Consider the following 57,671-nt stretch of genomic DNA (forward strand, 5'->3'; position numbering starts at 1 on the left):
GGCGCTCGTGGGGTATACCGTTTGTAGACCCGCCGTGAATACATTCCTGTAGGCTTCTCGTCGGCTCCCTGCCTCCGAGAGTCTACAAACGGTATACCCCACGAGCGCCCTCCGTGCCATCTATCTGGCATTTGTAGAAGATTGGTAGTGAAGTCCATTCGTTGGCATTGAGGGGCGGGACAGGGTGAGGCCTTTGGAGACTCTCGGAGAGGGTGGCTTTTCGAGTAGGTCGGATTAGCGCAGCGTAATCCGACAATTTACCCCCGGAGTCATTCTGTCGGATTACGCTGCGCTAATCCGACCTACGCCAATCACCCCGCTCCGACCCGGACTTCCTACAACCTAATAAGCCCAAGCATCAAGTCAGCTCAATCTTCTGCAAAGTACCATCGGCCATCATCTCGCTCATATGGCCTTTGGGTTCGGCCAGCATCTGGACGAGGAAGAAGGTCGCTACAGCCGAGGCGCCGATCACCAGAAAGAACGTGCTCGCATCCATAAAGCTATAGGCCGTCAGATAAGTGACCGCACCCACGTTTCCGTATGCGCCGGCCATGCCCGCGATCTGGCCGGTCATGCGACGCTTCACCAACGGCACCATGGCAAACACCGCGCCTTCGCCCGCCTGGACAAAGAAAGAACAGCACATCACCGCCATTACCGCCAGCCACACCGGCCAGCCGCCGCCGACCTGGGAGAGGACGAAGTAACCCACCGCCAGGCCGCCGATGAAGATGGACATGCTGCGTCGGCGCCCGAAGTTGTCGCTGATCCAGCCGCCGCCCGGGCGGGCCACCAGGTTCATAAAGGCGAAGGCGCCACCAAGCATGCCCGCTTCGGCCAGGCTCAGTTGGGTGAAGGTTTCCAGAAAGAAGGCCGGCAGCATGGAGACCACCGCCAGCTCGGAGCCGAAGGTGACGAAGTAGGCCCAGCTCAATACCGCGACCTGCTTGAACTCGTACTTGTCGTGCTCCGGTACGCCGTGTTTGAGCATGTCTTTGTTCACCCGATAGATCTGGCTGAACTGGAATATGAACAGGCACAGGAGGACCAGGTACATCAGGTAGACCGAGCTCTGGGTGAGCAGGCTGATGTTGGACGGGCCCAGGCGCCAGGCCAGTACGGCGAGGATGGCGTACATGGGGACGTTCATCGCGATGTAGAACCAGAAATCACGCTTGCTGGAGACTTCCAGGCCGCCGGATTTTTTTGGTTTGAAATAGGTGGAGCCTTTGGGGGTGTTGCGCGCGCGCCAGTAGAAAATGCCACCGTAGACAATGGCAATAAGGCCGGTGCAGGCAATGGCTGCGCGCCAGCCACCGAGGCTGCCGAATACCACTACGGCCAGGGTGGGCAGGGTAAAGGCCGCGGCGGCGGAGCCGAAGTTGCCCCAGCCGCCATAGATACCTTCCGCCAGGCCAACCTGCCGGGCGGGAAACCACTCGCCCACCATGCGGATACCGATTACGAAGCCGGCACCGACGAAGCCGAGCAGAAAACGGGTCAGCGCCAATTGCTCGAAGGTCTGTGAGGCGGCAAAGGCCAGGCACAACAACCCCGAGCAGGCGAGCAGCCCGGAGAACACGTTTCGTGGGCCGAACTTGTCCACCAGAATCCCGATCACGATGCGGGCCGGGATGGTCAGGGCGACGTTGAGAATCAGCAGCGCTTTCCACTGGGCACCGCTCATGTCGAGGGTTTCAGTGATCAGGGGCTTCAGAGGGGCGTGACTGAACCACACCACAAACGACAGAAAGAAGGCAAACCAGGTCAGGTGCAGGACCCGGATGGCGGGCTGGGAAAAATCCAGCGGGTTCAGTTTGTTCAGGCTCATAAGACATCAATCCAGAGTATGGGGCCGGGTTGTCAGGGGCATGCCCGAGGGGAGTGAACCGCTTTGGGGCACGCATTGCGCTGCAGGGGTGATCATCTGTTGTGCTTGAACACGCGAGGTCGATAACTAACACGCAGCGCGACCGGGGCTGAAGTTGCAATGCCTATGCCAAATAAAATAATTTTTTAACGCCTTGTTTTTAAAGATGTTTTCGAATCGGGCGGCGGAGGTGGCTGATCCGGAAGCTTGAGTTGCCGCGCTGTCGGAGTGCGGAGCCGGTTCAGATTGGTGCATGTTCAGGCGCTGTGATGGGTTCCGGACGTGGTTTTCTGTGGCGGGGAGTGGATCAATATTGGCGCATAAATCTTCTGCACTGTTCAGTGACTCAAAAAGGGGCGTCGAGCAAAACAACGGGGAGGGATTTTCATTTGTTTAGTTATGTTATACCATAACAAAACTAAGCGAGTTACCTATCCCGGAGGTTGTTGTGCAGAAGAACTGGTTGCAATGGAGTGGTATTGGGCTGTTGTGGGCTGGATTGGTCTCCCCAAGTGCGCTGGCGGAAACCCTGACCGGCGCGGTGCTGGATGCCGATGGCCAGCCGGTGGCCGGCGCGGTGGTTGAATGGGTGGGCAGTAACCGCCAGGCCCTGACTGATGCCGCCGGTCGTTTTTCACTGGAAGATCTGCGTGGTGACGAAGTGGAGCTGCATATTATGGCGCCCCGGTTTGTGCATCAGCAGCTGCATGTCGATCTCGATGAGGGGCCGGTGACCATCCGGCTGCGGCCCACCCGCATTGAAGTGATCGAAGTGGTGGCACTGCCCTGGCACGCCTCCACCCTGGAGTCCGCCCAGCCAGTCAATGTGATTGCCGGTGATACCCTCGCCCGTCAGCAGGCCTCCACGCTCGGGGAAACCCTGAAGAATGAGGTGGGGGTGCACACCAGTTACTTTGGGCCCGTCGCCAGCAGCCCGGTGATTCGGGGCCTGAGTGGACCCCGAGTGTTGATCACCCAGAATGGCCTGGATGCCGGCGATGTCTCCCGGGTCGGGCCGGATCATCTGGTGACCACGGAGACCTCGACCGCCGAGCAGGTGGAAGTGCTGCGCGGCCCGGCCACTCTGTTCTATGGCAGCGGAGCGATCGGCGGGGTGGTCAATATCGTCGACGGCCGGGTGCCGACGGATAATGAGCTGTCCGGCCAGTGGCATTTGAAACATGACAATGTGGCGGATGAAAAACTGGTCAGCGGCAGCGTTACCGGAGGGGCGGGCTCCTGGGCCACGCATGCAGATGGTTTCTGGCGAGAGTCCAACGATTACCGGATTCCGGTAGCCGCTGAGCGTGAAGAGCACGAGGCTGGTCATGAGCAAGATCATGCCGACGAAGCGTTTGACGGGCGCCTGGATAACTCCGCGTACCGGGCCAAGGGCGCCAATATTGGTGCCAGCTATTTACTGGATAACGGCTTTGTGGGTGTTTCTGTCGGACGGCTGGAGAGAACCTACGGAATTCCCGGCCACGGTCATGAAGGCGAGGGCGACGTTGATGTGTACGCCGACCTGGAGCAGGATCGGGTACAGCTGATCAGCGAGCTGAGTCTGGATCACGCCTGGTTCAGTGCCCTGAACACCCGCCTAGGCTATACCGATTATCGCCATTCGGAAATTGAAGAGGGTGTGCCTCTTACCACCTTCGCCAATACCAGCCGGGAAGTGCGCGCCGAGCTGTTTCATCATCCGGTGGCCGAATGGCGCGGTGCCTGGAGTCTTCAGTACAAGCATCAGGACTTTTCTGCGGAGGGCGCTGAGGCCTTCACCCCGCCCTCGGAAACGGAAAGCCTGGCGCTGGGCTGGATGGAGGAGCGGCACTTTGGCCCGGTACAGGTTCAGTTGGGGGCGCGGGTTGAGCGGGTCGAACTGTCCGCCGATCAGGTGACGGTTCCGATGGAAGATCAACCCGGATTGCTGGCCGCCTATCAAGTGAAACAGACCTTTGAACCGTTCAGCCTGTCTGCCGGTGCGGTGTGGGATTTCACCGAGGGTTACAACCTGGGGCTGTCACTGTCCCGGGCGCAACGCGCGCCTTCGGCGGCCGAGCTGTACTCCTTTGGCCCCCATATCGGTACCAGCAGTTATGAAATCGGTGCCCTGTATGACTTGCATGAAGAGGCGGATGGGCACTTTCACGCCGAGGTCAGTCCGGCGGCGGTGGAGCTGGAAACGTCCAACAACATCGATCTGACTCTGCGCAAGTTTGAAGGTGATGTGGGCTTCACGTTGAACGCCTTCTACAACCAGATGGATGATTTCTACTATCTGTCTGCCACGGGCCTGGAAGCCGAGGACGATCACGCCGATGAACACGATCACGGCGAGGCAGAGCATGAGGAGGAAGAGGCCTTACCGGTGTATCACTACACCGCCCGCGACGCGCGCCTGTACGGTGTGGAAGGCCAACTGGTATGGCAGGTGGCCAGCCCCTGGCGTCTGACCCTGATGAGCGACTACACCCGCGCCACCCTGAATGGCGGCGAAGCCATGCCGCGTATTCCGCCACTGCGTCTCGGAGCGCAACTGGAGTATCGCCTCAATGGTTGGCGGGCGGAGTTGGGCGCGCAACATTACTTCGATCAGGACCGCACCGCCAATCTGGAAACGGAGTCCGACGGTTACACCCTGGTGGATGCCCAGCTGAGTTACGACTGGGAGTGGGCCGCGCAGACCATGACCCTCTATGTCCAGGGCAACAACCTCACGGACACCGAAGCCCGTCCGCACACCTCATTTTTGAAAGACAAGGCGCCATTACCGGCGCGTTCGCTGGCGGTAGGACTGCGCTCCCGATTCTAGCCCCTACGGATAGCACGGCAGTTTGCGTAGGGCGGATCGGTCCGACGTATCGGAGGGCAAAGCCCGCATCCGCCGTCACCCGACGCAACCAACAATTTAATAATCGAACAACAGGAGTTTCAAACATGCATTGGCAACACGGACTTTCAACCGCTTTGTGCCTGAGCTCACTGTTGGTACTGAGCGGCTGCGGTGGCAGCAGCACCGAGATTGTGGAACGCGATCCGGTGGAAGATCATTCCGACGATCACGATGATGATCATGGTTCAGCCCATGGTGACGCGCCCGAAACCAAAGGCCGGTTACTGGTAGCCGCCTACGATGAGGCCGAAGTGGTTCTCTATGATCTGGATGACGGCGACGAGCTGGCCCATTACGAACTGAATAATCCGGCTTCGGCGGTATACGCCAGCGCGAACCATCGCTTTGGTGTGATGTTGCAGCGGGATGCGGGTGAAGTAAACGCGGTGGACTCGGGTCTGATTCACGAGTATCACGATGATCACTGGGATTACACCATCACCTCCCCGAGCTTTGCCGACTTCTCGGCGCCGGGTCCACGCCCGACCCACTTCACCACCGGTGGCGAGCGTTCGGTGATTTTCTATGACGGCAATGCCGATCAGGGCGAGGCGGCTGAGGTCGGGGTCTTTTCCGAAGCCGATATGGCCGACAATGGCAGTGGCCGATGGCTGACCCTGGACACTCACCAGCACGGCGCAGCGCAGCAGTTTGGAGAGTACCTGTTTGCCACTGTCCGGGATGCCAATGATGACAGCACCACCTTGCCCAACCAGGTAGCGCGTTACCACTGGCACGATGACGAGTACGAACTCGAACAGACCTTCGAAACGCTCTGTCCCGGACTGCACGGGAGTGCCCAGTGGCATCACGGTGTCGCCTTTGGCTGCACGGATGGTGTGTTGGTGATTCACGAGGAAAACGGCGAGTTCGTCGGCGAGAAAATCGCCAATCCGGAAGGCTTTGTGGGACGCATCGGTTCGCTCTATGGAATGTCCGAGGGAGAAATACTGGTGGGTGTTGCTTCGGAAGAGCTCTATCTTATTGATCCGGAAGCGGACAGCATAGAGCCGCTTGACTGGCGCGGTGAGTCAGAGCGTACCGCCATTGGCTACGGGTTCGATGCCGAGGGTGAACACTTTCTGGTGCTGGATAGCACCGGTGATCTGATTCGCCTTGAAATCGCCGATGGCTGGGCGGTGCTTGAGCCAATCGAAGCCGTCACCAGCGACCTGGGTGGTCTGGCGGAAGACTTGCGCCCGGTGATGAGCGTGTCCCATGCGAGTCATCTGGTCTACATTACGGATCCGGTGGCCAACACGGTGGTGGAAGTGGATCTGGAATCCGGTGCGGTCGAGACGGTTCTCAACCTGGACGTTACGCCGGCCAAAGTAGCGTGGCTCGGGTTTGAAGGGGCGTTCGAGCACGACCACGAGCATTGAGGCAGGTTACGGCGGGTGCGCGGTTCAATCGCTGCGCTCAGCCCCTACGCAAGGTTGGGTAGGGCGGATCGGTCCGACGTATCGGAGGCCGCAGGCCGCATCCGCCGTTCCCCCATGCTTTCCAACACCTAAAACGTATAGGTCAACGACACAAACCCTTTCATCAACCGCTCCTCATTCACAATCGGACTATCGGTCAGCTCGTCGTCGAGTTGCTCCACGCCAATATTCCCCACCATTTGCCACCCCTGGGTGATTTCGTAAAAGAACGTCACCCCGGCCTCCGGGTTGACGGCTGAAGACGGTTGATAGGCGGGCCGCTCGGCGGTGGCCGCCTCTGTCGGCACGCCAAACTCGTAGTCCGCCAAATCGGCGCTCAGCCAATTCAACCCCACAAACGGTGACAGTCGCCAATTCCCCCACTGAAAACCGCGACTGAGCGACAGTTCCGCCTGCTGGCCGCCGGAGCGGTCGAACAGGTCCTGACTGGCGCTGACGGTAAAATCGATACCGGCGGGGAGTTCACGGGTCCAGGCCAACCCCAGCATCAGGGTGGTGTCGCGATCACCCAGACCGGCGAGGAAGGGGCTGTCCTGCTCTTCGTAAGCGCCCAGGCGTAAATCCCCCTGAAGCGCCAGTCGCCAGTCCGTGCTGCCCGCCAGGGTGTAGCGGATACGCGGTCCCGTCCACTGCAGTTTCTCACCAATGTAGACGATAGCGGGGATCACCGTGCCGGGCTGTTTGGTGCTGCCCCGGTAGGGCGAGGTCTGCCCGACTGCGCCGATGCCGACGCCCCACTGGCCCGTATCGCCCAGTATCTGGCTCAGGGAGAGGGTCTGTTGCGTGGGCGCGTCGTCGCTCAGAGTCAGCCGGGCCCGATTGAAGTTGGGCGGCCCCTTGGGGCGATAGTTGTTGGACAGGGCAATGGGCTCCCGGGGAATGCCGATAAAATTGCGATCCAACTCGCCGTTGCCGTTTTCATCCACAAACAGCAGGACGGCGTAGTCGCCTTCCGGGACGGACAGCCGAATCGGTTGTCCGGCGACAAAGCGCTCCCGGTACTGAGCGGTGCGCAGGCTGCCGAAGGTGTCGGCATCCTCAAACAACAGGACGTAGAGGGGGCCGTCAGCCGGCGGGTTGGTCAGCTCGATATCCAGTTCGGCGGCCGTGCCGGGCAGGGTGATCAGGGCGCTCAACAGCACCAGCCCGCGAAGAGCGGCCGTGCGCAATACACTGCGAAGAGAGGCCATGAAAGTTTCCTTGTGTGGGTGGTTGTCCAGCCAGTACGAAGGGTCGGCAAACCTGGATGCGTATATGCTCCAGTGTTATAACCCTAGAGCCAATAACTATTTTCTCTTAGAACCCGCTTTGGTTATGCTCGCGGGCATTATCACCCTAATCTGGACGAGACTGTATGGAATGGCAAGGCTTGTTGTCCCTTTCGCTGACCCTGGGGGCACTGGGCACTCTTATCTTCACGCGCATTGGCCCGCATCTGGTCATGACTGGCGTGATGGTGATCCTGCTGGTCTCGGGTGTGCTGACACCGTCGGAAGCCTTTTCCGGTTTCAGTAATAGCGGCCTGATCACCGTGGCCGCCATGTTTGTGGTGGCCACCGGTATTCACGCTTCGGGAGGCATCGAGCTGATTGTGCATTATCTGCTCGGTGAGCCGAAGAGCGTCCGGCGCGCCCAGATGCGGGTCGCCTTCCCGGTCGCGCTGTTCAGCGGCTTTCTGAACAATACCCCGGTGGTCGCCACCATGATTCCGGCCCTGCGGGCCTGGGCCAAGCGCATTGACGTTCCCGTCTCGAAGCTGATGATTCCCCTGAGTTACTCCGCCATTCTGGGGGGCACTCTGACGCTGGTGGGCACCAGTACCAACCTGGTGGTCAACGGTCAGTACCAGTCCATGACCGGAGAGGCTGGGTTCTCGCTGTTCTCGATTACCGCCGTGGCGTTGCCGGTGGCGATCATCGGCCTGGTTTTCATTATCGTGTTCTTCCCCCGCTGGTTGCCGGATCGGCGGGAAAAGGAAATTTTCGGGAACCTGCGGGAGTTCACTCTGGAGGTGGCCGTGGCCGCCGATGGGCCCTTGGTGGGCAAGACCGTCGTCCAGGCGGGCCTGCGTAACCTGAAGCGGATTTACCTGGTGGAGATCGAGCGCGCCGGAGCCATCGTGCCAGCGGTAGGCTCGGAAGAGCCTCTGCAGGCGGGCGACCGGCTGATTTTCGCGGGTAATACCGAAGCGATTTCCGACCTGTTGCGGATCAAGGGGATTGTGGCCTCCACCAATGGTGAGCCGACCTTGGGAAGGGAGCACAGCGAACGGCGCCTGGTGGAAGCGGTGATTTCCCCCCACAGTAACTGCATCAATCAGACCATCCGGGACTCCCAGTTCCGGGAGCGATACGGGGCGGTAGTGCTCGCCGTGGCCCGCAACGGTGAACGAGTACCGGGCAACCTGGGCACCATCAAGCTCAAGCCCGGTGACACCCTGCTGCTGGAAGCGCGGCCGGCTTTTGTCAGTCGCCAGCAGTACAACAAGGACTTCCTGCTGATCAATGACCTGCAGACCGAGGCGCCGCGCCATCAACGGGCGTACCTGGCCTGGGGCATTCTGCTCGCCGTGGTCCTGGTGTCCGCCACCGGCCTGTTGCCGATTCTGCATGCGGGCCTGCTGGGCGCTGCCGCCATGCTGATTACCGGCTGCTGCTCCGCCCCTCAGGCCCAGAAAAGCCTGGACATCACGGTATTGCTGACCATTGCCGCGTCCTTTGCGCTGGGGGTGGCACTGGATAAAACCGGCGTGGCCCGGTTGCTCGGGGAGACACTGGTCAGTCTCAGCGGTGGTCATCCCTGGCTGATTCTGCTGATGGTCTATATATCGGTCTCCATTCTCACCGAGTGCATTACCAACAATGCGGCGGCCATCATCATGCTGCCGGTGGTGCTTGAGATCACCGAAAAAGCGAGCCTGAGCCCTGAGCCCTATATTTTCGCCCTGATGATTGCCGCCTCCGCCAGCTTTGCCACGCCGTTGGGCTACCAGACCAACCTGATGGTCTACGGCCCGGGGGGGTACCGCTTTACCGATTTCCTGAAGGTCGGGGCGCCGATGAATGTCGTGATTGGTATTTCGACCATCGTGGTGCTGATTCTGGGCTGGCCGCTGACCGCTTAGCCCGGGGCCTCTGTCGGGTTACGCTTCGCTAACCCGACCTACTCGGAGATTGCGCAGACCCCGTAGGTCGGGTTAGCGCGCAATCCGACGGGCAGAAGCCTATTAGGCTTTTGGCCTTACCAGTTGACCGTCGGACCAATATCGAATTATCCTGCCGAAACGCTCTACCTCTGGAGGCGCACTACTGGTGTGTCTTTTACCCTCAATGATTACCAAATTCGGTAGGTTAGGCTATGAAGAGAATCCAAGACGTCCTCATCGGTAACTGCTCACGCTCGGCTCGACTCGCTGTCGTCGCGCTGGCAGTCACGATCGCCGCTTGCGGTCAAAAATCGTCAGTTGAAGAACCTCAGAAAAGCCACAGTCAACCTGAGCTGGAAGCCCGAAACAGTGAATTGCTCAGTGTGGACGGCTATCAATTCAAAGACCTGAATAAGAATGGGGCGCTGGACACCTATGAAGACTGGCGCCGACCTACCGCTGAGCGGGTCGAGGACCTGGTCGGCAAAATGTCGCTGGAGGAGAAGGTTGGCTTTATGCTGATCAGCTCGGTGAGTATGGACGGCGGGAGTGCTTTCGGCTTAAGGGATGGGGGTGGAGAGGTGACGAGTGGCCTGTCCGAGGAGGACATCGTCATGGAGATGAATCTCTTCACTCGGCAGCCTCTACCCGAGCCGATGCTGATGTTTTCCGGTACCACGAAGGGAATAGAGGAGCGCCACCTCCGACATCTGATTCTGCGTACCAATGCCGATCCCCGGTTAATCGCAGAGTGGGCCAACAACGTTCAAGCGGTCGCGGAAGGTACCCGTTTGGGAATTCCCGTGATCGTTTCATCCAACCCGCGTAATCATGTAACGGTAGATAACGCTATGGGGGTTGGTCTGGGCGACACCACCTTCTCCACTTGGCCCGGTGAGCTGGGGCTCGCTGCCATGCGGGACCTTGAGTTGACCCGTGAGTTTGCTGAAATTGCCGGCCGTGAGTGGGCATCGGTCGGGCTGCGCAAGGGCTATATGTACATGGCGGACCTCGCCACGGAGCCGCGCTGGGAACGTGTCGAAGGGACCTTCGGCGAGAACGCCGACTTGGCAGCGGACATGATCCGTGAGGTGACCCTGGGCTTCCAGGGAGAGAATTTGGGGAAAGGCTCGGTCGCCCTGACCACTAAACACTTTCCCGGTGGCGGCCCTCAGGTTGATGGGCAGGACCCCCACTTCTTCTGGGGCAAGGATCAGCATTATCCTGGCGACATGTTCGATTACCATCTGAAGCCGTTCAAAGCGGCCATTGAGGCCAAAACCTCATCCATTATGCCGTACTACGCGAAGCCGGTAGGAACAGATTTTGAAGAGGTGGCGTTTGCTTACAACAAGCGGGTCTTGACCGGACTGTTAAGGGAGCAGATGGGGTTTGAGGGGATTATCAATTCGGATACCGGCCCCATCGAAATGATGCCCTGGGGAGTGGAGTCCCTGTCATTGCCGGAGCGCTACCGCAGAGCACTAGACGCCGGTGTTGACCTCTTCTCCGGAACGGCGGATCCGGCCAGTTTGCTCGAAACCGTGAAGAGCGGGCTGGTCTCGGAAGCCCGTCTGGATGACTCCGTTCGGCGCTTGTTGGCGGAGAAGTTTGCNTTGGGACTGTTTGAGGACCCTTATGTGGATCCCGGCTATGCAGAGAGGATCGTGGGCAGTGAAGAGCATCAGGAGCGGGCCGACCTCGCATTGCGCAAATCCATAGTGCTTCTGCGTAATGACGATTCGCTCCTTCCGCTGANATCCGGTTCCAAGGTTTATGTGGAGCGTTATCGGGACGATTTGAAAGGTGGCAATCCCAGTGAAGTCTTCGCTCCGATGTCCCATCCGTGGGANGTTGAGTTTGTGCGCACACGTGAAGAGGCGGATGTCGTGGTGCTTTGGTTGCTCCCCAATAACGGTGGCCTGTTTGGCTCCACGGGTGNCTCAATTGACCTCAGGCTTGGCGAGAACGGTGTCGATGTAGAGCGCGTGAATCAAGCGCTGCAAGANAAGCCCACGGTGGTAGCGATCAACTTCAGCAATCCNTGGGTGATCAATGAGATTGATCAGGGNTCCTTGAACACAGTTGTGGCGACTTTTGGNACNTCCATGGAGGCGCTGATGGATGTTGTGGAGGGNCGGTTCGCNCCCACCGGGAAGCTTCCNTTTACCATCCCCATCTCNCAGCAGGCGGTGGAGACCAATCGNTCAGATGTTCCCGGTTATCTTGAGCCAGAGGGTTATGCTNTGTTTGAGTTTGGTGCAGGTTTGACCTATTGATACACCGGCANAANCACNCTATGAAGCGCCATATGCCTTANGCNGGTCTCGCGACANNGAACCTGGNTGANGNNNNGGCGCTTCCGGGTNTTATNGANGCGNTGGGCTGTTGAGATACCGGGGTGGATANACTCGTTGTTCAACGTTAGGANTTGCCGTGTTNGTTNACCANTTTTTCGGCTTGAATCAATAGATCTTCCAAAGGCNNTTCAATGGCTAGCGAGAAAACGTCTTCTTCATCTGCCGGGATCTCCAAGGTTTCCAGTTGGCTATCCAGCAGGCTGGGAGGCATAAAATGATCGTTACGTGCGAGCATACGTTGCGCCAANGTCTCCCGCTCACCGGTCAAGTGTAGGAATATCACGTTTAAACCGCAGTGACGCAAAGGCTCGCGGTGGAATTTCTTAAGACCGGAGAAAGCAAGAATGGCTGGCCTGTTGTCTTCGGCGTGNTCTTTNAGCTCTTGACAGATAGCCGATATCCAGGGTTTTCGCATGTCATCGGTCAAGGGCTTTCCNGANGCCATGTGCGCACGAGANTCAGCGCTGTGAAAGTCGTCGGCGTCCAGGAAGCGCCAATTCAGGTGGCCCGCCAGCGCCNTTCCAAGAGTTGTCTTGCCAGATCCTGACACNCCCATTACCACGATCAAAACAGGAGTGNGTGACTCNTTCGGGANGTTTGAAGAGGTTGTCATAGTCAAAAGCCTGTTTGCTTGTAATGCCACCNNTACAGCTCCTNTCATGNAGCCANGANTCGCTGTAAAGGGATCGGAAGGCTGGCCTGGTAAGCCAGCCTTATCCAAAGTAACTACCAATTATAAAGCGTGCCGTCTTCAAGNCGNTTTACCGGNAGGTAGGCGCGTTTGTAGGGGTAGCGAGCGGCCAGTTCCTCATCAATGTCNACGCCATGCCCCGGAGCGGAGCCNGCGTGAAGGTAACCATCCTCAAAATGATAATCGTGCGGGAACACTTCGTTCGTTTGCTCTGTGTGCCGCATNTACTCCTGAATGCCAAANTTGGGAACCCAGGTATCAAAATGTAGTGCCGCTCCCATGCAAATNGGNGANAGNTCTGTGGGGCCGTGACAACCGGTNCGCACATTGTACAGNTCGGCCAGGTTGGCAATGCGGCGGAAATGGGTGATGCCGCCAGCGTGAACGACGGTGGCCCGGATATAATCAATCAACTGCTCNGAGAACAGCTGTTGACAGTCATAGATAGAGTTGAAGACNTCCCCGACGGCNAGNGGNGTTGTCGTGTGTTGGCGGATNAACCGGAANTTNTCCTGATTTTCCGCCGGTACAGCGTCTTCAAGCCAGAACAGGCGGTAGGGTTCCAGGTCTTTACCCAAGCGNGCCGCCTCAATGGGNGTCAGGCGNTGATGGGCGTCGTGCAACAAATGATGCTCAAAGCCAAACTTCTCCCGAAGCTTATCAAACANCTTGGGCACATGGTTCAGGTACTTTTCGGTNGACCAAACCTGCTCGTCAGGCAGGCCAACATCGGCAGGCTCATAAAACATCTTGTCCTCGGTCACCCCATAAATGGAAGGNATGCCGGGAACNCCACACTGAGCTCGGATCGCTTTATATCCCATGTCGATGAACTTGGCGACTTCGTCGACGGTTTCCTCAATATCGACGCCGTTGGCGTGTCCGTAAACCATAACGCCATTGCGCGAACGGCCGCCCAGGAGTTGATAGAGTGGTAGTCCTGCCACTTTACCTTTGATATCCCAAAGCGCGATGTCTATACCCCCNATAGCTGCCATGGTAACGGGACCCCGGCGCCAGTAAGCNCCGCGATACATGTATTGCCAGATGTCCTCAATATCCTGGGGGTCCCGGCCGATGAGGCAGGGAAACAGATGATCCTCAAGGTATGAGGCAACGGCCAACTCCCGACCGTTAAGGGTCGCATCCCCTACACCGTAAACCCCTTCATCCGTTTCGATTTTGACGGTAACGAAGTTACGGCCAGGGCAGGTTACAATAACCTTGCAATTAACAATTTTCATATTGACTCCGAGTGACTAGGTATATCGANACTGTCGAGCTCCGTGAATGCTCTCTCACGGGTCGTCTATAGACGTCGGCGTACGGGTCGGCGTCGCAGTGGCCTGANNTGTGGCCTTACCACTTGGCCATAATACCAGNANGNAGGGTGTCGTCAACATGTTTATAGATGANATAAATACTATTTTTTTGTGGGGCGCANCTTTGANCCATGCGGTTTGAGTTTGGTTTGGGCCTGATCTATTGATGCNTCGGCACAGCTACTGGTCACCTATGGGNCGCCAGGAAGGCTGAGCGCCCCTCTCTATNCCTTTTATANCTTCCATTCCTTCGGTCATTTTTCCTCAAAAACNGGTTGACTTTTGGGANTCACNTGATCATCATGGTAAAGTGGTCAGGCCACCAGGCAGCGGGTGGTTTGGCCATCTTCGAAAATAACAGTTTCCGACCTGTAGGGCCGGAATCAACAGGTGAGGTTATAACCATGGGTGAGATACAGAAACAGCTACTGCGAGCGGCCTTGTGCTGCTTGTGGGTGGTGGCGGCCTCNGTAGGGGCNGCTGAAGGCGGTGACGAANACGACTCGGATAANGAGTTTTTCTCGGTTTTTCCTGATGCAGANGTTTACCCGCANCCCGCGCCATTGCTGACCAATATCTACGGTCGCGAGCGTCGCTCCCTCAACGGCATGTGGGACATNAAAGTGGATGAAGCGGGCATCGGCTGGAGAATCGGTGGATACATCAATGACCTGAACCGAGNCCAGCTCACCGGCATGGAGCTCAAAGAAACCTCGTTTGATGATCGNAGCCAGCTTAAGGTTCCCGGTGACTGGAACAGCCAGCGTGTCGATCTGGATCGCTACCGCGGAAAAATGTTCTATCACAAAATTGTGCCGNTTGATAAGGAAGAGGGAAAAAGGTACTTCGTTCATTTTGGTGGCGCCAACTATGTCACNGACCTGTTCGTCAATGACGAGCTGGTGGGTCGACATGAGGGCGGCTANACCGCATTCAATTTTGATGTNACAGACCACATCAAAGACGGANAGAATACGATTATCGTTCGCGTCGATGCTTTTNTGGACGACAGNACCATCCCGACGATGCGCACCTCNGATTTNTGGAAATACGGNGGNATTACTCGCGATGTAAACCTGCTGACGCTGCCTGAAAAGCATGTCAGCCAGTATCACGTATACCTGGATGANCGGGAGAGNGGGGAGATCANGGGCTGGNTTCAGTTGTCCGATAACGTTCANCGTGGGGCTGTGACGGTAGAAATCCCCGAAGCGGGTGTCAAACAGANGGTGTCTGTGGGTAANAACGGACGCGCTGAGTTCAGCGCCCAGGCCGATCTTCAACTCTGGAGCCCGGAAAACCCGAAACTNTATGACGTGAAAATCAGCTATGACGGGCGTGAGATCAANGACNNGATAGGNTTTAGAACCATCGAAACCGAGGGTCAGAACATCGTACTTAATGGTAAACCNGTAAAGCTCTATGGCATCAGCATGCATGAAGAAACNCCNCTGCGNGCGGGGATGGCCAACTCNCCNGANGATGCCGAAGTNCAGATGAAGCTGATTAAAGANCTGGGTGGNANCTTNGTNCGTCTCGCNCATTANCCNCANAATGAGCACACTGTCAGAATGGCCGATAANCTNGGNTTGATGGTNTGGAGTGAAATTCCCATTGTCTCCNTGATTGACTGGGATAACGAACACACGCAACAGGTTGCTCAAGCTCANATTAGCGACAATGTTACCCGGGATTTGAATCGAGCCTCNATCGTCATGTGGTCTATCGCCAATGAGACCTTTCCTCAGTCCCAGGAGCGTTTGGATTTCCTCAAGGGGCTCGCTGAAACCGCGAGGTCGTTGGATGCCAGTGATCGCCTGATCGCCTCGGCTCTGATCGGTGACTTTTCNAAGGAGTTTGAAGAGGTNGGTAACCATCTTTTGTATTCGCTGATACATGATTCAGAGCTTCCCGAGGCAGAGAAGGATCGTCTGAGAGCAATGTTTGAAAAGACCGCGCCTGACGACTTCGACAAAAATGATGTGGTTACGGTCATGATCAAAGACCAGCTGGGTGAAGTGGTTGATATTGTTGGTTACAACGAGTATTTCGGCTGGTATTACTCCGCCTTTTTTGCCCCCGAGCTCGGGGTAGATGAGGGACTGATTCGAGANACTATGTTCAAGTTGATGCCAAAAATGCGATTCAATAACGTCTTTGGCAAGCCGATGATCATCTCTGAGTTTGGGGCGGGNGCAAAAGCCGGATTCCATTCCGAAGAGGGCGTCATCTGGTCGGAGGAGTATCAGGCCAGAGTGTACCGGGCTCAAGTGGACATGCTGGAACGAAGTGAAGCGGTTAAAGGCATGTCCCCNTGGATTCTGACGGATTTTCGTTCCCACCTTCGTGAGCTGAATGGAATCCATGAGACTTACAATCGCAAAGGTCTGATTTCTGAAACCGGTGAAAAGAAAATGGCGTTTGATGTGCTTAAAAACTTCTATCACGAGCAGCGTGATTTGTAGGTAACAGTTGATCTCCCTTGACGGGCGTACTCATATCTTCTGGTGCGCCCTTTTTTGGCCTATTTTTGAAAGTGTATCAACGTACATTTCCAAAAGCTGGCCCGGCTGATATTCGGTAATACCTGTTAAAGTGGTTATTTTTATGAAAATTGTAAACTGTAAAGTGATTGTGACCTGTCCGGGTCGAAACTTCGTGACCGTAAAGATCGAGACTGATGAGGGTGTATACGGGATTGGCGATGCGACACTTAACGGACGTGAACTGTCGGTNGTTTCTTATCTGGAGGATCATCTGTTTCCCTGTCTGATAGGGCGAGANCCTCAACAGATTGAAGATATCTGGCAGTACCTGTATCGAGGTGCNTATTGGCGTCGTGGACCGGTTACCATGACCGCNATTGCCGGTATCGATACNGCNCTGTGGGATATTAAAGGAAAAATTGCCGGACTTCCGCTTTATGAGTTGCTTGGCGGACGGTCACGAGATGGNGTGATGGTTTATGGNCATGCGAATGGCGTGGATATTGAGGAGACGGTGGATGAGGTGGCCAAGTATATTGATCTTGGTTACAAAGCCATTCGTGCCCAGTCCGGNATTCCNGGNATTCCCTCCACCTATGGGGTCGCCAAAGAGAAAATGTACTANGAGCCGGCNGACTCGGATTTACCCTCNGAAAACGTCTGGTCCACTGAGAAATATATGAANCATGTCCCTAAGCTTTTCGATAAGCTCAGGGAGAAATTCGGCTTCGAGCACCACTTGCTTCACGATGCCCATCACCGGCTGACACCGATTCAGGCCGCTCGCGTGGGCAAGGATCTTGAGCCCTATCGCCTGTTCTGGTTGGAGGACTCTGTTCCCGCGGAAAACCAGGAGAGNTTCCGCCTGATCCGTCAGCANACGACAACNCCCTTGGCNGTGGGGGAAATCTTCAACTCCATCTTTGACTGTCAACAANTGATCACCGAGCANCTGATTGACTATATTCGCACCACGGTGGTGCATGCNGGTGGTATCACNCACCTTCGGCGAATTGCGAATCTGGCGGANCTGTATCAGGTCCGTACGGGCAGTCATGGCGCGACAGACCTTTCTCCCGTCTGTATGGGNGCCGCNCTGCACTTTGATACCTGGGTNCCAAACTTTGGCATCCAGGAGTATATGCGCCANACCGANCAGACNGACGAGGTGTTTCCNCACGACTACCNCTTCGATAAAGGCTANNTNTACGCAGGAAGNGCCCCNGGNCATGGTGTAGATATTGATGAAAAGCTGGCCGCAAAATATCCNTACAGTCCGGCNTACTTGCCNGTCAANCGTCTGGAAGANGGCACCATGTATAACTGGTAANGGNGTTGNANGTANCCAGGGANGGATTGACTCGAGAGCAGACTGATGCGATTATTGTTGGCCTGACCACCAGATATGTTAACCAACNCAATAGAGCAGCGCCAATGGAAATACAGGCAGTCAAAGTCCGTCGACTTTACCTCGAGGTCGCCGGTCAAATCGAGTCGCAGATCAAAGCCGGAAAAATCAAACCGGGCGGACGACTTCCNTCCGAGCGGGACCTGGCGGTTAAATTTGATGTCAGTCGGCCCACTATTCGTGAGGCCATGATTGCCCTGGAAATTGCCGGACTGGTGGAGATCCGNACCGGGCGTGGGATCTACGTGGTCAAGCAGCGCTCGCCNCANGANCTGGAGGTTNGGGATGANGGGCCGGGACCGTTTGAGATCCTTGANGCCCGNCGNTGCNTGGANACCGANACGGTGGCGCTGGCGGCGGCNCGGATTACCCANNAGCAANTAATGGANCTNGAGCTTGCCTTGCGGGAAATGGAANACGANGGGGNTGANGGGAGTGTGACGGAGCGNGCCGATGAGCGNTTTCACTGNATNATCGCNGAAGCCTCCCAAAACAGTGCGCTGGCGGCCACCGTNAGGTGGTNNTGGCAGCTCAGGAATGAGTCCGAGATNAGCACNCTGTTTCACAAGAGGGTGCGNGANGAGGGNGTGCACCCTTCTGTGAANGAGCATCGCCGAATCTTTAATGCGNTGAAAAACCGGGANCCANTTGCCGCAAAGAATGCNATGAGAGCCCATATNTCAAGGGCGTTGGAGCGGGANTGGGCGCTNTTGGATGACGGNGCTGGCANCATTGNTTCTGTAGACGAAGACGACTGATCCCATANGCCNTTAATAAAGGTGNACTCCTCAACNTGNCNGTGCACCTNNGGCTCNTTCCNGTNNNCCCCCTCTTCGGTCTATCNATACNCTGTAATTTGCNCTANCGNTCATTTTTTGTTCAAAAAAAGTACAAGCAANTGCTTGACTCCNNANGTTNGNNGGGTTAAGGTGGCCTTACCACTTGGCCNTATGGCCTTGGCGAGCATGCGCAAACACGCAGTCAGCATGAGGGTCGGTAATTCTGTCCTCGTCGCTCGACCACAAAAGGGGTAGGAGAGACTTCAATCAGCCAAGAGGCGTCTTTGGGGCGCCGTTAGGATGTTGCAGCGGGTAGTTTGTGGCGCTTTGGATAAAGCGGTTGTCCACAAGAGCTGTAGCGGCGTTGGCATCAGCGAAGTTCCCACTGACGCTCAAATATTAAATAAATGAGGCGTTAGTTATGAGCGTAAACATCCTGTCAAAAAAGCGACTCAGCATCGCAGTTGGTCTGTTGAGTGCGGGTATTGGTTTTCCCAGCGCAGTCCAGGCCCAACCGCAGCTTGAAGAAGTGCTTGTCACCGCCCAGAAGCGGGAGGAGAGCGCCCAGGACATTCCCGTAGCGGTATCGGCCATCGATAGCGAAAGTCTGGAGAATATGGGCGTTAACGATTTTAACGACCTGACCAAAGTATCGCCGTCATTGACCATTACGCAGGGTGATCAGGCGAACAACAGCCCGATCGCACTGCGGGGTATTGGTACTTTTGCATTCGGCATGAGCATTGAGCCCAGTGTCGCGGTGATTATCGACGATGTCCCCGTCGCCGCGAGTGCTCAGGCTTTTTCGAATCTTGTGGACGTTGAACGAATAGAAGTGCTGCGCGGGCCGCAGAGCACTCTGTTCGGAAAGAGCGCGTCTGCTGGTGTGATCAATATTACGACCAAAGAGCCGTCAGAGTACCCGGAAGCAACGATCGAGTTGAGCGCGACTGACGATGAAGAGGTTCGAGTTCTGGGCTCGGCGTCTGGAATGTTAACCGACACTCTGGGTGTCCGGGTCAGTGGCTATCATTCAGATTATGAAGGCCATGTTGAAAATCTGCATACCGGAAACACCATTAATGGCAAGGAAAGCAAAGGCCTCCGTTCAAAGTTCCGCTGGGATGCGAGCGCGGACCTTACGCTAACGCTAATTGCGGATATCAATGAATCGGAAGATAACTGCTGTGCGTCGCCCTTCAACTATGTGTCGCCCGACGCTCGCAATATTAATGACGACCCTCCAGCGGTATGGCTGGAAGGTATTACACCTTCAAGAGAGAACGACCAGGTTCGAATAGATGCCGAGCCGCGAAATACCTCCGACGACTGGTCAACCACGCTGAAGGCCGAATACGATCTGGGTGAACACNCTCTGGCGTCCATCACCGGGCTTCGGAAGTGGGAGTATACGTTTTTTCAAGATATTGATGCGACTCAGACCTTTGAGCTGAATCAATCATCTGGTTATGAGACNGATCTTCTGACGCAAGAATTTCGATTGACNTCTCCNGCATACGATAANTTCGACTACGTGGCGGGACTGTACTTTGAGAAAAAGGATAATNCCCGNTGGTTCCAGCGAGGCCCCGTGTTNGTNGCTGACTGGAGCGCCGANGCGGACAACGAGATTGCNGCNGTGTTTGCTCAGGGTAAGTATTCGATCAACAACAGTCTGACCNTGATTGGTGGNCTGCGCTACCATCAAGAAGATATTGGTGTGAGTTTCCTGNGGCCGGGAGATGANCCTNTNACNGGCACATCTNCAGATGATGTGGTTTTGGGGAANTTGTCCCTCCAATANTTCACTGCGGGTGATCTGATGTTCTTTGGTAGCTACAGTCAGGGNCATAAAGGTGAGGGNTATGACATTACCAGTTCCTTCTCNGAGAGCTCTGCTGANTCTCCGGTAGGTGCAGAGACCTCTGACTCNTTCGANCTTGGTATGAAAGGTACCTTCCTGAACCGTCGGCTTCAGCTGAANACCACTTTGTTCTCAACCTCNTATGAGGGNTTTCAGGCGCAAAGTACNGTNACNNANNCGGANACTCAGACGNTTGAATTNAAGCTGAATAACGTGGGNGATNTNCANACNTCCGGNNTTGANNTNGANGCCANTCGCACTTTTGACTGANAATCTTCANGTNGATATGGGNNTNGCCNTGATCGANGCGGANATCGANGAGTTNACNGGNGCNGATTGNTATGNCCTNCAGACNGAAGCNCAGGGCTGNGNNGATGNNAAGCAGGANTTGAGTGGCACCGANCTNAATAACTCGCCGGATCTCAAAGTNACNCTNGGAGCGAATTATGATTGGCGCTTTGANGACCTGCCTTTTGATGGCTTCATCAACGGTTCTTATCAGTGGCAGGATGANGTTNGATTCAGTCTGCTNAATGACCCGACGACCTATCAGGANGCTTACGGNATATTNAATCTGAATGTCGGCATTCGCGATAAGGACGATGCCTACAANCTGACCCTNTTTGTCAANAATGTGACCGATGAGTCCTATGTGAGCGGAGCCGGACAGTCGCAAGGNNTATTTGGNGGGGAAAGCGTGCTGACCCANCAGGTGCCNCGTGCCGCACAGCGTTATGCGGGGGTGAAGCTCAAGCTCAATTTCTAGGAATCTGGCGGCTACNCGTGTTCTCTCTCTCTCACTTGGGGTAGCTGCCCAGTGTGGAAGCCAGTCGGATTAACAGGGATGTGCACACTTTATCCGGGGCTTGTCATTCAGGCCTCGGTTTTTTGCTTTNAGCTTCAGNGCCGCAGNAGTGCNTTGTGGGGAAACGTAAAGTTNCNATATTGTNTATTGCAAGCAGTCAGGTAAAGCGNTAAGGTGGCCTTACCGCTTTGTGGTGTCCGAATNCGCTCNTTGGATATCTAAAGTTNTCCTAAATATGGACGGCTTAGTCATGAAAAAATTAATAATTATCTTTCTTGCAACAATCTCGATTGCTGGCTGTTCGACGCAACAGAAAGCCGAGCCNGGTTCAACTAACNTAATCGATGACTCCCTGAGTCATTTTGAGAATATTTATGATTATGGTGACGCTCGAGTCGAAAACGGCGAGTTGATACTTCGCTCAACCGGTAANTGGTTCTTGNCNACCAAAAAACGCTACCAAGATTTTATTCTGACGGCNGAAGTGATCATGCCCGACGTCAACGAATACAGCAACTCGGGCATAATGTTCAGAGGCCAGGTNAAAACGACCGAGAGATNNGCNNGAGGCNATGGGCTATCAGGCCGANGTTGATCCGAGTGATCGNAANTGGAGTGGCGGGCTTTATGANCAGGCTCGTCGCCAGTGGCTNCACCCGGTNCACNCNACNCGNTCTGAACCCGATGAAGATTTTAAAGAAANCTATCTGNCNGGNTGGACCGATGANATGGCCAACGCCTACCGCCATCTCGAGTGGAACAAGTACCGAATCGAGTGCCGGGGAAGTGATATTAAAATNTANGTCAATGGCGTTCTGACNACNCATGTTCGAGACANNAAGGACAGTGAAGGTTTTATCGGCTTGCAGCATCATGGCAGTCANTTATTGAAAGAGACCGGCCGTACCAACAATATTGTACGTTTTCGNAATGTNACTATTACTGANTTGGAGTAGGTNGTGCGGACANNTAAAAANTTCAANAANAATAGTGTNNCNGTATTGGNTCATACCCTGGTTGGNCTNTCNATCGTAGGTTGTTCGTANGCGGTNTTAGAGGANGATTCTCAGNCGGGNTCCGAGACATCGGAAACCGAGGCGACGACAACAAACCTGGGTGATCGCGAAGGTCACGACATGACGCCGCCCATTGCCGCNGAGGATATTCCGCCCGCACCGGTTCTGACGGTTNCAGAAGCCTTGGAGTCCATGCAGATACAACCGGGCTTTGAGTTGGANANNGTCNCNGCCGANCCCTATGTCTTCAATCCAGTGGCCTTGAGCTTTGACGGTGACGGGCGTATGTGGGTTGCGGANATGACCACGTTCATGCCNGATCTGGATGGCAATAATGAAGAAATTCCCGTTGGAAGCATTGCCATTNTGGATGATACCGATGGNNACGGGAANGTGGATAANCGAACGGTATTTCTTGACGATATTATNCTGCCCCGAACCATAGCATTGGTAAAAGGTGGCATTCTGTATTCCGATCAGACCCAACTGTACTTNGCCGAAGTCAAGGCGGGGGATNAGCTGGGTGTTCGCGAAGTGGTTGATCCGGATTANGCTCGGGGNGGCAGTGTAGAGCATAAGCCCAATGGGATGCTCTACGCNCTNGANAACTGGTACTANAACGCCAAAAGTGATCGTCGCTACAAAGTCCTCCCNCTNGATGNNGANNTNCCTNNAGGATCTGAAGANATCTATCGNAATCANTACTGGAAGATGGCGCTCTCCAAAACNGAATCCCGNGGNCAGTGGGGCATCAGCATGGACGANTATGGNCGACTNTTCCATAACTGGAATAGTGTNCCTGTGCAGGGNGANTNTNTNCGTCCNAATTCNCTNAANCGNAACCCCGNACTGGTTCAGGAGATAAAAGCCCATAGCATNGGNGNCAANCGGGTATACCCCGNNCGNATCAATCCCGGTGTGAATCGAGCCTATTTGCCGGAGACNCTGGTTTCCGAAGGGCCCGACAAGGGCAANCTGGTCAANTTTACCGCCTCTAGCGGCAGTGTGGTTTATCGGGGNAATCAGCTTCCTGATGAGTATTACGGTGTGGCTTTCGTTCCTGAGCCNGCAGCCAACCTGATNTCNGCCAGGCGTATCGTTGAGGGACAGGGCGAGCTGAGCGGNGAGGAGCTCTATCCGCAAAGTGAGATACTGGCATCTACTGACGAGCGTTTTCGGCCGGTNAATCTTTATACAGCACCTGACGGAACCTTATACATAGTCGATATGTACCATGGCGTAATTCAGCANAANGAGTTTCTGACTACCTATTTGCGGGAACAGTCTGAAGCTCGTNACCTGGACGAAAATAACAACAATATGGGCAGGATATACCGGTTGCGTTGGGCTGAGAACGAGNTNCNGGACAAGCCTCAGTTGCTCAATAAAACCAGTTCACAGCTGGTNCCANACTTGGCTCATGCGAATGGTTGGNACCGGGATACCGCCAGACGTCTGATTGTNCANCGNAATGACANNNNTGTCGCGGAANAAATTNCTCGNCTTGTGGAAACAAGCGANGACCATCGNGCTCAGATCAANGCGCTTTGGACNTTGGAGGGGCTGAATGCTGTCAACCNGGAAAGNATCCGAGCNGGNTTGNANTCNCCNCACNNTAAAGTAAANGTTTCNGCCATTGAGTTNCTGACACNCCTTTCTGAGANNGAACANCAGGAATTTGNGNNGNANCTTGTCAGNTTGTCGACCAGCGACTATGAGATTGCGCTGCAATTGGCATTGAGTGCNGGAGAGCTGAAAATNGACAACACGATGGANCTGTTGACGTCGGTGTTGANTGAGTATGGCGANCGGCCANTGATCAACGAGGCNGTGGTCAGNGGAATTGCGGGTCNAGAGCAAGAGCTGNAGTCCTACTTAGGNGATGANATTAATGANAAGCTGAGCAGTCTCCTGAATCTGGTGGGAAANCAACAGATTGTTGAAAGTAACGTAGATTATCTCGTNACCAGGGAACANATCCAGTATATGAGNGGCCANGAGATGTATGAAGGNCGTGCAGCCTGNGCGGGTTGCCATGGCCAGCATGGGAAAGGTCAGGAGGGTATGGCGCCGCCNCTGGCNAATAGTNATTGGGTCACCGGTGANNCAGAAGTACTGATTANAGTNCTNCTNCACGGCNTGCGNGGTCCNATCAAGGTCAANGATGTTGAATANGANTTTCCNCTNGTNATGCCCGGNNTGGCNGNTAATGANAGCTTTAGNGATCAGGATCATGCNNATATCGCCACGTACATCCGAAATAATTGGGGTAATNCGGCAGGNGCTGTCAGTGCCGATGAGGTCAGAGAGNTTCGAGAGCAAAGCGCNNCNCNGAATCAACCGTATACNGCCAGTGATTTGGGNCNNTANTCATGNAAACANNTANCCNGGNGCCTTCTGACGGCTCNGTAGAGANNANCTNGCCTGCNGTTCGTGTNGGCATTGTNGGCCTGGGCAATATTGCCCGGCAACACATTCAGAATATNGTCGATGGAGAGGTGCAGGGNTGTNANATNGGGGCCATCTGTTCNCGCAGTGGCTCCGANCTNTCGGATGAGCTTGGGGTNCAGCACTTCTCTGATTACCGNGCGCTGTGCGATTCGGGNNTGGTGGATGCGTTGATCATTGCCTCGCCCACCATGCAGCACTTCTCCATGGCCAAGTACGCCCTGGAGCGGAAGCTTCATGTGATGCTGGAGAAGCCGATCGGTCTGTCTTCGTTTGAAGGTGAAACGCTTCTTCAGTACGCCGACGANAACACCGTGTTNGCGNTGATGCTGAATCAGCGNACCGATCCCACCTTCAGCAAAATGAAGGAAATTGTGGAGAGTGGCGTTTTGGGGNCGATCCAAAGNACCCATTGGACCATGACCAACTGGTTCAGGCCTGAGATCTATTTTGAGGTCAGTGACTGGCGCGCCACCTGGAAGGGCGAGGGCGGTGGTGTACTGCTCAANCAGTGCATTCACAATCTGGATGTATTTCAGTGGATCTGTGGTCTTCCCAATGAGATTCANGGGTTCTGTGAGTTCGGTAAGTATCATCAGATCGAAGTTGAAGATGAAGTGACGGCGTATCTNCGCTACCCCAATGGCGCCACNGGNNTGTTTGTCGGNTCTACCGGTGAGGCTCCNGGCGTCAATCGTTTCGATGTGATNGGCGANAGGGGCAGCTTACACTTTGATNCGGGTCAGNTTACNTTGGTCCGAAACCAGCAGAGTACATCAGAGTTCAACNGACAGACNGACGATATGTTCGGTATGCCTGAGAGCCACTCCGAGATTGTCNGCACGGGNGGNAAAGTGAATCAGCACGCCCTGATAATGACCAACTTTGTGGATGCCATCCGAAAGGGNGAGACACTTCTAACTCCTGCGGAGCAGGGCCTGGCGTCCTTGGATATGGCCAACGCCATGTTGTTATCNACATGGNTTAAGAGACCGGTAAAGCTACCGCTTGATCGACAGACTTATCAAGGGGCGCTGGAGGACAGGATTGCTTCGTCATCGCTTCGTAAAAAGTCGAATAGAAAGGCCAAGGTCNATATGTCAGCCTCGTATCGCTGAGCGAACATCGATTGCCTTTTATCCTACAGACTATTCAATGAAATCCAGGATCCAGTATGAGTGATTCCGCTAATNATGAGCTGGCNACCTTAAGCCGCATTTCCGNTAAGCCCTGGTACGCCCGGGTTCCAACCTATCTGATACTGAGCGGTCCNGGATGGTTGCAGGGNGCNATGNCTCTNGGNGGNGGGAGTGCCGTTACNTCNCTGACCATTGGTGCTTTGTTTGGGTACGAGTTTCTATGGGTNCAGCCGGTATCAATGATCATTGGCTGCGTGATGTTATTTGCGCTATCGCATCAAACCNTGCATACNCANATNAAACCGTTTGAAGCAATGAAAAAGTATGTCAACGCCCCGTTGGCATGGCTTTGGGCGATCGCAGCATTTGCTTCCAGTATTATCTGGGGGTTCGCTCACTATCCGCTCAGTGCCGGTATGATTGAAGANATTGTCGTGGTNTCCACAGGNTGGTCCGTNGATGAGGGGAACACGGTTGGACGTGATATGTATCTGTTGGCTCTGGCGATTCTGGTCTGGGCAGGCTGCGCATACACNGCATGGAAATATGGTGAACAGGCCGGAGAATCAGGCGGAAATAGGTCGGGTAAGGCCAATGCGATCAAGATATTCGAGACCGGTATNAAACTACTGAGTGGGTCGGTAATTTTTGCCTTTGCTTGGGTGGTTATCAGTGCGAGCTTGAATGGNAAGGTCGATTGGGGAGCTGTGATGGCTGGTTATATTCCCACTTCACTGCCTCAGGATGCAGANGGCGTCACTATAATGATGGCGGCGCTNGGAAGCGCGGTGGGTATTAATATGACNTTTATCTATGGTTATACACTTCTGTATAAAAAGTGGACGCCGGCGCACGTCGAGCTCTCACGGTACGATATCGGCTTTGGTCTGGTGTTGCCTTACGTTCTGGTCACCAGCTTGATNTCCATTGCGGCGGCNGGGGCNTTTTTCAATTCNGANATGGATATTCAAGGNAANCTGAGCCCTGCGGTTGCNGGCAAGATGTTTATGTCCGCNGGGTTGGATGAAGTGACCAGTCGCCTGATCTTTGCNTTTGGGATATTGGGCATGGCGGTCGGTTCCCTGGTTATGCACATGCTGTGTTGCGGCTCTGCCGCGGCAGCCATGTTCAATTGGCCGGAGGGGAGCTTGAAGTANAAGNTNGCTTTGCTATCACCNACCCCNGCNGTATTGGGNGTATTTGTCTGGTCAACCATGGGCCCCTACGTGGTNTTGCCNACGTCGGCNATATGNGGNTTNTTGCTNCCCATTGCGTATATCGGCTGGGCNATTNTGCACAATAGACCNAGTTACCTGGGTGANGCNATGCCAACCGGNTTAAACAGAGTGTTGTTTAATCTGGCAATGGTGTTATGTATTGTGACTGTANTGGCCAGNGTGGCTTATTCAACCTGGGTNCAATTGGTNTAGAACATGNNTGANTCTNCTTCAGNCAGANATAAAAGACGGCGCCAATTACGCGCCGCTNGGTAAATCGNAAAAAGTCGTTGCGCCNGAGGANTTCNGCTTTTCGGTNGCCTGGCTGGATCACGGNCATATTNATGGGCAGACCAANGGNNTGTTGCANGCNGGCGNNACGCTTCGCTATGTGTACGATCCGGATCCCAAAAAGCTGGCTGCCTTCTGCGAAAAGTATCCNCAAGCCAAGGTGGCTGAGAGCTTTGATCAGNTGCTGGCCGATGACAANACGNTATTGGTGGCATCCGCAGCGATCCCCAANGTGCGAGCGGACATTGGCGTTCNGGTGATGCAGGCCGGAAAGGATTACTTTACCGACAAGGCGCCNTTCACCACCCTGGAGCAGCTCGATCGGGTCAAGCAGGTGGTGGCGCANACNGNGCGCAAGTATGCNGTGTANTACGCCGAGCGGTTACACAATGAAGCGGCCTGGNNGGCGGGAGAACTGATTGCCGAAGGGGCNATTGGTCGGGTGCTNCAGGTCATCAATCTNGCGCCNCATCGATTGTCCAAGGCGACCCGCCCCGACTGGTTTTTTGATAAGAATCAGTATGGTGGCATTCTGACCGATATCGGTTCACANCAGGTGGAGCAGTTNTTGACNTATGCNGGGGTGACCGAGGCAAGNATCAATTTTGCNCGGGCCTGTAATCTGAANAATGCCGANAAGCCCGAGCTGGAAGANTTNGGTGAGATGTCCATGACGGGGGATAACGGTGCGTCCTTCTATNCCCGGGTTGANTGGTTTACCAGCGATGGACANGCGACCTGGGGCGATGGCCGGACCTTNATTCTCGGTACCGAAGGGAATATTGANTGTCGTAAATACAATGACGTGGCAAGNCAGGCGCCGGCATCAAAGGTGTTTTTGACCAATGCNCGGGGNGAGCGGGAGATTGACTGTCTGGGNCAGTCGAGTTTCCCGTATTTTGGNCAGCTGATTCTGGANTGTCTGCACCGGACCGAGAATGCCATGAGTCAGGCGCATGTGTTCAAGGCCGCCGAGTTGAGTNTGAAAGCNCAGGAGATGGCGGATGAAGNTCGTCGGGTTACGCTGCGCTAACCCGACCTACCAGAAGGTCCGGCACCAAGCGATCCCGTAGGTCGGGTTAGCGCAGCGTAACCCGACGACCAGATCGGAAGTCCAACGGTCCTGTAGGTCGGGTTAGCGAAGCGTAACCCGACAGACCCCGGAGGGACTTTTCTGAAGCACAAAAAAACGGCGCCGAAGCGCCGTATCAAAACCGCAGAAAGGGTCTGCTGAAACTTACTCGTTGGCAGGCTTGCCAATGGTGGCGAGAATGCCGCCGTCCACGTAGACGATTTGCCCGGTCACAAAGTTGCTCGCCTTGGAGGACAGGAATACCGCGGCGCCCTGCAGGTCATCCGGGTCGCCCCATTTGCCCGCCGGAGTGCGGCTGATGATGAATTCGTTGAGCGGGTTGCCTTCCACCCGGATCGGGGCTGTCTGGCTGGTGGCGAAGTAGCCGGGGCCGATGCCGTTGACCTGCACATTGTGGCGCGCCCATTCGGTGGCCATGTTACGGGTGAGCATTTTCAGGCCACCCTTGGCGGCGGCGTAGGCGCCGACAGAGTCGCGGCCCAGCTCGCTCATCATGGAGCAGATGTTGATGATCTTGCCCTGCTTGCGCTCAACCATTTTCTTTGCGACCGGACGGGTCATAGTGAACACGCCCACCAGGTCGGTATCGATCACCTGCTGGAACTCTTCCACGGGCATTTCGAGCATGGGTACACGCTTGATGATACCGGCGTTGTTCACCAGGATGTCGATCGGGCCGACTTCTTTCTCGATCTTGTCGACCGCCGCAATCACCTGGTCTTCTTTGGTGACGTCGAACTTGTAACCAAAGGCCTTGTAGCCTTCGGCTTCATATTCGGCCACGGCCTTGTCGATTTTTTCCTGGGAAGAGTGACCGTTGACCACAATGGTGGCGCCGGCGCTGCCCAGGCCCTTGGCCATGGCCATGCCGATTCCGTGGGTGGCGCCGGTAACCAGCGCCACTTTGCCTGTCAGATCGAACAGGGGATGATGACTCATAGAGAAGCTCCTTACTTCAGTTCGTGTGGCTGGTGGAAGTCCATGTCGGTGTAGTCGAGGTTCTCACCGGCCATGCCCCAAATGAACGTGTAGTTGGCGGTGCCGACGCCCGAGTGCATGGACCAGGGCGGAGACAGAACGGCCTGCTCGTTGTGAATCCACAAGTGACGGGTGTCGTCTTTCGGGCCCATGAAGTGGCACACGGCCTGATCTTCCGGCACATTGAAATAGAAATACGCTTCCATCCGCCGGGTGTGGGTGTGCACCGGCATGGTATTCCAGATGCTGCCGGGCTGCAGTTCGGTCATGCCCATCTGCAACTGGCAGGTTTCGATGATGCCGTTGATCAGCAACTGATTGACCCGACGTTCGTTACAGGTGTCCGAGGAGCCCAGTTCCAGCACATTGGCATCGCCCATGCCGACTTTTTTGGTCGGGTAGGCATGGTGCGCGGGCGCGGAGTTCAGGTAGAACTTGGCCGGGTTGCTGGCATCGACGCTGCGAAAGCTGACTTCTTTGGCGCCGCGGCCGACGTAGATGGCACTTTTGGATTCCAGCTCGTAATCGGTGCCGTCTACCGTGACGATACCGTCACCACCGATGTTGATGGCACCCAGTTCACGCCGGTCCAGAAAGTGCTCGGCTTTCTGCTGGTCCACGGGCTCCAGGGTCACGGCCTTGTTGATCGGCTTGGCACCACCGACCATCATCCGGTCGTAGTGGGTGTACACAAAGTGGATCTGATCGTCTTCGAAAATCTTCTCGATCAGAAAGTGCTTGCGCAGCTTCTCTGTGTCGTAGTGCTTGTAGTCGTCGATGTGAACGGCAAAGCGTTCTTCGATCTGTTTCATGGGTTACCTCACTTGCCTTGGAGCAGGCGGTGCATTTCGATACCGGCGAGAATAAACGGCCCCGTACCTTTCGGGTCGTTTTCCCAGACCGGTTCGCTCATATAGTAGTGGTAGCTGCCGTCGCGGCCAAAACCCAGGCCGGCTACCAGACAGATATTGGTCATGCTGATCTTGCCATCTTCATGAACCGTCACGAATTCGTTGATCAGGCCATCATAGGCTTTCTGAGCGACCGGAAGGAAGCTGTCATCCAGGTAGCCCATACGAATGGCTTTGGCGTAGAAGTAGGCGAACATGGCACTCGCGCTGGATTCGCGGTAGTTGCCCGGCGCATCGGGCTGATCCATGATCTGCCACCAGGTGCCGGTGGGGTCCTGGTACTTCTGCAGGTCGACAGCAATCTCCTGGATCATATCAATGATCGGTTGGCGCAGCTCGGTTTCTTCTTCCGGAATGAAGTCCAGTACATCCACGGTGGCCATGGTGAGCCAGCCGAAACCGCGGCCCCAGAAATGCTCGGACAGACCGCTTTCGGGGTCGGCCCAATCCTGCTGTTTTTTCTCGTCCCAGGCGTGGTAATACAGGCCGGTTTCGGGATCGCGCAGCTCTTCGCGGGTGATCTCGAACTCCTTGACCACTTCGGCCCAGCTTTCGTGCTGTTGCTCGCCTTCTTCGAACAGGAGCGCGTAGTGGGCAAGGTAGGGCATGGCCATGTAAACGCCATCCAGCCAGACCTGCCATGGGTAGCGCTCCTTGTGCCAGAAAGCGCCACCGCTGGTGCGGGGATGCTTGTGCAGGTGCTCGCGCAACTGATCGGCGGCGAGTTTGAAACGCTCTTCGCCGGTCTGCTCCCACAGGCGCAGGACGCCCACGCCGGGCTTGACGTTATCCACGCTGAAGTTGGTCATTTTATAGCGGGCAATCTCGCCCTCTTCACCAATAAAGCTGCCGGTCACATGGGGCAGAACNTTGGCGTAACGCTCCGCCGGTGCCACTTCGTTGAGTTCATCGTAGGCCATGGGGAGCAGGCCGATGATGTCGTACTCGAACTTGGGCGGACGCTCGCGGTTGGTGTCCCAGCCGTCCACGTGGTACNTCATGGTTTTGCGNTCCAGNTCGGAATCGGCCAGGCGCTTGCTCCAGTTNAGCGCCGCCTCGGCGTCCGCCGGCGGATTTTTCTGTTCCTGGCTGTGNGCGGTNGTNAGGCGTTCNCGCGGNGCCAGNGTCAGGCGTTCGGCNTCNNCNTCCAGGTATTCGACAAACGCTTCACGGGTGGTGATGCCGTCCAGCTCGTGCTGCCAGNCCGCCAGGAAGTAGTAGTCCACATCTTCGCCCGCCGCGTCGAGTACGGTCACATAGTTGTGCTCGTCTTCGGTCTGCNCCTCGCGGTCGGATTTACGGAACAACAGGGCCATGCCCAGGTAGTCGTCTTCACCGCTCAGGCTCTGTTTGCCCCAGCTTGCCACATAGGTGTAGGCCTTGCCGGTAATATCGACCTCGCCTTCAATCAGCTCGGTGCCCGGATGTTTGACGATGCCCGNGGTCAGGTTGTCCAGCTCGTCGCTCAGTTCCAGGTCTACGTGTACCAGGCGGCTGCCGGCAGTCATGGACAATTGTGCGGTCAGGTCGACCGTGGTGTCCGCCACCTGCCAATCTTTGTAGTGGATGCTGAATGAGGAGTAAAGGTCGCCGTTATCCAGAATCCTGGCATCCCACCCGTCCACTTCAGAAACGCGGTGTACNTGCTCANCGTCCCAGTATCCGTAGCCGCCGACGCCAAGGGAGTCGCCAACTTTGAGGATGTCCATGCCCCAGTNGGCCGGCTCGTGGTAGGAATCGTAGCCGTCCTTGCCGACATTCTGCAGAACCATGTCGTGGGTTTTCTTGCCGAAAATATCAAAGCCGTTGCGCCAGTCGAGATAGACCCGGTACCCCACCAGATCCGATTCGATGCCGGGGCCTTCATAGCGGATGTAATAGGAGTGATCAGAGTGCTCTTCGGGTGGTGTCAGGCTCTCGACGTTTTCAAATTCGCCGCCGACATACTCATACATGCCTTCGCGGTTTTCATCGGAGTGCGGCTGCCATTCACCGCCCACCTTGTGGGAAATTTCCGCCTGTGTACGCTTGGCCACCTCGGGCGCCTGGCTGGCGAGCCCGCGATCAATGACCAGCTCAATGGTGCCTGCCGAGGGAAGATNGACNAGGGTGAGCAGGCCGTCTTTCTGCCCATCGCCGTCACGGTCAATCAGTTGCGTGGCGACCGGCGTACCGTTTACGGTCGCTCCCAACTCGCTGTCCAACGCATCCTGACGCGTCAGTCCGAGNTCGTCGAAGCTGACAAAATAGGGCTCATCGCTGACGGCNCGGCTCAGGGCGTTGGACAGNTGGACCTGGGCGNCCGGGGTCTGCTGGGTCTGCTCGGGCTGGACGCTGGAGGATTGCGGCTCGGTGGNGGGTGGTTCCTGGCTGCAACCGGCCAGAGTGGCCGCCGTTACCAACAGCGTGCCGGAAAGCGGTGGGTATTTCAGCATAGTTATCACCTTTCTGGTCTCTCTTCTTGAATGTGCTTCTAGTTATTGGTCGGAATTCGCCCGTCTCTTGTTGGGAGCGGAAGCACAAGCCGGGGTGTTCCGTGGAAGGGGGTCGGTCCTTGATCCGGATGCCCTAGTGGTCCATGTGGCTAATGGTTGATTCGGGCACGACCTCACCCGCCAGCGGACAATCCGCTGGCGGGGTCTTGGCCTTACTGGTTGATCCCCGAAAATCGGCTCTGATGGCCTCTCATTTCAGGGTTGCTCGACACCGATACCGCCTGGTTGTCGGGCGCTTGGAGCGGTCTCTCTCACCTCGTATATACCCGATTGGTATAGACGTTTGCCCCAGTTGTCTCCCTCTTGCCTCTTTACATCGTCGCATTAGAGGCTCGGGCACCCGGTCATTTGATGTTTTTGGGTTGCCCGATACCGCTGGCATTCAGACTCTTTGGGATTGGCCGCGTGCAGAACAGAAAACGCGAACGGTTTGCTAACGGTTTATCTTTAGAGTCTGGCAGTTTCCTCTGCGGAAATGCGTATGCCGTCATGCAGTGAANTCATTCTGGTACGGCCCGGCGGGAAAATCAAGGCTGAAGAACAAATTTTTTCCTNTAATGGGNAATATATTAGTNAGATTGTTTCGGTATTTTTGNTGTAANCGGTTACANATAATTTANTANATATNNGTAACCGATTACATTTTGCGTGAACTTCGCAGTGAGACGGTTTCATGGCTTTATGGGAGGGAATTCCGGCAAAAAATTAACGGGTGAGGCCGCTCCTACTCCGTTGCGATTGACAGCGGTGTCAAATGGGANAAACANCCCATTCTGTGCAAATGACAACGCTGTCAGATTGCGTTTTGCGTAAATTTTTTGGGTGGGGTTTTCACACCAGGCGTTGCGAGTGGTTGCGGTGTCCGCTTTGTCGGTGCTAAATTTGNTCCCGGTATTGACCGAATACCATTGCCGATTTTTCAGGCGCCGCAAGGCGCCTGTTTTTTTCTGTACCTGAAAAAGAATCCCGCAAAACAAAAAGCGTCGGCCCGCAGGGGTGGCGACACACGGGAAATTGGCAGGCCGGCTCGACGGAGCGCGAACGGCTTTTACCACCGAACGGTTTCTGTTCTGCCAGGTGAGAGTGGCGTCAGAGACTCCAATCTTTGGGTGATCATTATTTTGGCGAACATCATTCATTTACACGAGCGCGACAACGTAGGCGTGTGTAAAGGGGCTATTCCGGCGGGCACGGCACTGATCGAGCCCGAATTGACTCTGGTTGACGATATCCCGGCCATGCACAAAGTGGCGCTGGTGGATATCCCTGAAGGTCAGCCCATCCTGAAATACGGTCAGGTGATCGGTTTTGCCGCCAAGGCCATCAAGGCCGGTGAGCATGTGCACAGTCATAACTGCAAAATGGGCGAGGCGGAAAAAGATTATGGCTTTTGCCGCAACGCCAGGCCNACGGACCTTGTGCCCGAAAGCGAACGGGCCACGTTCCGGGGCTACCGACGCGCCAATGGCAAGGTCGGAACGCGCAATTANATTGGTATTCTGACNACTGTGAATTGCTCCGCCACCGTCGCCAAGGCCATTGCCCAGCACTTNACCTTCTCGGGCGAACTGGACGACTACCCCAATATTGATGGCGTCGTGGCCTTTACCCACGAAACCGGCTGCGGCATGCGCTCCGATGGCGAAGGCTATGAGACTCTGCGGCGNACNTTNGATGGTTANGCGCGCCACCCCAACTTCGGCGGCATTCTCATGGTCGGGCTCGGCTGCGANACCATGCAGGTNCGNCGGGTGATGGANGAGAGTGGNCTGGGGGATANCGACACCTTTCAGGCNTACACCATTCAGGATGTCGGCGGTACCCGTAAGGCGATTGAGCGTGGCATCGAGGTGNTGCGCGGCATGTTGGNTGGGGTNAATCAGCACACCCGCGAAACCGTCCCGGCCAGCGAGCTNACCCTGGCGGTNCANTGNGGNGGNTCGGATGCCTTNTCCGGNATTACGGCGAACCCCGCGCTGGGCGCGGCGGGGGACATTCTGATCCGCCATGGCGGTACTGTCATCTATTCGGAGACACCGGAAATTTTCGGTGCCGAGCACCTGCTGACCCAGCGTGCAAAAACACCCGAGCTCGCCCAAAAGTTGCTCGANCGCATTGAGTGGTGGCAGGATTATACGGCGCGCAACGATTTTGAGCTGGACAATAACCCCTCNCCGGGTAACAAAGCGGGTGGCTTGACCACCATCATGGAAAAGTCCCTGGGGGCCCAGGCCAAGAGCGGTTCCACCGAAATGGTGGGCGTGTACCTGTATGGGGAAGAGGTAAAAGAGAAGGGGCTGGTGTTCATGGACAGCCCCGGGTTTGACCCCGTGTCGGTCACCGGGCAGGTTGCCTCGGGCGCCAACGTGGTATGCTTTACCACCGGTCGCGGTTCAGCCTTTGGCTTCAAGCCCGCGCCCAGCCTGAAGCTGGCCAGCAATTCCGAGCTGTATCAGCGGATGCAGGAGGACATTGATATCAATTGTGGTGGCATTCTGGATGGTGAGAAAACCATGCAGGAATGCGCCGAAGAAATTTTCCGGGTCGTACTCGCGACGGCTTCGGGAGAGCAGACCCAGAGCGAAAAGCTCGGNTACGGTGATAATGAGTTCAACCCCTGGAAAATAGGGGCCGTGGTGTAGGAGATCAATCCGGGTGCTCTGTGGGCACCCACACAACGCGGACCAGCGGAGGAGAGAACCCCGGGAGGTGAGAGACCCGGGGTTTTCTCGGCGCAGAATCAAGGCGGGAAAACGCCAACTGACNCACTCTGTTGACTCCAGACAACAAAAAACGAGGCCCTGATACCCTCAGGCGCCCGTTGATTAGGACATCATTCCGCTCAATCCCCACCTTTCTACGGGAAAAGCGGCTATGTTTAATGGTGTCCATCACATGAGGGAGACGTTTCATGAAAATAGCGATACCCAAAGAGCGTCGCGAGCACGAGCGGCGTGTNGCCGCAACGCCCGAGACGGTCAAGAAGTTGATTGCCCTCGGTGCCGAGGTGGCGGTCGAGGCGGGCGCGGGCCTGTCCAGCCGTATCACCGATGAGGCCTACGAGGCGGCGGGNGCCACTCTGGTCAGCGACCTGANCAGTCTGCTGGGCGATGCCGATGTGGTGCTCAANGTCCAGCGTCCCCTGCTGGGCGAAGGCGACCAGCCCGACGAGTTGTCCCCGATGAAAAAGGGCGCTCTGCTGATTGCCGGCCTGTCCCCCTACGCCGAACCCGACGCCATCAAACGCTATGCCGAGGCGGGTGTGACCGCCATCGCCATGGAGTTTGTGCCCCGCATCACCCGTGCCCAGAGCATGGATATCCTCAGTTCCCAGAGCAACCTCGCCGGTTACCGTGCGGTACTGGAGGCGGCTTACGTTTACGATCGCGCCATGCCCATGATGATGACCGCCGCTGGCACCATTGCGCCCGCGCGGGTTATGGTTCTTGGCGCCGGTGTGGCCGGTCTGCAAGCCATTGCCACCGCCAAGCGTCTGGGCGCCATTGTATCCGCCACGGATGTCCGGCCCGCCGCCAAAGAGCAGGTGGAAAGCCTGGGCGGCAAGTTCGTCATGGTCGAGAGCGACGAAACCAGAGAAGCGGAAACCGCTGGTGGTTACGCCAAGGAAATGAGCGAAGACTACAAGCGCAAGCAGGCGGAGCTGGTGGCGGAAACCCTGAAGAAGCAGGACATCGCCATCTGCACCGCACTGATTCCCGGCCGCAAGGCCCCGACCCTGATCAATGACGAAATGGTGCACAGTATGCGCCCCGGCTCGGTGATTGTGGATCTGGCCGCGGAACAGGGCGGCAACTGCACCCTGTCCAAGCCCGGTGAGGTGGTGGATGTGAATGGTGTGTCCATCATCGGCCACTACAACATTCCGAGCCGGCTGTCCGCCGATGCCAGTTCGCTGTTCGCCAAGAACCTACTCAACTACCTGACGCCTCTGGTCGATGCCGAGAGCAAAGCGCTCAAGGTCGATTGGGAAGACGAAATCGTTGCCGCTTCCGTGCTGACACGGGACGGTCAGGTCGTTCATTCCGCTTTCCAGAGCGAACAATAAGGGGGTCGTCATGGAAGCCAATTTCATTCAGCAGTTATCCATTTTTGTGCTGGCGATTTTCGTCGGCTACTACGTCGTCTGGAGTGTCACCCCGGCACTGCACACACCGCTGATGGCCGTTACCAACGCCATCTCCAGTGTGATCATTGTGGGCGCATTGATCGCCGCCGGCCCCGAGAGCATGAGCCTGTCCAAAGCCCTGGGCTTTGTGGCCATGACGCTGGCCGCGATCAATATCTTCGGTGGCTTTACCGTCACCCAACGCATGCTCGCCATGTACAAGAAGAAAAAGTAACCGGGGGAACTTATGACTGAACTACACGCGAATCTGACCTCGCTGGCCTATCTGGTCGCGGCGGTCCTGTTTATCATGGCCCTGGGCGGCCTGTCCTCGCCGGAAACCTCACGGACCGGTAATATCTGCGGCATGCTCGGCATGCTGATCGCGGTGGTGACCACCGTGTTCAGCCCGGAAGTGCAATCCTACGAATGGATTGTGGCGGCGCTGGTGCTCGGCGCGGTGATCGGTATCACCATCGCCAAACGCATCGCCATGACCGCCATGCCGCAACTGGTAGCGGCTTTCCACAGTCTGGTCGGTATGGCCGCGGTGCTGGTGGCCGGTGCGGCTTTTACCAACCCCGGGGCGTTTGGCCTGGTCGGCGCGACCGGAGATATCTTTGTCGCCAGTCGTATCGAGATGGGTCTGGGTGTCGTGATCGGCGCCATCACCTTTTCCGGGTCCGTGATCGCCTTCACCAAACTGCAAGGGCTGGTCTCCGGTGCGCCGGTGTCTTTCGGCGGCCAGCATTATCTCAATGCCCTGTTTGGCCTGGTGATACTGGCTCTGCTGGTTTACTTCTGCATCGATCAGCAGCCCTGGATCTTCTGGACCATGACCGCCCTGGCGTTTGTCATCGGGGTACTGATCATCATCCCCATCGGCGGTGCCGATATGCCGGTGGTGGTGTCCATGCTCAACTCCTACTCCGGTTGGGCCGCCGCGGGCATTGGTTTCACCCTGAAAAACGACGCCCTGATTGTCACCGGCGCCCTGGTGGGTTCTTCCGGTGCGATTCTGTCCTACATCATGTGTAAAGGCATGAACCGCTCGTTCTTCAATGTGATTCTCGGCGGCTTCGGCGGCGACTCCTCCGCCGGCGGCCCGGCCGGTGCGGCGGACGATCGTCCGGTGAAGCAGGGCAGCGCGGAAGATGCGGCCTTCATCATGAAAAACGCCGGCTCGGTGATCATTGTGCCGGGCTACGGTATGGCGGTGGCCCAGGCGCAGCACGCGCTGCGTGAAATGTGCGACGAGCTGAAAGAAGCAGGCGTGACCATCAAGTATGCGATTCACCCGGTGGCTGGTCGTATGCCAGGTCACATGAACGTATTGCTGGCGGAAGCGAACGTGCCGTATGACGAGGTGTTCGAGCTGGAGGATATCAACAGCGAATTCCAGACCACGGATGTCGCTTTTGTGATCGGTGCCAACGATGTGACCAACCCGTCGGCGAAGACCGATCCGGCCAGTCCGATTTACGGTATGCCGATTCTGGATGTGGAAAAGGCGAAGACGGTTCTGTTCGTCAAGCGCGGTATGTCGGCAGGTTACGCTGGGGTGCAGAATGAGTTGTTCTACAAGGACAACACCATGATGCTGTTCGGCGATGCCAAGAAAATGGTTGAGACGATTCTTCGTAACCTCGATTAATAGTTGGGTGGTCTTTCGGCTTTGGGGGCTTCTCGACTTCGGGGGTGGGTGTGGGGCACACGGTTTCAAAACACGCCGTACATACATCCCTGTAGGCTCGGATCGCCGGTCCCCGGCTCTACGGTTTTGAAACCGTGTGCCCCACACCCGCGTACCGATTGGTAGAGGTAACGACTTAAGTGGTTGCGGTAACCTCTCAGTGTTGTGACGTTCAAAGAACATGCAATGACGAAAGGTTTCTGCCCAAGTGAGGGATGACATGGGGTACACCGTTTCGGGACCGTAGAGCGGGGGACCCGCGATCCGAGCCCCCAGGGATGGGTTTACGGCGTGTCCCGAAACGGTGTACCCCATGGCAGCCCGGATTCGAGCCACCCAAGTCGAAAGCAAAGAAGTTCAAAGCACATCAGTTCAGGACTGACAAACAAGGTTTAATTGAGAGAGGGTAGGCTGCCCTGTATCATGGTCAGCTCGACAATAAGAGAGAAGGTCACTATGCAATCAAACCAACCAACCACCTGGCGGCGAGTGCTCGGCTGCATTGCGGTAACCATCGGCCTGGCCGGGTGCGACACCGTAGTGGACGACACCGTCTACATGAAAATGGGGCATGACCTCGATCGAAGCACGCCCGTGCACAAAGCCATGGTTCACATGGCCGACCGGTTGCATGAACTGTCGGACGGTAGCGTTCAATTGGAAGTCTACTCCAATGGCCAGCTCGGCTCCGAACGGGAACTGATTGAACTGCTCCAGATTGGCAGCCTGGCCATGACCAAAGTGTCCGCCAGCCCAATGGAAAGCTTCGTGCCGGAAATGAAAGTGTTCAGCTTGCCCTATGTATTCCGGGATCACGAACACTTCTGGAATTTTCTCGACAGCGATGCCGGTATCAAAATGCTCCAGTCAGGTGCGGATGTCGGATTGCGGGGGCTGGGTTACTACGATGCCGGTAGCCGCAGCTTTTACACCGTCAACAAACAGGTCGAAACGCCTGAAGACCTGGCCGGGATGAAAATCCGGGTTCAGGAGAGTCAGACCTCCATGGCAATGGTCCGCTCCCTGGGCGGCTCTCCAACTCCGGTTTCCTGGGGTGAGCTCTATACCGCCCTCTCCCAGGGTGTCGTGGACGGTGCCGAGAACAACCCGCCGAGCTTTTTCATCTCCAAGCACTACGAAGTGGCGAAGTTCTACTCGCTCAATGAGCACACCTATGTACCGGACGTGGTCCTGATCAGTAACTACGTCTGGAACTCTCTGGATGAACAACAGCAGGCCTGGCTGCAGCAGGCCATGGATGAGTCGGTGACCTACCAGAAACAACTATGGGCCGAAGCGACCGAGCACGCGCTGGAAGAGGTGCAAAGAGCCGGTGTGGAAGTGGTTTATCCGGACAAGACACCCTTTATGGAACGTGTTGAGCCCATGCATGAAGAACTGCGCGGTGAGCCCGTGTACGAGCTTCTGCAGCAGATCAAATCCATGTGAGCGCGGAGACGAGAGCCATGAACAGTGTAATGAGAGTAATTGATCGCGCCCTCGCCTGGGTGTTGATGGTATTGATGGCCGTAATGGTGATCGATGTCACCTGGCAGGTTGTCACCCGCTTTATTCTGTCCGAGCCCAGCTCGGTGACCGAGGAGCTGGCCCGTTTCCTCTTGGTCTGGATCGGGCTGCTAGGGGCCGCCTACGCATTTCGTGTGCGAGCACACCTAGGGCTGGATATTGTCACTTCCAGTCTATCTCGCCAAGCTCAGGTAAAAACCGAAATTCTGATCAACGTGCTGTGTTTCGCGTTTGCCGCGAGCGTGATGGTGGTCGGCGGTTTCAAACTGATGATGTTGACGCTGGACCTGAATCAACTGTCGCCAGCGCTGCAGATTCCCATGGGGTATATCTACAGCGTCGTCCCCATCAGTGGAATACTGATTTGTCTGTTCGCCATTGATCATATTCGATTGCGCGAAATTCCGGGTGCCAGTGAAGACCTGCCCATCGACTAACGCTGCTAGATAGAACGAATAAGAGAGGCGAACCCCTATGGAACTGTCAATTGTCGTGTTGGTGCTCAGCTTCGTTGTGTTGCTGTTCCTCAACGTCCCCATCGCTATCAGTATCGGCATTTCCACTTTGCTGACGATGCTGTTCACTATTGATTTTACGCCGGCGGTCATGACCCTGGCGCAGCGCATGGCGGGGGGCATCAACAGTTTTGCTCTGCTCGCCATTCCGTTCTTCATTCTGTCGGGCATTCTGATGGGTCAGGGCGGGATTGCGCACCGTCTGATTGAATTTGCCAAGGTGTTTTTTGGCATGCTGCCCGGCGGCCTGGCGTTTGTGAACGTGATCAGTTGTACCCTGTTTGGGGCCATTTCCGGCTCCGCCGTGGCGGCCACTTCAGCGGTCGGTGGTTTTATGGTCCCGGCCATGACCAAAGAAGGTTACGATCGGGGTTTTAGTGGTGCGGTCACGGTTACGGCCTCCACGACCGGCCTGCTGATTCCGCCGAGCAACGTGTTGATCGTTTACTCGTTGGCCAGCGGTGGTGTTTCCATTGCCGCGCTGTTTATTGCCGGCTACATTCCGGGCCTGCTGTTGATGGCCGGGTTGATGGCGGTCTGCGGTATCTGGGCCAAGATGAAAGGGTACCCGGTAGGCGATCGCATTCCGTTTCGCGAAGCGGTGCGTAAAACCATTGATGCCATCCCGAGCCTACTGCTGATCATCATCGTTATCGGCGGTATTGTGGCGGGTTTCTTTACCGCCACCGAGGCCAGTGTGATCGCGGTGCTCTACGCTCTGGCGCTATCGGTGTTCATCTACCGGGAGGTCAAGATAAACCAATTGCCGCAGATTCTGGTCAAGTCGGTTGAGACCACCGCGATTGTGATGTTGTTGATCGGCACCTCCACCGCCATGTCCTGGGTGATGTCCTATGAGAATATCCCGCAGACCATCAGCGATGCCCTGATTGCGCTGAGTGATAACCCCTACATCATTCTGCTGACCATCAACCTGATTCTGTTGATTGTCGGTATTTTCATGGACATGACACCGGCGGTCCTGATCTTTACCCCGATCTTCCTCCCGGTGGTCACCGAGCTGGGCATGTCGCCGCTGCACTTCGGTATCATGATTGTGTTGAACCTGTGTATCGGGTTGTGTACGCCGCCGGTAGGGAGTGTGCTCTTTGTCGGCTGCGGGATTGCCAAAACCACCATCAGCAAAATGTTCAAGCCCCTGCTGCCGCTCTATGCCGCGATGTTTGTTGTCCTGTTGCTGGTCACTTACGTGCCGGCTTTCAGTGAAGCCTTGCCGCGTCTGTTCGGACTGTACGAGTAACCTGGAGCGATAGAATACGATGAAAATTGAACACTTTGCCTACAATGTGGCTGACCCGGAGGCGGTGGCCGAGTGGTATACCGCCAATCTGGGGATGACCGTTGCACGGAAGATGGAGGGTGGGCCCCGTACCCACTTTCTGAAAGATTCCAGCGGCCAGGTCATGATTGAAATTTACAACAATCCGCCGGATGAAGTCCCGCCCTACGCGGATATGAACCCACTGATTCTGCATCTTGCGTTTGTGTGCGAAAACCCGGACGCGAAGCGGGCGGAACTCGAGAAAGTGGGAGCGACGTTTGTTGAGGAAGTGAAGCCTCAGGATGGCTCGCACCTGGTGATGATGCGCGATCCGTTTGGTTTCAGTATTCAGCTGTGTAAACGGGGCGTGCCGATGCTGTAGTGGCAGGGGTGTAGCCCAGTCGTAAAAAAGGCGGCGCCTGGGCGCGCCGCCTGTGAGGTGTCAGCCGTTGATACCGGCTTCAAACAGGGTTTTCTCGATTACGCCGCCCCGGTGCTGGATGACCACTCGTGCACAACGGGTGCCGTTTGCAGCGGCTGCCTCTGCCGAGGCGCCGTCCAGTCGCGCGGCCAGGTAGCCAGCGTTGAAGGTGTCGCCGGCACCGGTTGTGTCGATCACGTTATCGACTTTGGGCACCGGGACCCGTTGCTCTTCGCCATCTACGATCAGCACGGTTTCCTCGGCGCCACGCTTCAGTACCAGCTCGGACAGCGCCTGATAACGCTTTTTGCAGCCCTCGATGGAATCGTCGCCCCACAGCAGCTGCTCATCATCAAGCGTCAGCAGGGCGATATCGGTGTGCTTGAGCATGGCCTGCATGGCGTTCTGGGCGTCCTTGGCGGTGTTCCACAGGCGGGGGCGATAGTTGCTGTCGAAAATGACTTTTACCCCTTTGCCGCGCAGTTTGGCGAGGGCATCGAACAGGCTTTGCCGGGCGGTATCGGTCATGATGGCGAGCGTGATGCCGCTCAGGTAGACCGCGTTGAACTCCTGCAGCTGGTTGTACAGACGCACGCTTTCGTTGGGCTCGGAAAACAGTTCGCGCGCGGGCGCTTCGCGGCGCCAGTAGAAAAATTCCCGCTCGCCATCGGGGGTGTTACGGATGATGTACAGCCCGGGTGAACGACCGGCAGCCCGTTCGATCATATCAGTGCCGATACCCTCGTCGTGCATCCGCTGGATGATCTGCTCACTGTAGGGATCATCCCCGAGGCGAGTGACATAGTGGGTTTCCAGCCCCAGGCGGGACATGTAGACGGAGGTATTGTAGGTGTCGCCCGCGTAGGAGAGCGCCATGATTTCGCGGGTCTCCTCCTGCGCGGTAGGATAAGGCGAAAGCTCCACCATAACTTCGCCAATTGCTGCTATACGTGCCATAAAGAGGATGCCTGTTGGTTGATCGTTGATGTTGTAATGGTTATGCCGCGCGCTACGGGGCATGAATGCCATGGCGGCAATTGCAGGACAGTGAACAGAAAATATACCATCGAGTGGGAGAGATTGCCAATGTGAGTACGATTGACAACGCTGCCATAGAGCGGCGAAGAGCCTGACTCACAATTGCCTATCAACCAAAAGAAAGAGTGATGTTATGAAACGTTTAAACAATGAAACTTTGGGGCAGGTGCCCGCTTCCGTGAGCACCCCGAACTATGATCGCTCGGCGCTGAAAGCCGGTATTGTCCACCTGGGCATTGGGGCCTTTCATCGGGCCCACCAGGCTTTTTATACCGAAGCGGTCCTGAATCAATTTGGCGGGGATTGGGGCATCATCGGGTGCAGCCTTCGCTCGCCAACGGTGCGCGAGCAGCTCGCACCCCAGGACGGGCTGTACACGCTCGTTGAGCGCTCGAGCGACAGCGAAAAGCTGCAGATCGTCGGCGCCGTGAAGGCAGTCATGGTGGGCCCGGAAGATCCATCGGCGCTGGTCGCCGTGATGGCCGATCCGGCCATCAAGATTGTTTCGATGACGGTCACTGAAAAAGGGTATTGCCACGATCCGGCCACCGGCAACCTCAACCTGAAAAACCCGGATATTCAGCATGATCTTGAGAACCTGAACAAGCCCCGCTCGGCCATCGGTTATCTGGTATCGGCACTGAAAGCGCGAATGGACGCCGGCGTGCCCAGCTTTACCGCGCTGAGCTGCGATAACCTGCCCAATAATGGGCAGGTGTTGGAAAAGGCGCTGCATCAATTTGCCGAGCAGGTCTCGCCCGAGCTGGCGCAGTGGGTTCGTAGTAATACCACCTTCCCCTGCACCATGATCGACCGGATTGTTCCGGCGACCACCGACGACGATCGTCAGCACGTGGAGGAGTTGTTGGGCCTGCGCGATGAGGGAACGGTTTTTACCGAGCCGTTCACTCAGTGGGTCATTGAGGATAACTTCGTCAACGGTCGCCCCGCTTGGGAAGAGGTGGGCGCGCAATTGGTCGACGAGGTGGAAATCTTCGAGAAGATCAAGTTGCGCCTGCTCAATGGTGCTCATTCAACTCTGGCGTACTCCGGTTACCTCGCCGGCTTTGATTATGTCAGCGAGGTAATGGCCGAGCCGGCCTTCGTGAAGATGGTGGAAACCTATCATGCCCGGGAAGCCGGTGAAACGGTCAGTGCACCGGAGGGGTTTGATATTGAATTCTATAAAGGCCAGCTGCGCGACCGGTTTCGCAACAAATCGCTGAAACACCGGACCTGGCAGATTGCGATGGACGGCTCACAGAAGCTGCCTCAACGTCTTCTGCACACCTTGTGGGATCAGCTTCAGGGTGCTGGTCATATCGACATCATTACCCTGGGGGTTGCCGCCTGGATTCGCTATGTCTCTGGCGTTGATGAGAAGGGGCAGCCCATTGAGGTTTCCGATCCGTTGGCGGATACCTTGCGAGCGGCGTGTGATTCGGCAAAAGGTGATCCGGCGGCCATGGTCAAAGCGGTGGTTTCGATCAAGGAAGTGTTCGGCTCGGACCTCATCAATGAACCGGTGTTTGTCGAGTCCACCACTCGCTGGCTGACGTCGTTTTACGATAAAGGCGTACTGGTGACGGTTCGCGAACACTTTGGCGAGTAATTGCCCTCCCTGTCAGGCTGGGCGGCGCTCGCCCGGCCGGCTTTCCATAGCCCCTTTGAGATATTCATTATGAGACTCGTTTCGTTCGCCTTTGCGTTGTTGGCCATGATGGTGGTGGTTGGCTGTGGTGATGCCCGTCGAGACCTACACGCCGTTGTGGATCAACAGCAACGCGCGTTTGACGATCTGCCGGTCTACCCGACGGTGCAGGCCGCGTTGGACGCGGCTCCGGATTCGAGCGACGCCCCCCATCGTATTCTGATTCGCGCAGGAGAATACCGGGAGAAACTGAGAATCGACAAGCCCTTTATCCATCTATTGGGTGAAGGCATGGAACAGACCCGAATTCACTACGATGACTACGCCGGTCGGGACGACGGTGACGGTAGTAACCTGGGTACCTTCCGCAGCTATACGGTCAGTGTGACCAGCACCGATGTGCAGTTCCATTCGCTCAGTATCGAGAACCGCTTCGAATTTGTGGCCAACGATGCGCTGGCCAAGGACCATCCGGATCGGGTGAGCGGAACCCAGGCCGTTGCGCTGCACCTGGACAAGGGCAGTGATCGCATCCTGGCGCGGGATGTTCAGCTGCTCGGTCATCAGGACACGCTGTACATGAACGGCAAACGCGCCTGGTTCGACAAGTCGCGCATCGCCGGTAACGTGGACTTCATATTCGGCGCGGGTAATGCGTTGTTCACTGATTCGGATATTCTGACCACCGCACGCGGGAGCAGGCACGCCACACACGGTTATGTGACCGCGCCCTCCACGGATATCGAGTCAGAGTTCGGTTTTACCTTTCTCAACTGTCGGCTGCTCCGGGAGGAAGGCGTCCCGGATGACTCGACCGCGCTGGGTCGACCCTGGCATCCGACCACCACATTCGATGACGGCCGTTATGCCGATCCGGACGCGATTGGCAAAGCCGTTTTTGTGGGCTGCTACATGGCGGCACATATCAAGCAGTCCGGCTGGGACAAGATGGGTGGTACCGCTCCGGACGGCACCAGGATGTGGTTCACCCCGGAAGATTCCCGTTTCTTTGAGTATGGCAGTGAAGGGCCCGGCGCTCACGATCATGAGGGGCGGCGGCATTTATCCGAATCTGAAGTGAAACAATACCGGATTGATACCATTCTGGGAGATTGGGAGCCGGAGCGGTAGCTCCGTCCTGCCAACAAAAACGGCAGGACATACCTGCCGTTTTTGTTGATGTCATGAGTGCGTCGTGGTTAGGCGATCGTGATGCGCTTGTCCAGGTACACATCCTGAATCGCATTCAGCAGTTCCACCCCTTCGTTCATGGGACGCTGAAACGCCTTGCGGCCGGAAATCAATCCCATGCCACCGGCACGTTTGTTGATCACCGAGGTGCGCACCGCCTGAGCGAGATCACCGGCACCGGTGGATGCGCCGCCGGAGTTGATCAGGCCGATCCGACCCATGTAACAGTTGGCCACCTGGTAGCGGACCAGATCAATCGGGTGGTCGCTGGATAAATGACTGTAAACCTTCGGGTGGGTTTTCCCGACCTTCACCGCATTAAAGCCACCGTTGTTCTCTGCCATTTTCTGCTTGATGATATCCGCCTTGATGGTTACGCCCAGGTGGTTGGCCTGACCGGTCAGGTCGGCCGCGGTATGGTAGTCAACCCCATCCTGTTTGAAATCACCGTTGCGCAAGTAGGTCCAGAGAATGGTCATCATGCCAAGCTCGTGCGCCTGTTCGAACGCGGCGCTGATTTCCTGCAACTGACGGCGGGAATTCTCCGAACCGAAATAGATGGTGGCGCCGATGGCAACGGCTCCCATGTCGTAAGCCTGCTTGACCTGCCCGAACAGCGTCTGATCGTAAGTGGTCGGGTAGACCAGGGCATCGTTGTGGTTCAGCTTGACCACGAACGGAATACGATGGGCGTACCGGCGGGCAACGGACCCCAGCGCCCCCAGGGTTGAGGCCACCGCATTACAGCCGCCCTCAATGGCCAGTTCGACTATGTTCTTGGGGTCGAAGTACAGCGGGTTGGGCGCGAAGGAAGCGCCCCCCGAGTGTTCAATCCCCTGGTCCACCGGCAGGATCGACAGATAGCCCGTGCCGGCCAGACGGCCGTGATTGAGCAGTTGCTGATAGGCACGAAGCACCGGAATCGGGCGATCGGTCTGGGAAAAGGTCTGGCTGACGTAATCGGCACCGGGAAGCGTCAGCTGTTCCTGAGTGATTTTTTCACAACGGTGAGTGAGCAGGCTGTCCGCCTCTTCACCCAGCAGCTTGGTGATATCGTTCATGTCTTTCGTCTCTCAGTTGGTTGATACGCGCACTGGAGTGCGTCTCTATCGTGTTGGCCATCGGTGATGGCAGGTTGGGCTCCCCCGGGAATTGACAGAGACACCTTCTCCGGCCAAAAGCTCTCACCCCTTTCGCCGAAGAACATCGGTGTCCCTGTCAAAATCAATTCAATTAAAGATCGTAAAATTCCGCACACTTTTTGGGAATCACGGATTTGTTCAGTACCCGATAATCGGGCAGACCGTTCTGATAGGGAGGATAGGCCTCTCCCTCGATGAGGGGCGACAGGTATCGACGGGCTTTCTCGGTAATATGAAAGCCGTCGTCGCTGATGAAGTCGGTGGGTAGACATTTCTCGACGTTGGCCACCTCGGACAGGGGCGCCTTGTCGATGTGCCACCGGTAAGGCTGATCGCTTTCACGAACCACCACTGGCATGACGGCATTGTCCCCGTTGACCGCGTACCGCACGGCAGCGCGACCGAGTTCATAGGCCTGGTCCACATCGGTTTTCGACGCAATATGGCGGGCGGCCCGCTGCAGATAATCGCAGACTGCCCAGTGGCATTTGTAACCCGCATGCTGTTTGATTTTGTTCACAATGACGGGGGCAACGCCACCGAGTTGGGCATGACCAAAAGCGTCGGTGCTGCCGGAGCTGGAGAGAAACTCACCCGCTGCATCCTTCGCGCCCTCGGACACGACGATCATGCAGAAGCCGCGCTCGGCAACGACCCGGTCGAGCTGCTCCAGAAAGCGTGATTCATCCAGCTGCACTTCCGGGAACAGAATGATGTCCGGTCCCATGCCCCGCTCGTCCCGCGCCAACCCGGCGCTGGCGGCAACCCAGCCCGCGTGGCGCCCCATGACTTCCATGACGAACACCTTGGTGGAGGTGCGTTGCATGGAGGCGACATCGAAGGAGGCCTCGAGGATGGAAACTGCCGTATACTTTGCGACGGAGCCAAAGCCCGGGCAGCAGTCGGTGATCGGCAGATCGTTGTCCATCGTTTTGGGGACACCGATGCAGGTGATGGGAAAGCCCATCTTTTCGGACAACTGTGAGACTTTGTGCGCAGTATCCTGTGAGTCGCCGCCACCGTTGTAGAAAAAGTAACGAATATCGTGGGCCCGGAAGACCTCAATCAGGCGCTCGTATTGGGTGCGATGTTCCTCTATCGACTTGAGCTTGTAGCGGCAGGACCCAAAGGCGCCGGACGGAGTGTGCAGCAGTGCCGCCAGATCGCTCTCGGACTCGGCGGTGATGTCGATCAACTCTTCGGTCAGTGCGCCAATGATGCCGTCTCGGCCAGCGTAAAGCGTACCGATGGTGTCGGGGTGGGCTTTGGCTTCGGCGATAACACCGGCAGCCGACGCATTGATCACAGCGGTGACGCCGCCGGACTGCGCGTAAAATGCATTGTGTGGCACGGTCTGTTCCTTTGGTTGATAACAATGAGGTTATTCCTCATTGCGGTCTCTCGTCTCTCATCAGTGGGCGCTTTTTTTGACGTCTTCCGTAAGCTCTGTTGGCTTTTCCGGTTTGTGCGTCGCGCCTCACTCTATTTGATCATAGTGTCGGTATCGCACTCCGTAAATAATGTCGGGGTGCAGAATCCAGTGCCGATTGGTCGTCTTCTTGGGAGACGTTTGCTTGGGTGAGTTTTTATAGGGGGAGTGGATTTTAGCACAGGCAGAGCTGCTTGCAATGGTTGCGTGAGGATAAACCGGGTGTAACCGTTACGACTTTTTTGCGATGACCCGAGGCAATTATTGCGTACCGTTTACATAAGTATGACAAAGCAACAAGAGTGAATTAAGCGTCGGGTGCCATGCATCACCCGACGGCGTTGATTGTAGTAAGAATGACTTTCTCTTTGCTTCAGGGCTCAGCGCTATCATCTCCCCCCGCCATATCCAACTCTTTCAGTTTGCGAGTCAGGGTGTTCCGTCCCCATCCCAAAAGATTGGCGGCATCGCGTTTCCGACCTGCGGTGTACTTCAGGGCGGTTTCGATCAGTGCCCGTTCAAAAGTGGGTACCGCTTCACTCAACAGTTGGTGGTGTCCGCGCGCCAGAGCCTGATCCGCCCAGTGGCGCAGCGCCTTTTCCCAATCGTCGGCGGGGGCGTTGCCTTCCTTGTGGTGAAGCAGTTCCGGCGGCAGATCTTCAATGTGCACTTCACGCCCGGACGCCATGACGGTAATCCACCGGCAAGTGTTTTCCAACTGACGGACATTGCCGGGCCAGGCGAGGGCGCAGAAAAACTCTTCCGTTTCCGGCAGTAGAATCTTGGTATCCACATCCAGTTCGCCAGCGGCTTTTTGCAGAAAGAACTTGGCCAGCTTGGGAATATCTTCCCGGCGGTCGGCCAGCTTGGGAATATGAATGCGGATGACGTTAAGTCGGTGAAACAGGTCTTCACGAAAACGACCGTCGGCAACCAGGTTTTCGAGGTTCTGGTGCGTGGCGGCAATGATGCGAACATCTACTTTGACCGGCGTGTGGCCGCCTACCCGGTAAAACTCGCCGTCGGCCAGTACTCGAAGCAGACGGGTCTGGGTTTCGGCGGGCATATCGCCAATTTCGTCCAGAAACAGAGTGCCGCCATTGGCCTGCTCAAAGCGGCCCTGACGTTGCGCGGCCGCGCCGGTAAATGCGCCTTTTTCGTGGCCGAACAGCTCCGATTCCATCAGGTCCTTGGGGATTGCCGCCATATTCAAAGCAATGAAAGGTTCTTCCCGGCGGGGGCTGTGGCGATGCAGTGCGTGGGCAACCAGCTCTTTACCAGTACCGGACTGGCCGTTGATCAGTACCGTGATGTTGGATTGTGACAGGCGTCCAATGGCCCGGAAAACTTCCTGCATGGCCGGCGCTTCACCGATGATTTCGGTGTTGACTTCAACCGCTTCGCTGCCATCGCTTTCGCTTTTCTGTTCCTGGGCATGGGCCAGTGCCCGCTGGGTTACCGCTACCGCTTCGTCGACGTCAAAGGGTTTGGGCAGGTATTCAAAGGCGCCGCCCTGGTAAGCCGCTACCGCGCTGTCCAAATCGGAGTGGGCGGTCATGATGATGATCGGAATGTCCGGGTGTTGGGCGTGCAGATCTTTGAGCAGTGCCAGACCATCAATACCGGGCATCCGGATGTCGCTGATGATGGCATCGGGCACATCCCGTCCCAACTGGCTGATGGCGCTGTCGCCGGAGTCGAAGGCCCGCGCCTCAATGCCGGCACCCTGCAGGGCTTTTTCAAGCACCCAGCGAATGGATCGGTCGTCGTCGATTATCCAGACTCGGTTAGACTTCTGCATGTTGAGCTTCCATAGGTAGGTAGAGCGAAAAGCGGGTTTGTCCCGGCTCACTGTCGCATTCGATCAGGCCCTGGTGCTGGTGAATCAAATGCTGCGAAATGGTCAGCCCCAGTCCGGTGCCATCGGCCCGGCCGGAAATCATGGGGTAAAAAATGTTCTTGAGAATGTCCTGGGGAATGCCAGGGCCGTTGTCGACAATGTCGATGCGGCACACCAGCGGGTGGTGGTGTCGCCCGATGGTGTAGCGGCGCTGAATTCGGGTGACCAGTCGGATATCCGGTGCCTCGGTGCCACTTTCCAGCAGCGCCTGCATGGCATTGCGAGCAATGTTGAGCAGTGCCTGAATCAGCTGCTCTTTATCGGCATTCAGGTCCGGGATGCTGGGATCGTAGTCCCGGGTCAGGGTCACAGAACCGCTGCTCTCGGCCTTGATGATGGTTGCCACCCGCTCGAGCACTTCGTGAATGTTCAGCCACTGGCGCTGGGGCAACTGGTTCGGGCCGAGCATTCGGTCCACCAGATTGCGCAGCCGGTCGGCTTCATCAATGATCACCCCGGTGTATTCCTGCAGGTCGCTACCGGGCAGCTCCCGGGCCAGCAACTGCGCTGCGCCGCGAATGCCGCCCAGTGGGTTTTTGATCTCGTGGGCCATGCCGCGCACCAGATTGCGGGTGGTCTCCTGCGAGGAGGTCAGCATCTCTTCCCGGCTGATGCGCAGGAGGCGGTCGATGGGCTGGATTTCGATGACCAGTCCGGAGGCCTCACCAAAGGGGGTGACCGTGTAGTCCACGGTAATCTGGCCGCCGGTCAACAGCTGCCATTCGGCGTGGCGCTTGGTGTAGTGGTTGGCCTGTTCGGCGGCGGATTTGAGCTGTCCGGGGGTCTCGCTGGACTCGAAGAAAAACTGGGTAAGCGGCTCGCCAAGGGTTCGCTCGCAACTGACGGCGAGCAGGGCCTCGGCGGCGGGGTTCATATGGCGCAACCGCAGCTCGCCGTCCACCAGAATGATGGCGGTGCTCAGGCTGTCCAGCAGCGGCTTGTGAAGATCTCCGGTACTCACTCTCGGATCGACTCCCGGTCTGATTGAAGAAAGGCGGCTGGTGTGCGGCTCTATGCACTGAAATGGAGCCCGCCCTCAGGGCTGGTCTATGCAAAAAGCAATCCAACTGCGTATCGGCGGAAAGGCCCATTTTTGGGCGCTTCCGGAGAGGAGTGTAGGCGAGTTCGAAGGGGTGTGCACCATGTTGGTGCTTGTGGCGCAAAGCTCTGCCGTTCGCGCCATCAAACAGTGCGTTGAGGCGAGATCAGCTGCCACCGCGGGGAATGACGCTGGGGCGGTGCACATGAATGGTGATCGGCGCGGTCGCTGCCAGGCTCTGGCCTTGGGGATCCAGGATTTCGACCCGAACGGTATGCGTCCCCCGATAGATTTCCCGGACAATATGCTGGGTCGACCGGGTTTCGGCAACTGGGTCGCCGTCCAAGTAATAGACCAGTGCGTGCCCGGGCTGCAGGGCTGGTTGCAGCCGAACGGCTATGGGCAGGTCTCGCTGACCGGGAGGGACGCTGCTGTCGGGCTGGGGGGAGACGATTTCAATCGAATAGCCCACCGGGCCGGGGGCTTCCTCGTCGGCGGTGGCTCGGCGCTGGGGTGAGACTGGCTGCCCGGGGACGTTGTTGACCGGAGGCAGCTCGTCGGAGGCGTCTTCCTGAACGCCGCGGGGCGGCTTGTCCGAGTAGCTGACCCGTCCCTCTTCATCCACGGTTTTGTAGATGGGTTGGGCCACTGTCAGGAGGCTGAACAGCATCAGGGTGATAAGCAACAGTGCAGATCGCATAAAGGAGTCCCGTGTCGGCCTTTGTGGTGGCGGGGTACAGTAAAGCTTACTCCTTGGACCCATAAAAACAAAAGCCCGTTCAGTCACCTGAACGGGCTTTTGGTCATTCACCGGCTCGAAAGCCGGTTTTTACCGCGAATTGGCAGCTAGTGCCTACAGCGGTTGTTAGCAGCTAGCGCCCGCGGCGTTTTAGCAACTATAGTACAGCTCGAACTCAACCGGGTGCGGGGTCATGTTCAGGCGCTCGATCTCTTCACGCTTCAGGTCGATGAAGGCATCGATCACGTCGTCAGTGAACACACCACCGGCCTTCAGGAAGTCGCGGTCTTCGTCCAGAGCGTCCAGAGCCTGTTCCAGGCTGGAAGCCACGGTCGGGATAGCCTTGCCTTCTTCCGGCGGCAGGTCGTACAGGTTCTTGTCGGCGGGGTCGCCGGGGTGGATCTTGTTCTGTACACCGTCCAGGCCTGCCATCAACAGAGCCGCGAACGCCAGGTAGGGGTTGGCGGTCGGGTCGGGGAAGCGGGTCTCGATACGACGGGCCTTGTCGCTGTTTACGTACGGAATCCGGATGGAGGCCGAACGGTTGCGGGCGGAGTAAGCCAGCATCACCGGGGCTTCAAAGCCGGGTACCAGACGCTTGTACGAGTTGGTAGAGGCGTTACAGAAGGCGTTCAGCGCGCGAGCGTGCTTGATGATACCGCCGATGTAGTACAGAGCGGTTTCGCTCATGCCAGCATAGCCGTCGCCAGCGAACTGGTTCTTGCCGTCTTTGGAGAAAGACTGGTGCACGTGCATACCAGAGCCGTTGTCACCGATCAGCGGCTTGGGCATGAAGGTGGCGGTCTGGCCGAAGGCGTGCGCCACGTTGTGTACGCAGTACTTCAGGATCTGCACTTCGTCCGCTTTCTTCACCAGGGTGTTGGCGCCAACGCCAATTTCACACTGGCCGGCAGTCGCCACTTCGTGGTGGTGAACTTCAATTTCCAGACCCATGGCTTCCATAGCGTCACACATGGCGCCACGCAGGTCGTTCAGGGAGTCGACCGGAGGTACCGGGAAGTAGCCGCCTTTCACGCCCGGACGGTGACCGGTGTTGCCGCCGTCATAGCTTTCGCTGGAAGACCAGGCCGCTTCTTCGGAGTTGATCTTGTAGAAAGCGCCGCCCATGGTGGCGTTCCACTGAACACTGTCGAACACGAAGAATTCGGGCTCCGGACCAAACAGGGCAACGTCACCCAGGCCGGTGGACTTCAGGTACTCTTCAGCGCGCAGACCGATGGAGCGCGGGTCGCGGTCATAGCCCTGCATGGTCATCGGCTCAACGATGTTGCAGCGCACAATGACGGTGGGGCTGTCAGAGAAGGGGTCCATAATGGCGGTGTCGTCGTCCGGCATCAGGATCATGTCGGAGTCGTTGATGCCTTTCCAGCCATTGATGGAAGAGCCATCAAACATCTTGCCGTCTTCAAAGAAGTCTTCGTCCACATCTTTGGCGGGGATGGTGACGTGCTGCTCTTTACCGCGAGTGTCGGTAAAGCGCATGTCGACCCAACGCGCTTCGTGTTCTTTGATCAGGTCCAGTGTTTTTTTAGACATTGAATGCCTCCAATTGAGAATAGCCCGGGGGCTACGGATAAGAAAACCTGTGCATTAAACCGTGTTTTCACGCTGGCGGCTACATCGGATTGTGACGATCTTGCCAGCGCCAGTGTGCGATAAAGGGGCAAGATGTGTGCCATCGTGCGCAAAAGCGGCAGATCGGGGCGTTCAGCGGGGTTTCTGCACCAAGATGGATGTTGTCGTGATCTAAAATAGTGCACGAAACCGCCAATACGCACCATTGTGGTGCGACCGATCTTTTTGTTTGGGGTGGCCGCATGATTTATAATGCGCGCCTTTCCCGCAAGACAAGTTCTTCAACAGTAGGCGTTCATGCATTTTATCGTCAAGGTTTTTCCCGAAATCATTATCAAGAGCCCGCCGGTGCGCAAGCGCTTCATCAAGCAGCTGCGCGACAACCTGCGTCGGCTTTTGCAGCCGCTGTCGGAGGATATTCAGGTCAAGCGGGATTGGGAAAAGGTCGAAGTGCAGGCTCCTGGGGCCGACGAGCGGCTGACGCGGCAGGTGGCCGATGTACTGGCCCGCACGCCGGGTATCGACGCCTTTGCGTTGGTGCAGGCCTACCCTCTGGGGGATCTGGACGATATTCTGGCCAAAACCCGGGCCCGCTGGGCCGAGGCTCTGGCGGGCAAGACCTTCTGTGTGCGGGTCAAGCGCAGTGGTAAGCACGACTTCAGCTCCACCGACATCGAGCGCTATGTCGGCGGCGGGCTGCTGCAGCAGACCCAGGCGGCGGGCGTCAAACTGCGCGACCCGGACATTACCGTGCGGCTGGAGGTCAAGCGCCAGTGGCTGTTTGTGCTGGAGAATTTGCGCCGCGGGCTCGGTGGCTACCCCCTGGGCGCTCAGAACGATGGCGTCCTGTCTCTGGTGTCCGGTGGCTTCGACTCCATTGTGGCGAGCTACCTCACCATGAAGCGGGGCATGCGCACCCACTTCTGTTTTTTCAGCCTCGGCGGTCATGCCCACGAGATGGCGGTCAAGGAGGTGTCTTACTATCTGTGGCAGAAGTACGGGGCCTCCCACAATGTTCAGTTTGTCACCGTGCCCTTCGAAGGGGTGGTTGCCGAGATTCTGGAAAAGGTCGACAACGCCTACATGGGGGTGATCCTCAAGCGGATGATGCTGCGCGCCGCCAGCCGGGTTGCCGAAGAGCTGGACCTGAAGGCCCTGGTGACCGGTGAAAGTGTCGCCCAGGTGTCCAGCCAGACCATCCCCAATCTGAACGCCATTGATCGGGCCACGGATACCCTGGTGCTACGGCCGCTGATTGCCATGGACAAGCGGGATATCATCCAGTTGTCCCGGGATATTGGCACCGAAACCTACTCGGCGAATGTGCCGGAGTACTGCGGGGTGATTTCGGTGCGCCCGACCACCAACGCCAAATTGCACCGGGTGGAGTCCGAAGAGGCCCGCTTCGATTTCACCGTGTTGGAGCGGGCCCTTGAGGATCGCGCGCAGACGCCGATACATCACTTGGTGGACGCAGGTGAAACGGAACTGGATGTGGCGGTTGAGCCGCAGGTGGGCGAGGGCGATGTGGTCATTGATATTCGCCATCCCGACGAAGCGGGGCTCAAGCCCCTCGCGTTGACTGCAGATCAGTTGCTGGAAATTCCGTTTTTCAGGCTTAATGGTCAGTTCGGGAAGCTGGATCCGCAGCGCCGCTACCTGCTGTACTGCGAAAAAGGGGTGATGAGTCAGCTGCACGCGGCCCACCTGATGGATGCGGGCCATCGCAATATTGGTGTTTATCGGCCGGAGTAGGGCCGCCTCAGGAGAGTCAGAGCATGTCCCGACCCGCTGCGCGGTCCCGAAATGAATCTGCAGGCCAGAAATGGGCGCTGGTGGGCATCGCTTTTCTGTTGGTATTTCTCTCGGTCGGCTCAACGCTGTACGTCACCGGTATTCCCGCAGGGCTGTGGGGCTCGCGCGACGCCGAGGAGGCCCGGTACCGGCATACAACGCTGACGGATGCCGAGGCGGTCTGTACGGCTCACGCCCGGGAGGTGTTCGGGCGCCGGCTGACCAACCTGAGAGTGGACCGGTTTTCCAGCCGCCTCGACCGTGGGGACAATCAGTACAAGGTGTTCATGGAGGCGGATATCTATCCCAACCGCACCCGAGAAGGCGTGGCGCTGGAAACCTTCATCAACTGCTTTACCGCCACCGACTCAACGGACATCGAACTGTTCCAATATGCCAAAGACGGCACCCAGTTCATCGCGCCGGGCGAGGAAGAGAAGGGAATGTTTGGTTTGTAAGGCCCTTTCGGGCCGCTCTGAACGGACTTTTTTGTCTTTTTACGCACTTTTCCCGCAATTTTCATATCTGTGAAGCCTTCTGGCAGGTATAATGCCCGCCTTTTTCCAGAGTCCTCCCTCCTGAGAGTTTTCATGACAGACCAATCCGCTATTCAGAATTTGCGTAACATCGCCATTATCGCCCACGTTGACCACGGCAAAACCACCCTGGTCGATAAACTGCTGTCCCAATCCGGCACCCTGGACCGACGCAGCGAAGGCGCCGAGCGGATCATGGATTCCAACGATCAGGAGCGTGAACGCGGCATTACCATTCTGGCCAAGAACACGGCCATTCGCTGGAATGACTACCGCATCAACATCGTGGACACCCCCGGACACGCCGACTTCGGCGGTGAGGTCGAGCGGGTACTGTCCATGGTGGACTCGGTGCTGCTGCTGGTAGACGCCGTCGACGGCCCCATGCCCCAGACCCGCTTCGTGACCAGCAAGGCCTTTGAAAAAGGCCTGCACCCGATTGTGGTAGTGAACAAGGTTGACCGCCCCGGCGCCCGTCCGGACTGGGCCGTGGACCAGGTGTTCGACCTGTTTGACCGTCTGGGCGCCACCGACGAGCAGCTCGATTTCCCGATCATCTACGCCTCGGCCCTGAACGGTGTGGCGGGCATGGAGCCGGACGAGCTGGCCGACGACATGACCCCGCTGTTCCAGATGATCGTCGATAACGTGAAGGCACCGGATGTCGACATCGAAGGCGATTTCCAGATGCAGGTTTCCGCGCTGGACTACAACAGCTATGTGGGCGTCATCGGTGTGGGCCGCATTACCCGCGGCAGCCTCTCGCCCAACCAGCAGGTGATTGTGGCTCGTCCCGACGGGAAAACCCGCAAGGCCAAGGTCTTGCAGGTGATGGGCTATCACGGCCTGGAGCGGGTGGAAACCACGCGCGCCACCGCCGGCGACATCGTCTGTATCACCGGTATTGATGGTCTGGATATCTCCGACACTCTGTGCAGCCCGGAGAATGTCGATCCGCTGCCCGCATTGAGTGTGGACGAGCCCACTGTCAGCATGACCTTCCAGGTCAACGACTCGCCCTTCGCCGGTAAGGAAGGCAAGTTCGTCACCTCACGCAACATCCGCGAGCGTCTGGATCAGGAATTGATTCACAACGTGGCTCTGCGGGTTCGTCAGGGCGACAGCCCGGACAAGTTCGTGGTCTCCGGTCGCGGTGAGCTGCACCTGTCGGTGTTGATTGAAAACATGCGCCGGGAAGGCTTTGAGCTGGGTGTTTCCCGCCCGGAAGTCATCCAGAAGGAAATCGACGGCCAGATCCAGGAGCCGTTCGAGCAGGTGGTGATCGACGTTGAAGAACAGCACCAGGGCGCGGTGATGGAAGAGCTGGGCCTGCGCAAAGCGGAAATGACCAATATGGAGCCGGACGGTAAAGGTCGGGTGAAGTTGGAGTTCA

General features: G+C 56.7%; 37 protein-coding genes and 4 pseudogenes (1 of these 41 running past the window's edge). 27 read left to right on the forward strand and 14 right to left on the reverse strand.

Annotated features, from left to right (window positions below):
* Positions 1 to 358: 358 nt before the first annotated feature.
* The gene (locus CMG77_RS02055) at positions 359 to 1,834 is read right to left on the reverse strand and encodes an MFS transporter (protein WP_286807380.1); all 1,476 of its coding nucleotides are present in this window, start codon (positions 1,832 to 1,834) and stop codon (positions 359 to 361) included.
* A gap of 487 nt (positions 1,835 to 2,321) precedes the next feature.
* Here CMG77_RS02055 and CMG77_RS02060 point away from each other — a divergent pair, with 487 nt between their 5' ends.
* Entirely contained in the window at positions 2,322 to 4,688 is a 2,367-nt protein-coding gene (locus CMG77_RS02060; RefSeq protein ID WP_286807381.1) for a TonB-dependent receptor, read from the forward strand.
* Between the two features lie 125 nt (positions 4,689 to 4,813).
* Entirely contained in the window at positions 4,814 to 6,151 is a 1,338-nt protein-coding gene (locus CMG77_RS02065) for a hypothetical protein (protein WP_286807382.1), read from the forward strand.
* A gap of 128 nt (positions 6,152 to 6,279) precedes the next feature.
* On the opposite strand, the gene CMG77_RS02070 is transcribed toward CMG77_RS02065, so the two are convergent.
* Entirely contained in the window at positions 6,280 to 7,401 is a 1,122-nt protein-coding gene (locus tag CMG77_RS02070; RefSeq protein WP_286807383.1) for a MipA/OmpV family protein, read from the reverse strand.
* 164 nt (positions 7,402 to 7,565) lie between these two features.
* On the opposite strand from CMG77_RS02070, the gene CMG77_RS02075 reads away from it, so the two are divergent.
* Together CMG77_RS02075 and CMG77_RS02080 are read left to right on the forward strand one after the other, a co-directional pair.
* Entirely contained in the window at positions 7,566 to 9,335 is a 1,770-nt protein-coding gene (locus CMG77_RS02075; protein WP_286807384.1) for an SLC13 family permease, read from the forward strand.
* A gap of 683 nt (positions 9,336 to 10,018) precedes the next feature.
* Positions 10,019 to 11,635: a glycoside hydrolase family 3 protein gene (locus CMG77_RS02080; protein WP_502691731.1), complete on the forward strand. Its 1,617-nt coding sequence runs from the start codon at positions 10,019 to 10,021 to the stop codon at positions 11,633 to 11,635.
* A 145-nt stretch (positions 11,636 to 11,780) separates the two neighbouring features.
* Here the strand turns inward: CMG77_RS02080 and CMG77_RS02085 are convergent, their stop codons facing one another.
* Positions 11,781 to 12,377 carry a gluconokinase gene (locus CMG77_RS02085; RefSeq protein WP_353743437.1) on the reverse strand — a complete coding sequence of 199 codons (597 nt, stop codon included), beginning with the start codon at positions 12,375 to 12,377 and terminating at the stop codon, positions 11,781 to 11,783.
* Positions 12,378 to 12,442: 65 nt separating this feature from the next.
* Entirely contained in the window at positions 12,443 to 13,651 is a 1,209-nt protein-coding gene (gene manD / locus CMG77_RS02090) for a D-mannonate dehydratase ManD (RefSeq protein ID WP_286903527.1), read from the reverse strand.
* 773 nt (positions 13,652 to 14,424) lie between these two features.
* Between manD (CMG77_RS02090) and CMG77_RS02095 the strand changes: the two genes are divergently transcribed.
* The 10 genes and pseudogenes from CMG77_RS02095 (at position 14,425) to CMG77_RS16075 (ending at position 28,215) form a co-directional block, all read left to right on the forward strand.
* Complete coding sequence (locus CMG77_RS02095) at positions 14,425 to 16,194, forward strand: glycoside hydrolase family 2 protein (RefSeq protein ID WP_502691732.1); 1,770 nt, start codon at positions 14,425 to 14,427, stop codon at positions 16,192 to 16,194.
* A 142-nt stretch (positions 16,195 to 16,336) separates the two neighbouring features.
* Positions 16,337 to 17,545, forward strand: a complete 1,209-nt coding sequence (manD, locus tag CMG77_RS02100) for a D-mannonate dehydratase ManD (protein ID WP_286903528.1) — start codon at positions 16,337 to 16,339, stop codon at positions 17,543 to 17,545.
* Between the two features lie 104 nt (positions 17,546 to 17,649).
* Positions 17,650 to 18,381: pseudogene (locus CMG77_RS02105) on the forward strand (FadR/GntR family transcriptional regulator).
* A 442-nt stretch (positions 18,382 to 18,823) separates the two neighbouring features.
* Positions 18,824 to 20,536 (forward strand): annotated as a pseudogene (locus CMG77_RS15705) (TonB-dependent receptor).
* A 785-nt stretch (positions 20,537 to 21,321) separates the two neighbouring features.
* Positions 21,322 to 21,666, forward strand: coding sequence for a 3-keto-alpha-glucoside-1,2-lyase-like domain-containing protein (locus CMG77_RS15710; protein WP_353743439.1), 345 nt, complete (start codon positions 21,322 to 21,324; stop codon positions 21,664 to 21,666).
* Positions 21,644 to 22,027 carry a 3-keto-disaccharide hydrolase gene (locus CMG77_RS15715; protein ID WP_353743440.1) on the forward strand — a complete coding sequence of 128 codons (384 nt, stop codon included), beginning with the start codon at positions 21,644 to 21,646 and terminating at the stop codon, positions 22,025 to 22,027. The genes CMG77_RS15710 and CMG77_RS15715 overlap by 23 nt, the downstream gene beginning before the upstream one ends.
* A 180-nt stretch (positions 22,028 to 22,207) precedes the next feature.
* A pseudogene (locus CMG77_RS02110) lies at positions 22,208 to 24,499 on the forward strand (PVC-type heme-binding CxxCH protein).
* Positions 24,460 to 25,653 (forward strand): annotated as a pseudogene (locus tag CMG77_RS02115) (Gfo/Idh/MocA family protein). The pseudogenes CMG77_RS02110 and CMG77_RS02115 overlap by 40 nt, the downstream one beginning before the upstream one ends.
* A 506-nt stretch (positions 25,654 to 26,159) precedes the next feature.
* Positions 26,160 to 27,104, forward strand: a complete 945-nt coding sequence (locus CMG77_RS15720) for a hypothetical protein (RefSeq protein ID WP_353743441.1) — start codon at positions 26,160 to 26,162, stop codon at positions 27,102 to 27,104.
* A 337-nt stretch (positions 27,105 to 27,441) separates the two neighbouring features.
* Complete coding sequence (locus CMG77_RS16075) at positions 27,442 to 28,215, forward strand: Gfo/Idh/MocA family protein (RefSeq protein WP_502691729.1); 774 nt, start codon at positions 27,442 to 27,444, stop codon at positions 28,213 to 28,215.
* 204 nt (positions 28,216 to 28,419) lie between these two features.
* Here the strand turns inward: CMG77_RS16075 and CMG77_RS02120 are convergent, their stop codons facing one another.
* Genes CMG77_RS02120 through CMG77_RS02130 form a run of 3 tightly spaced genes read right to left on the reverse strand, consistent with a single transcriptional unit; the run spans position 28,420 to position 32,599 of the window.
* Positions 28,420 to 29,214, reverse strand: coding sequence for a gluconate 5-dehydrogenase (locus tag CMG77_RS02120; RefSeq protein ID WP_286807397.1), 795 nt, complete (start codon positions 29,212 to 29,214; stop codon positions 28,420 to 28,422).
* 11 nt (positions 29,215 to 29,225) lie between these two features.
* Positions 29,226 to 30,065, reverse strand: coding sequence for a 5-dehydro-4-deoxy-D-glucuronate isomerase (gene kduI, locus CMG77_RS02125; protein ID WP_123639219.1), 840 nt, complete (start codon positions 30,063 to 30,065; stop codon positions 29,226 to 29,228).
* 8 nt (positions 30,066 to 30,073) lie between these two features.
* Positions 30,074 to 32,599: a glycoside hydrolase family 88 protein gene (locus CMG77_RS02130; RefSeq protein ID WP_286903529.1), complete on the reverse strand. Its 2,526-nt coding sequence runs from the start codon at positions 32,597 to 32,599 to the stop codon at positions 30,074 to 30,076.
* A gap of 1,181 nt (positions 32,600 to 33,780) precedes the next feature.
* Between CMG77_RS02130 and CMG77_RS02135 the strand changes: the two genes are divergently transcribed.
* The 8 genes from CMG77_RS02135 to CMG77_RS02170 all read left to right on the forward strand — a co-directional run bounded on the left by CMG77_RS02135 (position 33,781) and on the right by CMG77_RS02170 (position 42,184).
* On the forward strand, positions 33,781 to 35,301 hold the full coding sequence (locus CMG77_RS02135; RefSeq protein ID WP_286903530.1) for a UxaA family hydrolase: 1,521 nt from the start codon (positions 33,781 to 33,783) through the stop codon (positions 35,299 to 35,301).
* A 269-nt stretch (positions 35,302 to 35,570) separates the two neighbouring features.
* Complete coding sequence (locus tag CMG77_RS02140; protein WP_286903531.1) at positions 35,571 to 36,725, forward strand: Re/Si-specific NAD(P)(+) transhydrogenase subunit alpha; 1,155 nt, start codon at positions 35,571 to 35,573, stop codon at positions 36,723 to 36,725.
* A gap of 10 nt (positions 36,726 to 36,735) precedes the next feature.
* A complete protein-coding gene (locus CMG77_RS02145) occupies positions 36,736 to 37,020 on the forward strand; it encodes an NAD(P) transhydrogenase subunit alpha part 2 (protein ID WP_024462101.1) in 285 nt (94 codons plus the stop codon).
* Positions 37,021 to 37,032: 12 nt separating this feature from the next.
* Positions 37,033 to 38,439, forward strand: a complete 1,407-nt coding sequence (locus CMG77_RS02150) for an NAD(P)(+) transhydrogenase (Re/Si-specific) subunit beta (protein ID WP_286903532.1) — start codon at positions 37,033 to 37,035, stop codon at positions 38,437 to 38,439.
* 495 nt (positions 38,440 to 38,934) lie between these two features.
* On the forward strand, positions 38,935 to 39,927 hold the full coding sequence (locus tag CMG77_RS02155; protein ID WP_414673706.1) for a TRAP transporter substrate-binding protein: 993 nt from the start codon (positions 38,935 to 38,937) through the stop codon (positions 39,925 to 39,927).
* A gap of 17 nt (positions 39,928 to 39,944) precedes the next feature.
* The gene (locus CMG77_RS02160) at positions 39,945 to 40,442 is read left to right on the forward strand and encodes a TRAP transporter small permease (RefSeq protein WP_123639213.1); all 498 of its coding nucleotides are present in this window, start codon (positions 39,945 to 39,947) and stop codon (positions 40,440 to 40,442) included.
* Positions 40,443 to 40,479: 37 nt separating this feature from the next.
* Positions 40,480 to 41,781: a TRAP transporter large permease gene (locus tag CMG77_RS02165; RefSeq protein ID WP_286807145.1), complete on the forward strand. Its 1,302-nt coding sequence runs from the start codon at positions 40,480 to 40,482 to the stop codon at positions 41,779 to 41,781.
* Between the two features lie 19 nt (positions 41,782 to 41,800).
* Positions 41,801 to 42,184: a VOC family protein gene (locus CMG77_RS02170; protein WP_123639212.1), complete on the forward strand. Its 384-nt coding sequence runs from the start codon at positions 41,801 to 41,803 to the stop codon at positions 42,182 to 42,184.
* A 60-nt stretch (positions 42,185 to 42,244) separates the two neighbouring features.
* Here the strand turns inward: CMG77_RS02170 and CMG77_RS02175 are convergent, their stop codons facing one another.
* Entirely contained in the window at positions 42,245 to 43,180 is a 936-nt protein-coding gene (locus CMG77_RS02175; RefSeq protein WP_286807147.1) for a sugar kinase, read from the reverse strand.
* 214 nt (positions 43,181 to 43,394) lie between these two features.
* Between CMG77_RS02175 and CMG77_RS02180 the strand changes: the two genes are divergently transcribed.
* The gene (locus CMG77_RS02180; RefSeq protein WP_286903533.1) at positions 43,395 to 44,873 is read left to right on the forward strand and encodes a mannitol dehydrogenase family protein; all 1,479 of its coding nucleotides are present in this window, start codon (positions 43,395 to 43,397) and stop codon (positions 44,871 to 44,873) included.
* Between the two features lie 69 nt (positions 44,874 to 44,942).
* Entirely contained in the window at positions 44,943 to 46,043 is a 1,101-nt protein-coding gene (locus CMG77_RS02185; protein WP_286807150.1) for a pectinesterase family protein, read from the forward strand.
* Positions 46,044 to 46,111: 68 nt separating this feature from the next.
* Here the strand turns inward: CMG77_RS02185 and CMG77_RS02190 are convergent, their stop codons facing one another.
* The 6 genes from CMG77_RS02190 to glnA all read right to left on the reverse strand — a co-directional run bounded on the left by CMG77_RS02190 (position 46,112) and on the right by glnA (position 53,909).
* On the reverse strand, positions 46,112 to 47,164 hold the full coding sequence (locus CMG77_RS02190) for a class I fructose-bisphosphate aldolase (protein WP_286807151.1): 1,053 nt from the start codon (positions 47,162 to 47,164) through the stop codon (positions 46,112 to 46,114).
* A gap of 172 nt (positions 47,165 to 47,336) precedes the next feature.
* Entirely contained in the window at positions 47,337 to 48,596 is a 1,260-nt protein-coding gene (locus CMG77_RS02195; protein ID WP_286807152.1) for a 6-phosphofructokinase, read from the reverse strand.
* 451 nt (positions 48,597 to 49,047) lie between these two features.
* Entirely contained in the window at positions 49,048 to 50,475 is a 1,428-nt protein-coding gene (gene glnG, locus CMG77_RS02200; RefSeq protein ID WP_286807153.1) for a nitrogen regulation protein NR(I), read from the reverse strand.
* Positions 50,462 to 51,535 carry a nitrogen regulation protein NR(II) gene (gene glnL, locus CMG77_RS02205; RefSeq protein ID WP_123639207.1) on the reverse strand — a complete coding sequence of 358 codons (1,074 nt, stop codon included), beginning with the start codon at positions 51,533 to 51,535 and terminating at the stop codon, positions 50,462 to 50,464. The genes glnG and glnL overlap by 14 nt, the downstream gene beginning before the upstream one ends.
* 244 nt (positions 51,536 to 51,779) lie before the next feature.
* Positions 51,780 to 52,313, reverse strand: a complete 534-nt coding sequence (locus tag CMG77_RS02210) for a DUF4124 domain-containing protein (protein ID WP_286807154.1) — start codon at positions 52,311 to 52,313, stop codon at positions 51,780 to 51,782.
* 189 nt (positions 52,314 to 52,502) lie between these two features.
* Positions 52,503 to 53,909 carry a glutamate--ammonia ligase gene (glnA, locus tag CMG77_RS02215; RefSeq protein WP_123639205.1) on the reverse strand — a complete coding sequence of 469 codons (1,407 nt, stop codon included), beginning with the start codon at positions 53,907 to 53,909 and terminating at the stop codon, positions 52,503 to 52,505.
* 336 nt (positions 53,910 to 54,245) lie between these two features.
* Between glnA and thiI the strand changes: the two genes are divergently transcribed.
* From thiI to typA, 3 genes are all read left to right on the forward strand, one after another.
* The gene (gene thiI, locus CMG77_RS02220; protein ID WP_286807155.1) at positions 54,246 to 55,703 is read left to right on the forward strand and encodes a tRNA uracil 4-sulfurtransferase ThiI; all 1,458 of its coding nucleotides are present in this window, start codon (positions 54,246 to 54,248) and stop codon (positions 55,701 to 55,703) included.
* A gap of 23 nt (positions 55,704 to 55,726) precedes the next feature.
* A complete protein-coding gene (locus tag CMG77_RS02225; RefSeq protein ID WP_286807156.1) occupies positions 55,727 to 56,200 on the forward strand; it encodes a hypothetical protein in 474 nt (157 codons plus the stop codon).
* A 132-nt stretch (positions 56,201 to 56,332) separates the two neighbouring features.
* Positions 56,333 to 57,671 carry the 5' portion of a translational GTPase TypA gene (gene typA / locus CMG77_RS02230; RefSeq protein WP_036161415.1) on the forward strand. Its footprint extends 485 nt past the window's final position, so 1,339 of the gene's 1,824 nt are visible here — the first part of the coding sequence; the start codon lies at positions 56,333 to 56,335; its stop codon lies off the right edge, out of view.

The organism is Marinimicrobium sp., from assembly GCF_002695945.1.
In the GTDB taxonomy this organism is placed as follows: Bacteria; Pseudomonadota; Gammaproteobacteria; order Pseudomonadales; family Cellvibrionaceae; genus Marinimicrobium; species Marinimicrobium koreense.

Bases quoted from the DNA above. Each gene is read 5' to 3' on its own strand.
- CMG77_RS02055 (WP_286807380.1), bottom strand. From the start codon at position 1,834: ATGAGCCTGAACAAACTGAACCCGCTGGATTTTTCCCAGCCCGCCATC.
- CMG77_RS02065 (WP_286807382.1), top strand. From the start codon at position 4,814: ATGCATTGGCAACACGGACTTTCAACCGCTTTGTGCCTGAGCTCACTG.
- CMG77_RS02070 (WP_286807383.1), bottom strand. From the start codon at position 7,401: ATGGCCTCTCTTCGCAGTGTATTGCGCACGGCCGCTCTTCGCGGGCTG.
- CMG77_RS02075 (WP_286807384.1), top strand. From the start codon at position 7,566: ATGGAATGGCAAGGCTTGTTGTCCCTTTCGCTGACCCTGGGGGCACTG.
- CMG77_RS02120 (WP_286807397.1), bottom strand. From the start codon at position 29,214: ATGAGTCATCATCCCCTGTTCGATCTGACAGGCAAAGTGGCGCTGGTT.
- kduI (WP_123639219.1), bottom strand. From the start codon at position 30,065: ATGAAACAGATCGAAGAACGCTTTGCCGTTCACATCGACGACTACAAG.
- CMG77_RS02145 (WP_024462101.1), top strand. From the start codon at position 36,736: ATGGAAGCCAATTTCATTCAGCAGTTATCCATTTTTGTGCTGGCGATT.
- CMG77_RS02150 (WP_286903532.1), top strand. From the start codon at position 37,033: ATGACTGAACTACACGCGAATCTGACCTCGCTGGCCTATCTGGTCGCG.
- CMG77_RS02155 (WP_414673706.1), top strand. From the start codon at position 38,935: ATGCAATCAAACCAACCAACCACCTGGCGGCGAGTGCTCGGCTGCATT.
- CMG77_RS02160 (WP_123639213.1), top strand. From the start codon at position 39,945: ATGAACAGTGTAATGAGAGTAATTGATCGCGCCCTCGCCTGGGTGTTG.
- CMG77_RS02165 (WP_286807145.1), top strand. From the start codon at position 40,480: ATGGAACTGTCAATTGTCGTGTTGGTGCTCAGCTTCGTTGTGTTGCTG.
- CMG77_RS02170 (WP_123639212.1), top strand. From the start codon at position 41,801: ATGAAAATTGAACACTTTGCCTACAATGTGGCTGACCCGGAGGCGGTG.
- CMG77_RS02175 (WP_286807147.1), bottom strand. From the start codon at position 43,180: ATGGCACGTATAGCAGCAATTGGCGAAGTTATGGTGGAGCTTTCGCCT.
- CMG77_RS02180 (WP_286903533.1), top strand. From the start codon at position 43,395: ATGAAACGTTTAAACAATGAAACTTTGGGGCAGGTGCCCGCTTCCGTG.
- CMG77_RS02185 (WP_286807150.1), top strand. From the start codon at position 44,943: ATGAGACTCGTTTCGTTCGCCTTTGCGTTGTTGGCCATGATGGTGGTG.
- CMG77_RS02190 (WP_286807151.1), bottom strand. From the start codon at position 47,164: ATGAACGATATCACCAAGCTGCTGGGTGAAGAGGCGGACAGCCTGCTC.
- glnG (WP_286807153.1), bottom strand. From the start codon at position 50,475: ATGCAGAAGTCTAACCGAGTCTGGATAATCGACGACGACCGATCCATT.
- CMG77_RS02210 (WP_286807154.1), bottom strand. From the start codon at position 52,313: ATGCGATCTGCACTGTTGCTTATCACCCTGATGCTGTTCAGCCTCCTG.
- glnA (WP_123639205.1), bottom strand. From the start codon at position 53,909: ATGTCTAAAAAAACACTGGACCTGATCAAAGAACACGAAGCGCGTTGG.
- thiI (WP_286807155.1), top strand. From the start codon at position 54,246: ATGCATTTTATCGTCAAGGTTTTTCCCGAAATCATTATCAAGAGCCCG.
- CMG77_RS02225 (WP_286807156.1), top strand. From the start codon at position 55,727: ATGTCCCGACCCGCTGCGCGGTCCCGAAATGAATCTGCAGGCCAGAAA.